We start from the raw sequence: 57671 nt of genomic DNA on the forward strand, positions 1-57671 counted from the left end.
CCGACTGCGGCACGGAAGCAGGCATCGGCGCGAGCTGCGGCGCAGGCGCGGGGGCCGGCTCGGGCGCGCGGACCGAATGCGGCGCCGGCCCGGGCTGCGGCTCCGGGGTGAGCACCGGCCGCGGCGCGGGGGCGGGCTCCGGGGCCGGCTGGGGGTCCGGTTCCGGTACCGCGCGCAGGACGTATGTCGCCTTGTCCCGGTGGGGAACCGGTGTCGCACCCTCCCCGGACACCGGCGCGGACACCGGCGCGGGTGCCTGAGGCTGGGCCTGGGACACCGGCGCGGGTGCCTGAACCTGGGGCGCCGGCGTCGGCCTGGTCCGCCGCGGCTCCGGCTCGGCGGCCGTCACCGGCGCCCCCGGGCCCACCCGCACGGGCTCCCCGGCGTACTGGCTGGACCCGTCCACGTGCACCTGGAGCGGCACGACGTACCCGATGCGCTCGTCGTCGACGGTGGCGAGGACCGGATGGCCGGTGGCGAGGACGAGCCGGTGCAGGTAGGTGAGGACGGCGTCCTGGACGTTCTCGCCGGGCGCGGCGACCACCGGCATCCCGCCGACCGTGGCGCCGGCGCCCGTACGGTCCGCGGTCACCGGCACGTGCACCTCGATCGGCGTCATCCCGGTGGCCGGGTGCCCTCCGGGGGCGACACCGCCCGAGCGCTGCCGCTTGAGTTCCCGCTTCTGTTCGCGGCTGAGTCGAGACATCGGTTCCCTCACTCGGGGTGTTCGGTCGAGGCGGCGGAGGACGGAGTCGAGGAGGACGCGGAGGACGATTCCGGGGACGGGGGGGCCGCGGCCTCCACCGCGTTCACCTCGTCGACGTGCCACGGCTGACCCTGCCCCGCCCGTGTGAGCTTGAGGAAGACGTTCGCGCGCGGCCCGGTGCCCGTCCAGCCGTCGCGGCCGTGCGCCGTGCCGTCGACGTAGAGGGCGCGGTAGGCGAGGACGGCCGTGTCCCTGGGGCCGTCGCCGTCGTCGTCGGGGGTCACCTCCACCGTGGTCCAGGCCTTGTGCCCGGCCCAGGTGTTCCAGGCGTCGCCCGCACCGCTGGCCGGCCGGTAGGACCGCTCGGCGGCGGCCTTCTTCGCCGTGAACCAGCGCGCCGAGCGCAGCACGGCGTCGTGCGGACCGGAGTCGTACTTCGTGTCATAGCCGTACGCCACCTCCGCCCACGCCTCCGATACGTCCGTCGCGTCCGTCCCGTCGACGCCCGACGGGCGCGGCACCCGCGCGTCCGCGCCCAGCGGCCTGCCGGACGGGAGGGGTGCCTTCGGCGCCACCGAGGGCACCGCGGAGGGCGACGCACCCGGCACACCCACCACATCACGATGGTCCTGCAGGCCACAGCCCGTCAACGCCAGCAGGCCCGTCACGGACACGACCGCTACGGCGATCGTCCTCGTACGCGTGCTCATCGTCGCCTCCCTCCTTCTCACTTCAGCCCCAGCCAGGGTGCCGGGTCCACGTATTTGTTGTTCTGCTGGACCTCGAAGTGCGCGTGGGGTCCCGTCGAGTAGCCGGTGGAGCCCACCGCGCCGACCTGCTGACCGACCTTCACCTTCTGACCGACACGGACGCTGAGGGCGGACATGTGGTTGTAGGTGGTCGATATCTGGTCGCCGTCGATGGTTCCGTGGGAGATCACGACACGGTTTCCGTACCCGTTGGACCATCCGGCGAAGGTGACCGTCCCGTCCCGGGCCGCCTTGAACGGCGTACCGGCCGCGGCGCCGAAGTCGATGCCCGTGTGCAGCTTTCTGACGTGCAGGATCGGGTGCATGCGCATGCCGTACGGAGAGGTGATGGGCGGCTTGCCGGGGAGCGGCATCGCCATCTGCTGCCCGTCGGGAATCTTGCCCGGCGCGTCGTCCACCGACTCGTACTTGGAGATGAGCGACTTGATCTTGGCGACGTAGTTCTGGGTCTCGGTGTACGGGGGCATGCCGCCGTACTGGTGGACCGCGCCCGGTCCCGCGTTGTACGCGGCGAGCGCGAGGTCGAGGGTCTCGCCGCGGGCCTCGCCACGGTTCTTGTAGCCCTCGACCTGCTTGGCGAGCGCGCAGTCGTAGCGGCCCTGGGCCATGATCGCGTCGCCCGGGTCGTACGGGGACACACGGCCGTTGCCGTCGTCGTCCCGTCCCCAGGTCTGCCAGGTCCCGGGCATGAACTGCGACAACCCCTCGGCGCCCACGGGCGACTGGGCATTGGGGTTCCAGCCCGACTCCGCCTCGATCTGCGCGGCGATGACGGCGGGCTTGATGACGTCGCACAACGCGCCCGCCTTGAGGACCCATGGCACGTACTGCTGCGGAACGGCGCCGTCCTTCAACCCGCCGCCCCCGCCCGCCCCGCCGCCGTCCTCACTCGATGCCCCGCTCACTCCGACCATCATGACCACCGGCATGATCACCGCGGCTATGCAACCGCCGACCACCCAGGTCATGGTGCTTCCGCCCCCGTTGGACATCGGCTCCCCTCAGCCTCAAGTTCCGGTCGTGTACATGCTGTTGAGTCTCTCGGCTCCCACCCGTTGCCTGCGTCACCGCGACGTCACAGGCTCGTCCCAGGAACTCACACCCCGTTACCTAACCTGTTCGGGCGACGTGAAGATCGGTGGGGACGACGACGGAGGAGAGTGGCGATGAAGGGGGGCGCGATGCAGGGGAACCAACGGCACGGGCCGGAGGGGCCGGAGATCTGGATCCGCGGTCCGGTCGGCGAACCGGAGCCGCGACAGCGCGAGGAGGGGTCCGCGCCCGCTCAAGCCGTCGTCAATCCACGGCAGTTCGCCTGGGTCGCCACGCACGGCGGGGCCGGCGCCTCCACGCTCGCCACCGTCTTCGGCGGTCACGACGCGGGCCGCAGCTGGCCGCGGCCGGACCAGGGCGAGCCGGGCTCGGTGCTGCTCGTCGGGCGCACGCACGCCGCCGGCCTGGAGGCCGTCTCGCACACGCTCGACATCTTCCGGCGCGGCGACGCGCCGCCGGGGCTCGACCTCGACGCCATCGTCCTGGTCGCGGACGCACCCGGCCGGCTGCCCCGCCAACTCGCCCAGCGCATCAAGGTGATCAGCTCCGTCATCGACGTCTACCGGGTGCCGTGGGTGCCCGACTGGCGCACCGGCGACCTCACCGGACCGCTGCCGCGCGAGATCACATCACTGGCCCGACTGACCGGGAGGACCACCCCATGAGCACCCTGCACACCCTGACCGGCACGCTGGCCGCGGGCCCGCCCGCCGGTGTCACCAAAGAGCTCGACTTCGTCCTCAACCTCATCGCCTGGCTGGTCACCGCGGCCGGTGTGGCGGGGCTGCTGATCGTGGGCAGCCGCATGGCGCTGGCCGTGAAGACCGGTGACGGGGACGAGCACATGAGCCAGTTCCTGATGGTGATGGGCGCCTGCGTCATCGGCGCCACGGCGGGCCCGATCGTCGGCTTCGTCATCTGAGCCGGCTCCCCCGCCGGCGCGCTCCTCCGTCATGGGGGCACAGCTTCCCTCGTTCGTTTCCGCCTGAGGCACCCTCACTTCCCCGTGAGGGTGCCTCAGTTCGTCGCGCCCGGCCGTCGTCCCACCTGCTACTTGATGACGAACTCTTCCCGTGTGTCACGGACACGTCACCGACAGGTGCTGGATCACTACATCGCTTGGCCTGACCCCACGGCAGTCGCCAAGCTCACTGTGCAACCGGGAACCCGGGCGCCACACCGCCCTCGTCCCTCCTGCGCGACCGCTCAAGCACCGCTCAAGCACCGCTCACAGCAAGCACGTTGTCGGCGAGGCAGCCGACCACATCGGGGAGAAGCCATGTTCAAGGCGATAGCAGCCAAGGCACACGAGTACATCTACCTGGCGGACGGAAAGGTGCCCGACCCCAACCGCAACGCGCCGGGCGCGCTGACCGGCAAGGTCGACACCGTCCTCGGCATCCTCGCCTGGGCCGGCACCGCGGCGGGCGTCGCGGGTGTGCTCATCACCGGCGCGATGATGGCGATCTCCATGCGCCGCGGCGAGGGCTCGGAGCACATGGGCCGCCTGGGCATGGTCCTCGGCGGCTGTGTCCTCGTCGCCACCGCGGGTCCTGTCGTCACCTTCGTCTTCGCCTGACCGCCGGGCGACCGGACGAACCGATTCGACGACCCGATCCGAAGGGAGCGCAAACCATGCTGAACTCCGGCCGGTCCCAAGGGGGCAGCGGGGAGTGGGAGCAGCCGTTCTGGCAGCAGCGAGGCTGGATCCTGTCGGCCGGGTTCCTGCTGGTGCTGCTCGTCCTCGCCGTCTTCACGATGCTGGACGGCGGCGGCGGACGGTCGCCGCAGGCGTCGGGCGACCCGGACCCGAATCCGACCTCGTCCTCCGGCTCGCACTCGGGCGGGGGCAAGGAGGGTACGGACGCCCGGCCCGCCGGCTGCCGTACCGACGACAGCGACCAGGCGAAGCCGACGAGCGTGCCGAAGGACTTCACCTGGAAGGCCGACGGCACCGGCCTGGTGCCGGTCTCGAAGACGGTGGGGCCGCTCAAGTACGACGGACCGGTCTGGTCCTGCTTCGCGCACACGCCGATGGGCGCCGTGCTGGCCGCCCACTCCATCACCGACCACCTCAGCTACCAGGGCTGGCGCGAGGTCGTGGACCGTCAGGTCGTCGCCGGCCCCGGCCGCGACGCGCTGATCCGCAGCCGCACCGCCGAGGGAGACAAGCCCAGCTCGGGTTCGCAGGACGCGGGCGGCTACGCCGGGTTCACCGTCCTGTCCTACGACAAGCAGAAGACGACGGTGATGGTCGTGGTCCGCGTCCCCGGCAAGGACGCCTACGGCACCGCGTCGGTGACCATGCGCTGGGACGACGGCGACTGGAAGCTCGCGCCGGACGCCGACGGCACGGTCTATTCCGGTATGTCGCAGGTCAGCGGCACCAAGGGCTTCGTCACGTGGGGGGCGTGAGATGAGTTGCAGCTGGAAGATCGTCGACTGTGTGATCGACGAGGTCGGTTCGGAGTTCACCGAGGGCGCCGTCACCGTCTTCGCCAAGGCCATCGGTGACGCCGCGGCCGAGGTGCTCAAGGCGCTCAACGGCGTCTGGATGCACGTCGACGTGGACGACCCCTCCCAGCCCATCGGGCTGATCGACGCGGAGATCGACTGGATCGTCGCGTACGTGGCCGTGGCGTCGCTGCTGGTGGCCGCGATCAGAATGGCCCTGGAACGCAAGGGCCAGCCCATGAAGCAGGCCTTCATGGGCATGTGGAAGGTCATCCTGGTCGGCGCGGTCGCCGTGCCGGTGGTGCAGGCGCTGACCAAGGCGTCGGACCTGTACGCCCAGCACGTGTACGCCAAGTCCGACCTCGGCGACCGCGCGTCGACGATGCTCGGCGTCATCACGCTCAACCAGCCGGGACTGGTGCTCATCTTCGGTCTGCTGGTGATGCTGTCGAGCTTCGTGCAGATCTGTCTGATGTACATCCGCATCGGTGTCCTGATCATGCTCGTCGGCACACTGCCGCTGGCCGCCGCCTCCTCGATGACCGGGTGGGGCGAGGGCTGGTGGAAGAAGCACGTCGGCTGGCTCGGGGCCTGGCTGCTCTACAAGCCGGCCGCGGCGCTGATCATCTATTCGGCCACGTCGATGACGCAGGACACCAAGAACCTCGACCAGACCATCGCCGGCATGGGCATGCTGATCATGGCGGTCTTCGCCCTGCCGGCCCTGCTCAAGCTGATCGTCCCCGCGACGGCGGCCCTCGGCGGCACCTCCGGCGGCACGGTCGCGCTCAACGCGGCCAACAACGTGGCCACCGGGGCCGTCAGCATCGCCGCGGGCGGTGCCGGAGGCGGCGGTGGAGGCGGTGGAGGCGGCGGCGGCGCGGCCGGTCCGAAGGGCTCGCCGTCCTCGGGTGCCGGATCCTCCGCCGGCGGGGCCGGGGGCGCGGGAGGCGCCGCCGCAGGAGGCGGTGCCGCCGCGGCGGGAGCCGCCACGGGTGGCGCGGCCCTCGCGGTGCAGGCCGCCGCGGTCGCCGTGCAGACCGGTGTCGCAGCCGCCACGGAAGTCGCCAACTCCCTTGACGACAACGACGGCATGAAGGGCCACAACCAGTAGGCAGCAGGCCCCGGGAGCGGGGCGAACCGCCCGGTGAGGCGGCGCCCCGCTCCCCCGTCCCCGTACACCCGAAGCACTTTGAGTCGAGCCGGAAGAAGGAACCCCATGTCCACCGACGCCATGACGCGTCCCACGTACGGGAACTGGCGCAGGCCCCGCCGTCCCGGACTCGGTCCGCTGGGTCTGCTCGGCACCGTCGTCGCCTTCGGCGGACTGCTGGTGGCACTGCTGGCGTCACTGGTGTCCCTGCTGGCAGCGGTGGTCGTGCTGGTGCCGGTCGCGCTGTTCCTCGCCCCGCTGGCGCTGCGCACCGTCGACGGCCGCAACGTCTACCAGGTCCTCGCGATCCGCATCGGCTGGATGAAGCGCAAGGCGAACGGCTCGCACACCTACGTCTCCGGGCCGCTGTCCAAGCGCCCCGGCGGCCGCTACCAGCCGCCGGGCCTGCTCGCCCGTACCAAGATGTACGAGGGCCGCGACGCCTACAACCGCTCCTTCGGCGTGCTGCACCACCCGGGCCGCGGCCTGTACACCGTGGTGCTGGCCTGTGAACCGGACGGCGGTTCGCTGGTCGACCCCGAGCAGGTCGACATCTGGGTGGCATCCTGGGGCGACTGGCTGTCGCGGCTGTCGCACGAGCCGGGTCTGCGCGGCGCGCAGGTCGTCGTGGAGACCGCCCCGGACACCGGGACGCGGCTGGCGGCCGAGGTGCTGCCGCGCATCTCGCCGAACGCTCCGGCGGCGGCCCGCGCCGTGATGGAGGAGGTCGTCGAGCGCTACCCGTCGGCGTCCTCCGAGATGCACACGTACATCGCGCTCACCTACGGCCCCACCGGCGGCCCCAAGCGTGAGGTCGAGGACATCATCACCGATCTGTCGATGCGGCTGCCGGGTCTGCTGTCCGGGCTGGTCGCGGCCGGCGGCGGCAGCGCGTACCCGCTGGCGGCGGAGCGGCTCGCCGAGATCGTACGGGTCGCGTTCGACCCGGCCGTCGCCCCCGACGTGCTCAGTGCCCGCGCCGAACACTCCACCACCGGGCTGGAGTGGAGCGACGCGGGCCCGGCGGCGGCCGTCGAGACCGTCACCGCGTACAGGCACGACTCCGGTGTCTCGCGCACCTGGATGCTGACGCTCGCGCCGCGCGGCACGGTCAGGTCGAGCGTGCTGCGCGGCCTCCTCGAACCCGCGCCGGGCACCCGGCGCAAGCGGGTCTCCCTCATCTACCGGCCCATCGACCCGGCGACCTCCGCCCGCATCGTGGAGTCCGACCGGCGCTCCGCCCACTTCATGGCGGGCTCACGGCGCGGTCTCGTGCAGGCGCGGGCCAGCTCCGAGATGCAGGCCGCCGAGCAGACCGCCGCCGAGGAGGCGGCGGGCGCGGGGCTCGTGGAGTTCTCGCTGATGGTGACCGTCACCGTCGACGACGAGGAGCAGTTGCAGGACGCGGCCATCACCGTCCGCAACCTGCAGGCCTCGTCCCGCATCCTGATGCGCCCCGCGGACCGTATGCAGGCCTCCGCGTTCACCTGCACGCTGCCGGTCGGCCTGCTGCCGTGGGAGCACACCCTCGTTCCGTACCAGATCCGGGAGGCGCTGTGAGCAAGCAGTCGACGCCGAGGCCGCAGGTGGCGCCGCCGCGCGGCTGGTACGGCCCCGCCGGGGGCCAGGTCGGGCACGTCGATCCGCCCGCGCTGTGGCGGGCGACCACCGTGCAGGCGTGCGGGCTGTGGCCGTTCGCGGCGGGCTCCGGCGCGCCCATGACGGGCGTCCCGCTGGGCCAGCACCTGCACACCGGGGCGACGGTGTGCGGCGACCCCATCTCCTGGTTCACACGGGCCCGTTACATCTCCAACCCGTCCCTGTTCATGCTCGGCATGCCGGGTCTGGGCAAGTCGACCCTGGTCAACCGGATGCTCATCGGGATGTCGGCGACGGGCATCACCCCGCTGGTGCTCGGCGACCTGAAGCCCGACTACGCCGACACGGTCAGGGCGCTGGGCGGCCAGGTCATCTCGATCGGCCGCGGCGTCGGCGGCATCAACGTCCTCGACCCGGGTGCGATGGGCGAGGCGGCGGTGCGCATCGGCGGCGAGCGCGGCCGGGTGCTGGCCGCCGAGGCCCACGGCCGGGTGCTGAACATGGTCGCGGCGCTCATCACGATCGTGCGCGGCCGTCCGATGGACGACCACGAGCAGTCGGTGCTCTCCGCCTGTCTGCACCACCTGGCGGAGCGTTCGAAGCCGGGGCGGGCCCCGCTGCTGCCCGATCTGCTGAAGGTGCTCGACGAGGGCCCCGACCGGGTCCGCGCGGTGACGCTGGACCGGGGCAACGTGGCCCGGTACCAGGAGGCCGTGGACCCGCTGCACCGCTCGCTGCTGGGCGTGCTGGACGGCCCCCTCGGCGACACCTTCGCGGCCGAGACGTCGACCCGGATCGACCCGGCGTCCCCCGCCGTGTGCGTGGACATCTCCCGCATCGGTGAGGCGGACACCCAGCTGACCGCGGCCGCGATGCTCGCCGCCTGGTCGGACGGGCTCGGCACGGTGGCCGCCGCGCATGCGCTCGCGGACGCCGGACTGGCCCCGCAGCGCTGGTTCTTCACCGTCCTGGACGAGCTGTGGCGCCCGCTGCGGGCCGCCTCCGGCATCGTCGAGCGGATCGACGCGCTGACCCGGCTCAACCGGTCGCTCGGCCTCGGCGACGCGAAGATCACGCACACGCTGAAGGACGCCGAGGCGCTGGGCAGCGAGGCGGACCGCGCCAAGGCACGGGGCTTCGTGGAGCGGGCCGGCATGGTCGTCTGCGCGGGCCTCCCCCGTACCGAGATGAAGGAACTCGGCGAGATCGTGGGGATGTCCGAGCGGGAGATCGAACTCGTGTCGTCCTGGTCGTCCCCGCCGGGCTGGGCGAGCACGGGCGGGAACGAGGAGCCGCCCGGCCGCGGCCGGTTCCTGATCAAGGTGGGCGGTCGTCCCGGCATCCCGATCAAGGTGTCCATCACGGACACCGAGCGGGCCCTGCACAACACCAACACGCGCTGGTCTCAGGCAGGTCCGAACCTGTCCAAGGGCGCGTAGGGCGAGCCGCGGGGGCGGCAGGACACCAGAACGGGGAGCAGCAGTGAGCAGCACACGCAAGAGTCAGCACAGCGGGGAGGACCTCCTCCCCTGGATCGTGCCGGGCGCGGCCTTCCTCGTCGGCACGCTCTTCTTCGGGGCCTGGCTGGGCGGCACGGCCGGAGCCGCGGTGAGCGGGGCCGGCTGGGACCCGCCGCCCTTCGGCCTGGCCACGATGTCCACGCTGGTCAAGGACGGCCCGGCCGCGGTGTGGCCGACGGCCTCGGCCGGCGCGCTCGCCGCGGGCATGGCGACGGTGTTCGGCGCGGTCGTCGCCGTCGTGGTCGTCCTCGTCCTGCTGGTGCGGGGCCGGACGGCCGGGCCCAGCGGGCTCGCGGGCCGCAAGGAACTGGCCGGCCTCCTGCCCAAGGGCGCCGAGCGGCGGGCCCGTGAGCTCCGCCCGGCGCTGGCGAAGCAGGGAAAGATCACCGCGGACGACACGGGGAACCTGCTGGGCAACCTGGAGCCCGGTGGCCCCGAACTCCGCTCCAGCTACGAGGACGTGGAGCTGGACCTGATGGCCCCGCGTGCGGGCAAGTCCACGGGCATCGCGGTGCCGCGTGTGCTGCGGGCCCGCGGCAGCGTGCTGCTGACGTCGAACAAGGCGGACGTCTACAGCGTGACGCGCGCCGAGCGCGAACGCGTCGGCCGGGTGTGGACGTTCGACCCGCAGGGCATCGCGCACTCGCCGCGCACCCTGTGGTGGGACATGCTCGCCGACGCGTCGACGATCGAGGGCGCCCGCCGCCTGGCCGGGCACTTCGTGGGCGCGGTCAACGACGACGCGACCCGCCGCGACTTCTGGATCTCGGCGGCCCAGAACACCCTCACCGCCCTCTTCCACGCCGCCCAGCGCGGCGGCCGGCAGATCGGCGAGGTGCTGGCCTGGCTGGCGGACCCGGCCGACCGCACGCCCGTCGACCTGCTGCGGGACGCCGGCATGGCGGCCCTCGCGGACCAGCTCCAGGGCACCATGCAGGGCGCCGTGGAGACCCGGGACGGCATCTACGAGACGGCCCGGCAGTGCGTGGCGTGCCTGCTCGACCCGGCGATCGCCGCATGGGTGACGCCGGACACGGACCTGCCGCAGTTCCTGCCGGACCGGCACGTGCTGTCGAACGACACGCTCTACCTGCTGTCCAAGGACGGCGGCGGTTCGGCGGCCGGCGTCATCGCCGCCGCGGCGGACTCGGTGCTGCGTGCGGGGGTCGTGGCGGCGGAACGCATGGGCGGGCGGCTGGAGCCGCCGATGACGGCGGTGCTCGACGAGGCCGCCAACGTCTGCCGGATCTCCGATCTGCCCGACCTGTACTCGCACTTCGGTTCGCGCGGCATCAACATCGTGACCCTGCTGCAGAGTTACCGGCAGGGTGCGCGGGTGTGGGGCGAGGCCGGCATGGACGCGCTCTGGTCGGCCGCCACCATCAAGCTCCTCGGCGCCGGTCTGGACGACGCCGACTTCGTGGAGAAGGTCTCCCGGCTCGTCGGCGAGCACGACGTGTCGACGGTCAGCTGGTCCAAGGGCAAGGAAGGACGGTCCCGTTCGACGTCGTACCGGCTGGAGCGCATCCTGCCCGCCGACCGCATCCGGGCCCTGCCCAAGGGCACCGCGCTGCTCCTGGCCACCGGCGTCAAGCCGGCACTGGTCAGACTGCGGCCCTGGTACGCCGAACCCGGCGCCGACCGCATCGCGACCGCGGCGCAGGCCGAGGTCAAAGCCATCACCGCCCGTGCCGCCGAAGGGATCACGACCCGATGACGACCGCCGAAGCGCAGTCCGCCCCGCCGTTCATCCTGTACCTCGACGGCCAGGAGTACGCCGACGAGATGACCGGGCTCTCCGTCTGGGTCTCGGACCTGCTGCTGCCCGTGTACGGCCGCGAGGTCACCTCGCAGCAGCCCTGGTGCCCGCGCTGGTGGGAGCACCTGGAGGCGGTGGCCCGGCTGCACGGTCTGTGGCTGGCCTGGCAGGAGCACACCGACCCGGCCGCGGGCGCGTCCGGGCCGGCGGTGTGGCACCGTGACCATCTCGGGCCCGTGCTCGCCGAACTCCGGTCGCCCGCCGGTCCGTTCGCGGGCTGCAAGGAAGGCGGCCACCGCGCGAAGACCGCACCGTTCGCCGAGCCGTACGACAAGCATCCGGGCCTGTGACCCGGCCCCGGCGGCCAGGTCGCGGGAGCGGCCGCGTCCCTACACTGAACCGGCGGCCGGAGGATCACCGCCGGGGTCCGGGCCGCGAAGGGCCGCGGACCGCCCGGACGCGACGCGGACCGGACCGGACGGAACCTGCGGCACACACCCGCCGGCCGCCCGCCGATGCCGGGGCGCCCCGCCGCGCGGACCCGGTCGGCCGCCCGGCCACCACCGGCCGGCGGGGACTGCCGTCACGCACGGGCCGTCCCCGCCGTTCGAACCTCGTCGAGGAGAAGCACACATGAACCACCCGCACACCCCGTACTTCGAGGACGTCGTCGACTGGCGGCACCACCGGGCGGGACACGCGCACACCCTGGTGCGCGCCGTCCGCTCCGGCGACGGACGCCGGGCGGTGGCCGTCGTGTCGGAGCTGGCGAGCAACCCCGACGACCGCGGCATCACCGACGACTTCGGCTCGGTCGCCGACGCGGCGCTGCCGGTGCTGCGCCGGGCTTTCGGACCGCAGCTCGAACAGGTCGACTGGATCGCCCACTTCGGGTCCTTCTCCTACCACGACCCGACGGGCCCCGAGACCTTCACCCGGGTCACCGTGACCCCCGGGCCTGCGGGGCACCGCGACGATCTGTCCGGCGACGAGCCGCTGGCGGCGAGCCGGGTGGAGGAACTGCTGGGCCGCGGGCTCGACCCCGTCGCCCAGGTGCTCGCGCGGATCGAGCGGACGGGATGAGGCGCCGATGACCGAGCATGTGTCGGGCCGGGACGTCCTGCGTCAGGCCAAAGAGCTCTACCAGCCCTACCGTGACGCCGTGGAACCCACCGGACAACGGGTGGCGATCATCCGCTTCGAGCCGGCCGCCGACGATCCGCAGGACTGGCGGGTGCGTCTGGAGGCCTCCAAGGTCTCCGCCGAGCAGAAGGTGAAAAGCTTCGAGCACCTCGGCTTCAAGGCGGACCACATCGTGATGCCGCCGGGCACCACGCGTGCGCAGTTCGCCGAGACCCTCGACCGCGCCAACCAGGATCCCGCGACCCGCGCGATCATCGTCCAGTTCCCGCCGCCCGCCCATCTGCGTCCGCTCGTCGAGCGGATGGACCCGGCCAAGGACATCGACGCCCTGCTCAAGGGCCGCTCCCAGTACGCGGCGTGCGCGACGGCGGAAGGCATCTGCCGTGTGGTGCAGCCCTTCGCGCAGGACGATCCGACGATCGCGGTGGTGGGCAGCAAGGGCTTCGTCGGACAGGGCGTGGTGCACACGCTGCGGGAGCAGGGCCACCGGCTGATGGAGCTCGACGCCGGGGACGACCTGCGGCGGGTGCGCGACGCCGACATCGTCGTCTCGGTGACCGGCAACCCCGGGATCCTGGGACCCGACCATCTGCGGCCGCACCACCGGCTCGTCGTCGACTCCGGTTTCGTGCCGCAGCCGGACGGCAGTGTGCGCGGCGACGTCCAGCGGGCCGCGTACGGCATCCCGCAGCACCTCACGCCCGTGCCCGGGGGCATCGGGCCCGTCGAGATGGCCACCTTGATGGAGCGGGTGGTGCGCAGGGAGGTCGATCCGGCCGCCCCGTCCTGGAAGGTCGAGCCGCGCCCGTACCTCACCAAGGAGCAGATGGCGCAGGGCGCGTCGGCGGCACCCGCCGCCTCGGTGGCGGCGGCCGCCGCACGCGGGTCCTCCGCCGGGCAGGGAAGCGTCGTCGGTCAGGCCACCTCCGCGGTTCAAGGAGCTCCGGAGAGCCGGACGACTTCGGCGAACCAGACGGGGTCCGCGAGCCGGACGGGCCAGACGAACCAGGCGGGATCCGCGAACCAGACGGGCCCGACGAACCAGGCGGGCCCGGCTGCTCAGGGGCCGCCCACGGCTCCGGGCAACCCCGTCGCCCAGGCCGCGAAGCTGCGCGGCGCCGGTGGGGCCGGGAGCGGGGGCGGTACGAACACGACGGGCGGACCCTCCGCCGGCGGCGGCCCGTCGGCACCGGTCCGGCCGCAGCTCCCTCAGCAGCCGAGGCCGCCGGCCCCGGGTCCCGGCCGCTGAACCACGCCGTGCGAGGCGCGGGGCACCGCCCGGGACGAGACCGTACGAGACTTGTCCCGGCCCTGCCCCGCGCACGCGCGGCTCACCGTCCCGCACCGCCCCCGAACGCACCTCACGCATCCCGCGCGTGCCCCGCACGCATCCTGCCCGCCGTACCGAAGGAGCCTCGGCCGACGCCATGAGACCCGAAGCGGAAGTGGACCCGGCCGCCCCGGCGCGGGCTCCGGAACCGGACGCCCTGCGGTGGCTGTCGGCCGAGGACACCGCCGCGGCCGTCCGCGCGCGCACCATGAGCGCGGTCGACGCGGTCGACGCCGCGCTGAGGCGGATCGCACGGCTGGACCCCGGCCTCTCGGCGTTCGCGGAGGTCTGGGCCGAGGACGCCCTCGGGCGGGCTGCCGAGGTGGACGCGCGGGTCGCCGGCGGCGAATGGCTGCCGCTCGCGGGCGTTCCGATCGGCGTCAAGGGCCGGCACGGACTGGGCGCGGCAGGCGCCCTGGTCGCGGCCGGCTGTGTGCCCGTAGGCGCCACGTCGGTGCCCGGCCCGGGCACGCCCTGGCAGACGTGGGGCCTCGGGGCGCACGGCCGGACCGTCAACCCGTGGCGGGCCGACCGGACGCCGGGCGGTTCCTCGGCCGGCTCCGCGGCGGCGGTGGCGGCGGGGCTGGTACCGCTGGCGACCGGCAGCGACGGTGCGGGCTCCGTGCGGATTCCCGCGGCGTGGTGCGGTGTCCTCGGCCTGAAGACCACGACCGGCCGGATCCCGTCGGCCGACCGCACCGGGCTGACCGCGGCCGGGGTCCTCACGCGCGGCGCCTCGGACGCCGCCGCGTACTGGCGGGTCGTGGCCGCAGGCCCGGACGGGAACCCCGCCGGGCCGCCGCCCCCCTCCGCGCACCAGCGCCCTTTCGCACAGCACCCCTCTTCGCCACCGCCCGACGCCTCCGTACCGCCGGTCCCCGCCGTCTGGTCCGCCGACCTCGGGTTCGCAGACACCGATCCCGGCATCGCCGCCCGCGCGTTCGCGGAGGTGCGGCGGCTCGCCGCGGCCGGGATCGTCCGCCTGGTGGAGCGCGAGGTGACCTTGACGGACCCCGGGCCCGCCTGGCTGGCCCTGCGGACGCCGGGCGGCGACGACTCCCGGGCGCGGACCGTGCGGGCGGCCAACGACCGCCGTCTCGCGGAGCTGTTCGGCGAGGTCCCGCTGCTGCTGACACCGGCCACACCGAACCCGCCGCACGGCCACGAAGGCCCCGGCGACCGCTACTCGACCGCTCTCACCTGGGCGTTCAACCTGAGCGGACATCCCTCGGCGAGTGTCCCCGCAGGCCTCGGCCCCGACGGCTGCCCGGTCGGACTCCAGCTGGTCGCCGCGCACGACCGCGAACCGCTGTTGCTGGACGTCGCGCTACGGGCCGAGCGGCACCGGGCCGCCCTCGTTCCCGTCTTCGACGGCGAACGGGACGTGGCGGCACCGACCGCCGCGGCCACCGCGTCGATCACGAGCAGCACCCCGGCCGGCCCCGAGACCAGAAGCAGACGAGGAAGACCCCACCGATGAACGAGACTCCCGCACACGGCACCCCCGACGACGCGACCCCGGGGGCCGGTCCGGCCCTCTCCCTGCGCGCCTATCTCGGCCTCTACTCCGCCGGGTTCGTCGGGCGCGAGGAGATGATCGCGACCGTCGCCGCCTGGCCCTTCGAGCCCGAGGAGGGGCTCGACGAAGGGCATCCCGAACCCACCCACCAGGACAACACCCTGTCCGTGGTCTCCGCCGCGCGGCTGCTCGGGCAACTGACCCGCGAGGACGTCGTGGAGATCCAGCGCCGCATCGACCTCCGCGCCGACGGCGGGGCGGGCGACGGGGCCGAACGGCGGCCATGACCGCGCACGACGGGCCGGAGGCGGGGCTCGCACCTGAATACCGCGCGCTGTACCGGGTGTTGCAGACCCGGATGTCGGCCGGCGGCGATCTGGCGCCCGGGGACGGCGACACGTACAGCCGGTTCCGGCACGGCGCGCTGTGGACGCCGGACCGCGAGCGCCTGCACGAGGCCGTCCTGGAGGACTTCAAGGCCCGCTGCACCGGACTGCCGCGCGACGGCCACGCGGCGCTGCTCACCGCCGGGGCGCCCGGCGCGGGCAAGGGCGGCGCGCTGCGCGGCCTCGCCGAGTGGCAGGGACGTGACGACGAGCTGGGCCGGGCGCTGGCCCGGGTGCACGGCATCGACGTACGCGACTACGTGGTGCTGGACCCGGACGAGTTCAAGGTGGCGCTGTCCGAGCACGGCGGCACCCCTCGTCTTCCGGGCCGCGCACGCGAGTTGCCGGACGGTCGCCTGCTGTCCCCGTCGGAGACGGCATCGCTCACGCACCGCGAGTCGGCGTTCCTCCAGGGCGTCTTCGAGCAGTGGGCGCGCGCCGAGGGCCACAACCTTCTCTACGACGCGACGCTGCGCGACCAGCGGTGGAACGAGAAGCTCCTCGGCGACCTGCGCGCCGGCGGCTACGACAGGCGGGTCCTGCTGTCCGTGGAGGTGCCGGTCGAGCAGTGCCTCGCCCAGAACGCGAGCCGCTGGCAGCGCGGCCGCGCCGACTTCGACGCGGGCCGTGACCGGTACGGAGGACGTATGGCACCCGAGGACATGATCAAGGAACTCTATGCGCAGAGCACCTCGGGGCGCGGCTTCTCCGTCGGCCGCGAGAACGCCGAGAAGCTGGTGGCGTCCGGGCTGGCGACCGGCTTGATCACCTCGGAACGGGGGGATTTCCCGGGCGGGCCCGGCACGCGGGCGGACCGCACGGCACGGGCGGTACTCGGGGCAGGTGCCGCCACCGCCTTCCGGGAGGGCGACGCCGTCCTGCGTGTCGCCGCCGCGGGCCGGCTGCGCTCGGGCTCCGGTACGGCCACGGGCGGGCCGCCGGCGGCGCCCGCCGGCCCTGCGGTCACGGCCAGGACGCCTGCGCCCCGGCCCCCGCGGACGCCATGAACGGCTATGCGCCCGCAGGCGGGCTGAACCGGTCGACGCCCGCGAGGATGCGCTGCTTGCGCGCCTGGTTGTCCAGCAGCCGGGCCCGGCTGAAGCGGGTCGCGTCCTTGCGGTACAGCTCACGGCCGAGGTCGGAGGTGAAGCGCTCCGCGGGGACCTCGTCGGTGCCGTCCGGAAGGAACTTGAGGACCTCGTCGAGCGCCGCGAGTGCGTACGCGAAGCTCGCGCGGTGATCGCGCTGTTCGGCGGGCGGCACGTTCAGCAGCCGCAGCCCCGAGTCGGTGCCGACCTGGTCCGAGACCCACAGGAACTCGCCGGGGTCGATGATCCGGGACGGCTCCGCGCCACCGAACGCCGGTGGCGCGGGCGGCAGTTCGTCGGACATGACGAACGCGAACGAGCGGGTGCGGCCGCACTGCGGGCACACGCCCTCGTACACGGCGACCAACGCGCCGTCACGCTCTTCGAGACGGTGCTCGCGCTCGAAGTCCCTCGCTCCGCACGCGCAGGCGTGCAGGTCCATGTAGAGGTGCGCTTCTTGAGTCGAACGAGCGATCAGCATGCCAAAATCCTACGTGCCACGAGGCGGCCGAGGGGGAAGTGCCAGTGGAGCAGGAACCGTACGACAGCAGGGCGGGGAGCGCGCGGCCGGGGACGGACGGCGCGGCGCCGGACAGGGGGCCCGTTCCCGGGGAGACCACCGTCATCACGGCGACCGACGTGGCGGGAAGCCGTTTCACCGGCGGCACCGGCACGGCCCCGGAACCGGGCCGGCAGGCAGCCGTCGTCGCGCAGGCCCGGGCCGTGCTCCCGATGGTCGTACAGAGCCTGTACGCCGAGCAGTTGCGCTCCGTGGAACTGCGCGGTGACGACACCGGTGACTCCCACTTCGTGCTCACCGACCACCGGGGCATGGAGCTCACGCTGCGCGTGGACGCGGTGCCGCTGCCGACCGGCACGGTCGCCCGCATGCATGTCAACACCACTTCGGACCACCACTTCGTGCAGCTCTCCGACCGGATGGACCCGCAGCAGGTGGGCCGGGCACTGAGCCACGAGCTCGGCGAGATGCTCGCGGTGCGCGAGCGGGCGGCGCGGGCGGCGGCCGGCGACCCCTCGGTGGCCGGGCTGGCACCGCCTCGGGAAGTGCTGCTGACGCGCGGCCGGCTCACCGCCGCCGAGGAGGGTTTCCGGCTGACCGAGGAGGACCTCGGCCGGGTCGGTGAGCTGAACCACCTCGCCGCCCGGATGACGGACGCGACACTGGACACCGCTCAACGCGCCGAAGCGCGCGAGGAGTTGTCCGCCCTCATCGATCACACCGGGCTCCGCCCGCAGGCCCCCTCCGGATCCGAGCAGTTCGACCGTGAGCTCCAGGCCGCGGACCTGCGCCTGAACTCGATCGAACCCCATCTGACGCCCCAGGCCTGGCAGGCGATGTCCCATCTCGCCGTGCCCGCCGAGCAGTTGTCCGGCCAGGACGCGGCGGACCTCCAGGCGTTCCGGGCCCGCGCCGCGTACACGCTGCCGCTCGGCAACGGGCCGCCGATGCCGGGCATGCGCCCCGACGGCACCCCCGTCCCCCGCGAGGAACTCGCCGCGGCGGCGGCCGAGGCGGCCGACCGGCGCACCCGGGCCAGCGCCGCCACCTTGGACCAGTTGCGCGCCGAGGCCGCGGCGAGCGGTGAGTGGCCCACCCGGCAGGTGATGATCGGCGGCGGCGCGAGCCTCGTCGGCCGTGATCCGGACGCCCTGCTCGTCGACGCGCGGGGCCGCTGGCACCTGGACCCGGGCCAGGGCATCGTGCAGTCCGCCGACCAGGTCCGGGACATGCGGGCGACCGGGCTGGGCGACGCCCACCAGTTCGTCGACCCGACCGGGCGGGTGCCCCGGGACGCCGTGCGCCTGTGGGAGGACGAGCTGGCCGTGCGCGGGCCGGTCGTCGACGGGACCGCGCGGCTGCTGCCCGCGCAGGACGGCCGCCTGTACGCGCACATCCGGCCGGGTGACGGATCCCCGGACGTCTATGTGCAGGTGGAGGGCGTGCCGACGGTCGCCACCGGTCTGCCGCCCGAGATGGTGCCGGGCGTCGACCGTCGTGACGTGGTGAACCTGCCCGAGGCGATCGGCGCCGTACGCGGACAGCTGCCCGCCGGCTCCCCGGTCCACGAACGTCTCGCCGGGGCGCCCGACGCACGGCAGACGCTCCAGGTCCTGCGCGAGGAAGGGGTGCTGGACACCCTGCGGGCCGACGCCGGGGCCCGGTCCGCGCTCCAGACGCTGGACGCCACCGCGCGGTGGGAGCAGGCCAGGGCGGCGGCCCCCGGACGGGTCTTCCTCGGCGACGAGATCGCGGAGAACCGCTTCGACGTGAGCGCCACGGACGCGCCGAGGACGTGGCTGGTCGCGGGCGCGGGCGGCACGGGCGTGGCCGACGCGGAGATCATCCTGGAGGCCGACCCGCAGGCCCGCGTCACCATCTACGGGCCGAACCTGCCGCCCGCGCTGGAGAACCAGGTCCAGTTCACCGCCATGCGCGAGCGTTTCGTCGCCGAGTACGGCGGCGACGGCCGGCTCACCATCGACATCCACCCCGGCAACCGGGTCGGCGCCGTGCAGATGCACACCGGGCCCGACGGGAAGCCCCGGTTCCGGGAGGGGCACGTGGAGGCGGAGGCGTACGTCGCCAGCCTCGGGCGCACCGCACCGGTCCCGCAGGCGCTCCGGGACATGGGCGAGCAGACCCGCGCGGCGGGCGGGAAGGTGCGCGGCGACCTGATGTTCGACCACGACCGGCAGTACCTCGGCTACGGCATGACCTTCGAGTCCGGCGGGCAGCAGCGCCGCGTCGAGGTGACCGGAGCCGCCTCCCAGGCGCTGCCCCGTGACGTCTTCCCGCGCGAGACCCAGGCCGAGCTGGGCGCCATGGCCGCCCGGCAGGTCCCGTCCCAGAGCGGCAACGCGGCCCCCGGTTTCGCGCCGACGGCCCAGCAGTCCGTGCGCCTGGCGCAGGCACGGGAGCAGGGGACGGTGGAACGCCACACGGCGGTGCCGGAGAGCTGGCTGCGGCCGGCCGTGGCAGCGGGGACGCCGCCCGCCTCCGGCCCTTCGGCCGGCCCCTCCTCGACCGCGCCCGCGGGCGCCCCGTCCGCCAACCCCGTCGCGGGCGCCCCGTCCGCCAACCCCGTCGCGGGCGCCCCGTCCGCCAACCCCGTCGCGGGCGCCGCACGGCGCCAGTCCGGCCGGGGTTCGGCCGCTCCGGTCGGTCCGGTGCCGGGCTCGGCACCCGGGCCGGCGTCGCCCGGGCAGCCACCGCGCGTCCAGCGCCCTCCGCAGCCGGGAGGGGGAGGCGGCGCGCCGGGCCGGTGACGCGTGGGGAGGCGGCGCCTTCCGGACCGGCTCCCTTCGAGGCCGGCGCCCTACGAGTCGGTGGCGCCCTACGGGGCGGTGACACGCTCCGGGAGCGTGACGCGCGGCGGCAGTGACATCTCCGGGACGGTGCCGTGCGGGTCCTGGGCCCGGGCCCCCTGGACGAATATATGCGCATGCATATATTGTCCACGCATAGAGTTGCTTGCTATCGCTCCATCGCGCGTAACCCAGGGGGACCCATGACCCGCCGTTTCCTGTTCCTGCTCGGCAGCAGCCGTAGCGACGGCAACACCGAACTGCTCGCGCGCAGGGCCGCCGAGCAGCTGCCCGGCGACGTCAAGCAGCGCTGGCTGAGCCTCGCCGAGCATCCGCTGCCCGACTTCACGGACCTGCGGCGCGACAGCGACCACCTGCTCCCGCCCGCCGGAAGCAACGTCGCACTGCTGCTCGACGCCACTCTCGCGGCCACCGACATCGTGATCGCCTCGCCGCTGTACTGGTACTCGGTGTCCGGCCTCACCAAGCGCTACCTGGACTACTGGTCGGGCTGGCTGCGCACCCCCGGCGTCGACTTCAAGGCGGCGATGGCGGGGCGCACCCTCTGGGGCGTCACCGCGCTGGCCCACGAGGAGCAGGAGGTCGCCGCCCCCCTGGCCGACACCCTCAACCACTCCGCCGCGTACATGAGGATGCGCTTCGGAGGGGTCCTGCTCGGCAACGGCAGCCGACGCGGCGACGTGCTGGAGGACGCCGAGGCGCTGGCGCGCGCGAAGACGTTCTTCGCGCAGGAGCCGCCGCTCGCCCGCTTCCCCTACGAGTCGGCCACCGTCTGACCGCCGCCGCGCGCCCCGGAGCCCGTGCGTCCGCCCCCCGGCACGGCGATGTCCTTGCGGACGGTGGCGTCCGTCGGGACTGCGGCGTCGGTCTAGACGGTGATGTCCTTCGCCGCGAACCGCGCCCACGCCGCCGACCCGAACACGGCGGCGTACAGGCCCTGAAGGCCCAGGTTGCGGACCAGATCGTCCCAGTACACCGGTTCCCGCATGAGGTCCGCGAAGGACAGCCAGTAGTGCGAGAAGAAGTACGGCTGCAGCGCGTGCAGCTGGGGGATCTGGTCGAGGATCTGGACGGTGATGAGGAGGCCGACGGTCGTCGCCATGGCCGCGATGCCGCTGTTCGTCAGTGTGGAGACGAACAGACCGAGCGCCGCGACCCCGACCAGGGAGGCGGCGACGACCAGGGCGATGAACAGCGCCCGGCCGAGGCCTTCCGCGAAACTGATCCGGGTCCCGGAGATCGTCGTCAGGTCTCCCAGCGGGAACAGCAGCGCGCCCACCGTGAGCGCGGAGACCGCCACGACGAGCGTGGCGACCAGACAGAACGTCATCGTGGTCGCGTACTTGGTGAGCAGCAGCCGGGTGCGGCCCGCCGGGGCGACCAGGAGATAGCGCAGCGTCCCCGCGTTCGCCTCGCCCGCGATCGCGTCACCCGCGATGACGCCGATCGCCATCGGCAGGAAGAACGGGAGCGTCGCGGCCAGCGCGGTGAACACCAGGAACAGCCCGTTGTTGGTGACCTGCGAGATGAACGCGGGGCCTTCACCGCCGCCGCCCGCCGCCGAGCCGTCACTCGTCTCGATCCTGACGGCCACCCCGACCAGGATCGGCACGGCCGCGAGCACGCCCAGCAGGGCGATCGTCCGCCATCGCCGGAAGGTGGTGACCAGCTCGCTGCGGAACAGCCCGAACGTCCACAGCAGACCGGGGGACCGCGCGGCCCCGGCCGGGGCCACCACGGCCCCGCCCGAGTCCGGCCGCGTGTCCGGCCCCGGCACCGCCTCAGCCCGCGACATCGAACCCCTCCCCCGTCAGCGCCACGAACGCGTCCTCCAGGGAGGCCCGTTCCACCACGAAACCGCGGACCCGTACGCCCGCCGTCACCAACGCGGCATTGAGCTCGGCGAGTTCACGGTCCGGAGGCTCGGCCGTCACCCCCGTCTCGGTCAACACGACATCCGCCACGCCCTGTTCCTTCAGCACGCGCGCTGCGTCACCCGGATCCGGGGTGGTCACCACCAGCCGGCCCCGCGCACCGGCGGCGAGGTCGGCCACCGCGCCCTGGACGACCAGCCGCCCCTGCGCCATCACGGCGGCATGCGTGCACACCTGCTCGATCTCGTCGAGCAGGTGCGAGGACAGGAAGACGGTCGAGCCGTCGGAGGCCAGCTCACGCACGAGGGCCCGGATCTCCCGCATGCCCTGCGGATCCAGGCCGTTGGTCGGCTCGTCCAGGACGAGCAGGCGGCGCGGCTGGAGCAGCGCCGCGGCGAGCCCGAGCCGCTGTTTCATGCCCAGCGAGTACGCCTTGGCCTTCTTGCCCGCCGCCGCGGTGAGGCCGACCCGGTCGAGGGCGTCCGCGACGCGGGTGCGCCGGGTGCGCGGGTCCGCCGTCGGGTCGGCGGCGTCGTACCGCATCAGGTTGTCGCGCCCCGAGAGGAAGCCGTACAGCGCGGGGCCCTCGATGAGGGCCCCGACCTGTGGGAGCACGGTGCGCGTGGCACGGGGCATGGGCCGCCCCAGGACACGCGCCGTGCCCGAGGTCGGCTCGATCAGGCCCATCAGCATGCGGATGGTGGTGGTCTTGCCGGAACCGTTGGGCCCGAGGAAGCCGAAGACGCTGCCCGCCGGGACGGTCAGGTCCAGGCCGTCGACGGCGAGCTGTCCGCCGCGGTAGCGCTTGGTGAGGGCGCGGGTGGCGATCACCGCGTCCTCGGCGGGTACGGCGCCCGCGCCACCCGTGTCGTCCGTCTGGTCGGACTCGGCGGCGGACAGCTCCTCCATGGGCTCCCTCGGTTCGCTTGCCTGCGGGGGACTCAGCGGGCGGCGTCCGCCGCCTTCACCAGCGCGTCCTTGGTGACGGCACCGGCGTACACCTTGCCGTCGTCCGTGATCAGCGCGTTGACCAGGCGGGTCGAGAAGACCGTACCCGAGCCGAACTTGCCGGAGACCTGGTCTCCGAGGGAGTTCAGGAACCCGTCGACGTCGCTGTTGCCGGAAGAGCCCGACGGCATGCCCTGGCCGCCCGTGTCGAACTCGGCGATCGAGTTCCAGCCCTTGCCGATGGTCTTCGGAGCGCCGAGTCCCTCACCGAGCCCCATGCCGAAGTCCTCGCCGGACTTCCGGGAGTGCTCCGGTGCCTTCGACTCGTCGGCCTCGGTGACCTTCGCGCCCTTCGGCGGGGTGAAGTCGAACGTCGACGCGGCCGGCTCGGAGAAGTCGACCTTGGTGAAGCCCGCGTCGACGACGGCCGCGCCACCACTCGCCGGCGTCAGCGTGAACTTCAGCGGCAGGCCCGTCTTCGCGTCCACCCCGATGCTGATCGCGCCGACCGTGGAGCCGGACTGCTTCGGCTTGATGACCAGCCGGTACGCGTCCCGGCCCGCGATCTGGGCGGTGCCGTCGACGGTCACGGACGTCGTGTCGTCGACCGCCTTCAGCGCTTCCTCGGCGAAGTCCTTGGGCGTGGCGGGGACGTCCTCGGGCGCCTTGCCCTTCTTCTCCTCGGACCGGGGTGCGGTCGCGTGGTACGCCTCGTTCGACTTGCTGTCGTACGCCCATACGTCGTCGCCGTTGTGGATGACGCTGTACTCGGCCGCGCTGTCCAGAAGGGAGATCCTGCCCTTGTCCGGGCCGTCGGCGGCGACGCGCAGCGTGTGCGTGCCGGAGGCCAGTTCGAGGAGCTTGGACTGAGGGTCGGCGGAGGAACCGCCGTCGCCCTCGGCGGCGCCGGAGGCGAAGCCGCTCGCCAGGCCGCCCAGGTCGGGCAGTCCGAGATCGGTGCTGATCTTGACCGTGCCGGACAGCTGCTGGACGTCGGACCGGGCGATCTTCTCGATGAGCTGCTGCGCGGTGACCTTCGGCAGGTCGGGGTCCCCGGAGTCGGCGAGTGCCGGGACCAGCCCGATGGTCGCCGCCGCCACCCCCACCACCGCGACCGGGACGACATACCTGGCGGCCTTGCGCCGCCCGGAGCGCACGTCCTCGGCCTCGCCGGCCTTCGTGCTGTCGTCGGATTCGTACGGTGCCATGTGTGCCTTACCTCCGTCGTCGGCGGCGGCCCTACCGTCGTGCCCTTCTCCACTCCTAAGCCGCCATTCTCACCCGAACCGGTGAGGAGTGGTGTTATCCATCTGACCAAATCGGCCGGAGGGAAGCGTCAGACCCCGGACTCAACTCCGCGTACTCCTGCGGTATGACGCGGGGAGGCGGTGTCTCCCCCGACCCGTAGGGGTCGGGGGAGACACCGCCCGGGCCGACGGGTCGCCGCACCCGGCGCCGGGCCGGGCACGGCGGCCCGCGGGGTCAGCGCTGCACGAACACGTAGTCCGCCTGGTACGGCACTCCCACCACGGTGCCCGGCGTGCAGGACCCGGCGGGGGCGACGCCGCCCACGGTGTTGAGGCGGAGGATCTCCTGCGTCCCGGCCAGCAGGCCGCGGTGCTTGCCGGAAGCGGTGGCCTTGAGGTCCAGCTCGGGGATGTTCTTGTCGCCGTTCGGGGTCTTGGAGATCAGTGCGCCGGTGACGGCGCTGCCGTCGGGCGCGACCCACTGCGGCGTGCCGGAGCCGGGCTTCACGAACGAGTGGGCGATGTGGCCCCGGAGCCGGGCCGAGACGTCGCGCTGGACGAAGGCCTGGCCGCCGTCCTCGGCGTTCTTGCACTCGTAGATCTGCCTGCCCCGGACGACCGAGGCCTGGAAGTTGTCCAGGGCGTTGTGGAAGTCGAAGGTGCCGGTGACCTTGTGCAGCTGGCCGCGGACGGCGCCGCCGGGGAACTCGGCGGTGTGCAGATTGGCGTAGAAGGAACCGGGGTCGGTCTTCAGCGCGTCGAGCAGGGCCGCGTCCTGGACCTCGACGGTGCCGACGACGCTGTGGTGCCTGATCTTGCCGAGCAGCTCGGTGAAGTCGACCTTGACGCCGCCGTTGGAGCCCTTGGCACCCTGGTGGATGTGGAGCAGGGTCGGCCTGCCGGTGCCGCGCCAGGTCACGGCGACGGACACCTTGTTGCCCTTGACCTCGATGAACTCCAGTGCCGCGCCATCCTTGTCGCCGACGGCGGGGCCGCCCTGGACGGGCACCTCGTTGGCGCCGCGCAGGCTGGTGGCGAGGATGGTCCCGCCGCCGCCTCCCACGACGCCGCTCTGCGTGACGATGGTCCGGTCGTCGTGCGCGGAGTGGCTCGTGCCGCGGTCTTCCCGGTGACTGCCGCTGTCGGCGACCGCCGGGATGACGGCGGCGGCGACACCGGCCGCGGCGGCGACCGCGACACCGGTCAGGATCAGACCCTTGCGGCGCGTACTGATCGTGGCGTTGGATCCCATGATTCTGTTTTCTCCCCGTACCTCAGCCGACGCCCCCTGCGTCAGCTTCTGGGCATGAGTACGGACACGATCCGACCCTGGACTCATTCCAGACAAGTGACGCACGTCACATTCCAGGGCCCCGAGCCCGAGACCAGGCCACGAGCCGAGCGTGGACCCAGGCAGAAGCGCGGACCTGGGCCAGAGTATGGGCCGTGCCAGGGGCCGGGGCGTGGACCGCGGCCAGGGCGGACGTGACCGAGGCCAGGACGGACCGCTGCCGGGGCCAGGGCGGACCGTGGCCGGGGCCAGGGCGGACCGTGGCCGGGGCCAGGACGGACCGTGGCCGGGGCCAGAGCGGACCGTGGCCGGGGCCAGAGCGTGGACCGGGGCCGGAGGACCAGGTCAGCCGGCCCGGTGCACCACCGCGTCCACCAGCTCCACGAGCGCCGCCTTGGCATCACACTCCCGCAACGGAGCCAGCGCCGCACGCGCCTCCTCCGCGTACCGCACGGTGTCCCGCCGCGCCTGCTCCAGGGCCGGGTGGGACCGCAGCCGGGCCAGCGCCTCGGCGTGCCGGGCGTCGTCGGTGAGGTCGGAGTCGAGCAGCTCGCACAGCGCGATGTCGTCCGCGAGCCCGAGCCGCTCCGCGCGTTCACGCAGCCGGAGCACCGGCAGCGTGGGGATGCCCTCGCGCAGGTCCGTGCCGGGCGTCTTGCCGGACTCGTGCGAGTCGGACGCGATGTCCAGCACGTCGTCCGCGAGCTGGAAGGCGACACCGAGACGCTCCCCGTACTGGGTGAGCACGTCGACGACCGTCTCGTCGGCACCCGACATCATCGCGCCGAACCGGCAGGCGACGGCGACCAGCGACCCGGTCTTGCCGCTCAGGACGTCGAGGTAGTGATCGACCGGGTCGCGCCCGTCGCGCGGCCCCGCGGTCTCCAGGATCTGCCCGGTGACCAGCCGTTCGAAGGCCTCGGCCTGGATGCGGACCGCCTCGGGCCCGAGGTCGGCCAGGATGTAGGAGGCGCGGGCGAAGAGGAAGTCGCCGGTCAGGACGGCGACCGAGTTGCCCCAGCGGGTGTTGGCGCTCGGCACCCCGCGCCGCACGTCCGCCTCGTCCATGACGTCGTCGTGGTACAGCGTGGCGAGGTGGGTGAGCTCGACGACCACCGCCGAGGGCACGACACCCGGCGCGTAGGGATCACCGAACTGCGCGGCGAGCGTCACGAGGAGCGGCCGGAACCGCTTCCCGCCGGCGCGCACGAGGTGCTGGGCGGCTTCCGTGATGAAGGGGACCTCGCTCTTGGTGGCTTCGAGCAAACCCTCCTCGACAGCCGCCAATCCGGCCTGGACATCGGCTTCGAGAGCCTGGTCCCGCACGCTCAGCCCGAACGGCCCGACGACGGTCACGAGAGGTTCTCCTGTCTGCTGACGATCACATGGCGAAACTCGGTCGATCATTCGGTCGATGACACGGTTTGTCGATGTGTCGCTGCCATCACTCAAGTCAGCGTATCCGGTCACGTTTCGATCACCACGAGCGCCCACCGTCCCCCGGCCGACTTGGCTCCGGTGGGAGGCACCTCCATGCCCGGGCGGTATCCGATCACCAACGGTATGTTCACGATCAGCCGATACCCGGCGACATGTGGCGATACGTTCTGATGTAACCGGAAGTAGGTGACCGTGTCCCGAACCTGCGCCGAGCCGAGCCCGGCGGCCGGCCCTCGTCGCCGACCGGTCGGCATCACCTGGCCGGACGCACGCACACGGCGGAACACATCCTTTCGGTGGACACCGCGCACGGCGCCGCCCACCGAGGTCACCTGCACGCACCCCGCGCGCCCCACGCACCGCAAGGGCCCGCCGGGCCGCCCCGACAGGCCACGCCCCACGACCGTGCCGAACCGCCCGAGTCCCACGGCTCCGCCGGGTCCGGGAGCGCGATGACCATACACATCCGTACCTCCTTCCCGTACGAGACCGCCCACGAGGACCTCTGGATCCCTCTCCCGGACGGCACCCGTCTGTACGCGCGCGTCTGGCGCCCGCTGACCGAGGAACGCGTACCCGCTCTCCTCGAATACCTTCCGCACCGCCTCACGGACCGGACCGCGCCCCGCGACTGGCAGCGCCACCCCTGGTACGCGGGCCACGGCTACGCCTCCGTCCGCGTGGACATCCGCGGACACGGCAATTCGGAGGGCATGCCGGCGGACGCGCACACGCAGGAGGAGCTGGACGACGGCGTGGAGGTGGTCAACTGGCTGGCCGCCCAGCCCTGGTGCACCGGCAACGTCGGCATGTTCGGCATCTCCTGGGGCGGTTTCGTTTCGCTCCGGATCGCGGCTCTCGCACCCGAGCCGCTCAAGGCGGTCGTCGCGGTCTGCTCGACGGACGACCGCTACGACAACGACGTCCACTACACAGGAGGTTCCGTACGGGCCGCCGGCCTGCACGCCCGGTCGGCCGCGACGCTCGCCTCCGCCGCCCTTCCCCCGGACCCGGCACACGTGGGCGAGGTGATGTGGCGGGACATGTGGGTGAAGCGGCTCCAGGCGGTGGAGCCACCGGTCCACACCTGGCTGGAGCACCAGACCCGGGACGCGTACTGGCGCCACGGGAGTGTCCGCGAGGACTACGGAGCGATCCGGGCGGCGGTCCTGGCGGTCGGCGGCTGGCACGACCCGTACCGCGACACGGTGCTGCGTCTGGTCGAGCACCTGCCACCCGATCGCGTACGCGGAGTGATCGGCCCGTGGTCGCACCAGTACCCCGACCGGGACCGGCCGCCCGGCCCTGCGATCGGCTTCCTCCAGGAGACCCTGCGCTGGTGGGACCACTGGCTGCGCCCCCCGGCGACGTCCGGCCCCGGCCCCGGCCCCGGCCCCGGCGGCATCATGGCGGAGCCGCTCCTGCGCTCGTACGTCATGGACGCGCGTCCTCCGGCGACGACGTACCCGGTGATCACCGGCCGCTGGGTGGGTGATCACGTCTGGCCGTCGCCCTCCGTGACCCGGGTCACGTACGCGCTCCAGGGCGACCCGGTGGCGGTGCGCTCACCGCAGCACACCGGGGTGGACGCGGGCCGCACCGTCCCGCGCGGCCACGACGCGGACCTGCCCCCGGACCAGCGGGAGGAGGACGCCCGGTCGGTCTGCTTCGAGTTCGAGGTCACGGAGGAGACCTGGGTCCTGGGCCGCCCGGCGGTCCGGCTGCGGCTGACCTCGCACTCCCCCCGGGGCCAGGTGATCGCCCGGCTGTGCGACGTGGCTCGCGACGGCGCCTCGACGCTCGTCACCCGGGGCGTGCTGAACCTGTCGGCGCGCCACGGCAGCGACCGCGCCACGGCGTGGGTGCCGGGCGCGACGGAGGACGTGCTCGTCGAGCTGGACGCCATCGGTCACGCGTTCCCGCCCGGGCATCACGTCCGGCTCGCCGTCTCCTCCGCGTACTGGCCGTGGGTCTGGCCACAGCCCGGCACGGAGGCCGGCTTCACCCTCGACCCGGCGGCCTCTGTCCTCGAACTCCCGGTAAGGGCAAGGGAGTCGGACCCGACGATCGCCTTCGAGGAGCCGGAGCAGTCCGCACCCCTCGGGGCGGTCTCCCCCGCGACGCTGGACGAGCCGCGTCCCGAACGGCTCCTCGTGCACGACGTCGCCAAGGGCGAGTGGCGCCTGGAGACCGACCTCCCTCACGAAGGCACCCGTATCCACCCGGACGGCCTCGAAGTGACCGAAGACGTCCGGGAGTCGTACGCGATCGACGAGTCCGGCCCCATGTCGGCGCGAGTCCGCTCGGACTGGTCGATCCGCTTCCACCGGCCAGACCTCGCCTGGGACGCCCGTGTGGCGACACGATCGGAACTCGCCTGCTCCGAGGGTGAGTTCATCGCCACCAACGAGGTCGTCTGCAGGGCCGGCGACGAGGTGGTCTTCCACCGGACGTGGGAGAAGCGGATCCCGCGCACGGCGGGCTAGGTCCGCCGCCGCCCCGGCCCTGCCCGGCGGGGCGGCCGGACGCGCGGCCACCGGGCCCAACGGAAACCCCTGCACCCTGTCCGAGTTGCCCGAGTTACCCGACTCGCAGCCTCCGGCCCATCACCCCTCCCCGATGTCCGAATTGCCCTACTCGCACCCATGGTCGCCGGGGCGTGATGTCCGAGTTGCCGCTCTTGCCGCTTTGGTTGGCTTTGGTCTCGTGAGTTGGGTCACGTACACCCTCGACCGGGAATTTACGCCGCCCTCACAGAATCCCTTTGCTAAAGGCAAGTTGAGGATCCAATTCCGGTTGAATCGGACGTATTGACACTACCTTAATCAGGCGAAAGCGATCTTCGTCCGAAATTCAGCCCTTGTTCCCGACATGTGCTCTCGCATACGTTCACCTCGATCCGGGCGGATCGCCGAATCCTGCCGCCGCCCGAACCCACCCACCCACGCACACACGGCAGGAGCGGGGGACCCAGGCAAGCCGTCGATCCGGACAAACCGGAACGACTAGGGGTTAAGCCGCATACAGAGCGCGGCCGGGCACCTCCCCGCCCGAACCCGACAGCTCACCTCGCAGGCGCCGGAGAGGAAACCGCCATGTCCGGACGAGTCATGAACCGCCGCTTCAGGACCAGCCCCTTCATCACCCGTGGCGTGCTCGCCGCCGGTGTGGGCGGAGTCGCCCTCGCGCTCCCCCTCCTGAGCGCCACCGGCGCCCAGGCCGCCACGCCGACGCAGACTGTCCAGGCCACCGTCCCCCAGGTGCAGCTCCTCACCTACACCGTGGTCGCCGGCGACACCCTCCAGACCGTCGCGAAGAAGAACCCGTCGTGCGGTGGCTGGCAGGCGCTGTACGACGCGAACAAGGCCGTCATCGGCCCCGACGCCGCCCACCTGCGCCCGGGACTGGTGCTGACGGTGGGCACGAAGAACCTCGCGACCGGCGTGGTGTCCCCGCTGACCAAGGCCGCACCGGCGGCAGCGGCCCCCGCCTCCGGCAAGACGTACGCCAACAACCTCGACGGCTGGATCAAGCACTCCCTGGACATCATGGCCAAGGAGCGCATACCCGGCACGTACAACGGCATCCACCGCAACGTGATGCGCGAGTCCTCCGGCAACCCCCGCGCCATCAACAACTGGGACTCCAACGCCGCCGCGGGCATCCCCTCGAAGGGTCTCCTCCAGGTGATCGACCCCACCTTCAAGGCGTACCACGTCCCCGGCACCTCGATGGACCCGTACGACCCGGTCGCGAACATCACGGCCGCCTGCAACTACGCCGCGGCGAAGTACGGCTCGATCGACAACGTCAACGGAGCGTACTGACCCGGCGACAGCGGCACATCGCCGATTGGGGGCGCGCGGCGGACCTCCGCCCGCGCCCCGAATCGAGATTTTTGTCCGTCTTCCCCCGCTTTTCCCTTGGGGGATGCCTGCGCCTCGGCGGGACGTCCGCACCGCGACCGGACGTCTACACCCCGAAGAGCCGTTCCAGCACGACCGCGATGCCGTCGTCCTCGTTCGACAAGGTCACCTCGTCGGCCACCGCCTTCAGTTCGGGATGCGCGTTGGCCATGGCGATCCCACGGGCCGCCCAGTCGAACATGGGGATGTCATTGGGCATGTCGCCGAAGGCGAGGGTCTCGGCGGGCGCGAGACCGAGGTGCGCCGCGGCGAGGGCGAGACCCGTCGCCTTGGTCACACCGCATGGCTGGAGTTCGACGGTGCCCGGCCCCGACATGGTGACCGTCGCGAGCGAACCGACCACCGACCGTGCCGCCCAGGCCAACTCGTCATCGGTCAGGGAAGGGTGACGGAGCAACACCTTGCTGATGGGTTCCGTCCACAGGTCGTCGCGCCGTCGCACCCGTACCGCCGGGAGCGTCGGGTGGGGCATCACGTAACCCGGCTCGATCAGGGTCAGCCCGTCCACGCCGTCCTGGTCCACCGCCGCGTACAGCAGGCCGACTTCCGCCTCGATCTTGCCGAGCGCCGTCTCCGCCAGTTCCCTGTCCAGGGTCACCGACCACAGCATCCGGTCCGCCCCGGCGTCGTACAGCTGCGCCCCCTGCCCGCACACCGCCAGTCCCTCGCCGCCGAGTTCGTCCAGCAGTGGACGCACCCTCGGTGCGGGACGGCCCGTCACCACGAGATGCCGGGCACCCGCCTCGGCCACCCTCGCCAGCGCGGCCCGCGACCGGTCGGAGAGGGTGTCGTCGCCGCGCAGCAGCGTTCCGTCCAGGTCAGTGGCGATGAGTGAATATGCAGTCGGAGCGGCCATGATCCGAAGAATACGGATCGCACGACTCAACGGCCCCCCGTGAACCGGACAACGTCCGGTATCCCGCCCGCAACGCCCTTCACCGTCCGGACGACAGGGGCGGTTCGCCGTACAACTCGTGCGCGCGGTACGCGAAGGTGGCCTCTTCCCCAGCCGTTCAAGGGCGAGGGGCGCCGCCTCGCCCGCGGCGCCCCTCGCCCCGACTCACCCGTGTGCGGCGGCCAGATGTCCGGCCAGCCGGGGCGAGGCGAACTCCGTCCCGCACACGAACCGCATCACCGGCCCGTACGAGGCCGCCGCCGGCAGCCCGGTGAAGTACAGGCCGCGGACGGAGGAGCGGTAGCCCGCGCCCAGCCTCGGAGTGCCCCGGCTGACCGCCAGTTCGGTGCGCAGCTCGTGCCCGAGGAAATCCATCGCTGCGATGTCGACGCGATAGCCGGTGGCCGCGACGACATGGTCGGCGAAGAGCTCCTCGGCCCGGCCCCCATGGGTCCGGACGGTCAGGACGGGGCGGCCCTCGCGCACCTGGGCGCGGACGATCCGCTGGACCTCACTCACCTCGACCTTGCCCTCGAAGCGGTCGCGCAGCCACCAGGCGCCGAGCGGGCCGAGCACCCGGCGCACCAAGTAGTGCCGGGCCCACTCGGGCAGGTAGCGATAGGGCTGCGGGTAGTAGCTCAGCGCCCACAGGGACCAGGCGCGGCCGAAGGGGGACTCCGGGCGCAGCCTCGGCTGGTTCCACGGGGGCGCGCCGAAGTCCACGGCGCCCCTGCCGCGGGACACCACCCGCACCCGCGCGCCCGCCTCGGCCGCGAGCGCCGCCGTCTCCAGGGCGGACTGGCCGGCGCCGACGACGATCAGCTCCTTGCCGGAGAACCGGCTCAGGTCGTGGTGCTGGGAGCTGTGCGAGACGGGGCCCGTGGGGGTGGGCCCGTCGGCCGCCACGCTCGCGAGCTCAAGAGGCAGATGGTCGAGTCCGGACAGGCCTGTGGCGACCACGACGGCCCGCGCGGTGAACAACTCCCCCGAGTCCAGCTTGAGTTCGAAGCCGTGCGGGCTCTCGGCGGCTCCGGAGCGGACGGAGCCGGCGGAGCCGGCGCGGCCGGCCATGCGGTCGACCGAGACGACCCGCACCCGCTCCAGCTCGGGCACCAGCTTCTGCTGGAACCACTCGCCGTACGCGATGAACGTCTCGACGGGGATGATGTCCTCGTCGGTGACGAGGCGCGGTATCCCGGCCGCGTCGCAGTAGTCGAGGAGCGTGTGCCCGCGCTGCGGGGCGTCGATGGTGGATGCGGCCGGGGTCGACTTGAGGAGCATTCCCTCGGGCATGTGGTCGCGCCAGCTCACCATGGGCTCGCCGAAGACACGCACCGGGACGCCGCGGGCCCGCAGATGGGCCGCTGTCGACAGGCCGAACGGCCCGGCACCGATGACTGCTACCGGATGAATCACGAAGTCCCCTCCCCAGGACGTCGGACGTCTGCCGTCACTTCGTGGTGGTGCTGCCGCGGCGGTTGGTGCGCCACAGCTGATACAGGTGCTTCGCGCCCGGCCGCACGAAGCGCGCGAGCATCGTGAAGAACGGCCGCAGGTCGTCCCCCGCGAGCCAGGCCAGCTCCGTACCGCTCGCGCGTGTCGGTGCGTGCGGTGTCGTGTAGCCGCTGCGCCGGTAGGCGAGCAGCGCCGGCAGGTCGATGTTCTCCACGATGTAGCGGTGGCCGGACCGCTGTTCCCCCTCCGGAACGGCGCGCCCGGTCAGATCCAGATGCATGGCGCGGACGACGTCGATCCCCGACTCGTTCTCGAAGAGACGGAACTGCGCGCCCATCCGCGGGTTGAAGTCGAGGAGCTTGTACTGCCCGTCGCGCCGGTCGAAGCGCAGGTCGAGGTCGATGATGCCGCTGAAGCCGATCTCCTTGATGAACCGGGCCGCGAGGTCGGCGAGTTCCGGATTGTCGACGACGTACGCGTTCGCCGTCATTCCCGCGTGCGGCGGCCAGGAGCGGACCTTGACGCCCGTGAACATCGCGAGCGGCGTCGAGTCCGCGTCGAAGTACGCGTGCACGATCCAGTCCTCCGCGTCCTCCCTGGGCAGGTACTCCTGGAGGATCACTCCCGGTTGCGGGCCCCAGTCCCGGGCGAGTGTCAGCAGACCCTCGCGCGTCGCGATCCGCGTCGTGCCGTTCACGGCGGGGCGGCTGCGGCGCACGAACGCCTCGCGATTCTTGGCCACGACGGGAAAGCGGGCACTCCCGGCGAACTCGACGACGTCCTCGTACGACTGCGGAAAGGCCGCCGCGGGACTGGGGATGCCGTGTTCGACGCACAGTTCGTGCAGCCCCTGCTTGCTGGCGAGCCGGCGGGGCAGCTTGGCGTCCACGCGCGGGAAGAGGAAGCGGTCACCCAACTCGTCCTGATGCTCGGCGATGAGGACGGCGGCCTCCTCGTCCGTCGGCACGAGGACCGCCGGCCGCCCGATCCGCCTGCCGATCCGCAGCAGCCCCTCGACGAGCCGCTCCGGTTCCTCCGTCCCCGTCGTCGGCCAGACGAACGCACGGCGCAGATAGCGCGAGCTCGCAGCCGGGGTGTAACGGTCCTCGGTGATCGCATACATCGGGATGCCCAGCCGGCCCAGACTCCGGATGGCACCCACCCCACCGTGGTGCAGCGGATAGTCGCCGAACTTCACGATGAGGCCCGGAACATGCTGGTCGGCGTGCACCGGCGCACTTCTGGAGCTCCTGGCCACGGGTCCCCCCACGCGTCCCCCTACGGACCGGACCCACCCCGTCCGTGTCCCCAAAGGACGCTAAGCCGGAATTGCCACGTCCGACAAGGAAAATTCGGACATTGCAAACTCTTTAGGCACTGCCACAGCGGGGTCACTCCCCCGTAACGTGTGCCGCGACCACACGGAACGTGTGGCACACCTGGATCAGACGACGCGTACGAATCCGAAAGCGAGGCACCTACCGATGCCCCCCTTCGATGTCCCCGAGGGCGATCCCTTCGGCCCGCACAACCTTCCGTACGGCGTGTTCTCCCCGAACGGCGACCCGGGCTGTTCCGCGGAGCGGCGCGTCGGCGTCCGGCTCGGCGACCACGTGCTCGACGCGGGTGCCGCCGCCCGCGCGCTCGGTTCCCCGTACGCCGAGCTCCTGGCGCAGCCCACGCTGAATCCGCTGCTCGCGGCCGGCCGCACCACCTGGTCCGACGTACGCCGGGCGCTCACGGCCTGGGTGACGGTCCCGGCCCACCGGGAGACCCTCGAACCGCACGTCCACCCGCTGTCCGAAGTCACGCTGCACCTTCCTTTCGAGGTGGCGGACTACGTCGACTTCTACGCCTCCGAGAACCACGCCCGGAACGTCGGTCAGATCTTCCGGCCCGACGCCGCCGACTCCCTCACCCCCAACTGGAAGCACCTGCCGATCGGTTACCACGGCCGCTCCGGCACGGTCGTGGTGTCCGGCACGGACGTCGTGCGCCCCTCCGGCCAGCGGAAGGCACCCTCCGACGCCGAACCCGTCTTCGGTCCCTCCGTCCGCCTCGACATCGAGGCGGAGGTCGGTTTCGTGGTCGGCGCCCCCTCCCCCATGGGCACGCCCGTCCCGCTCTCCTCATTCCGCGACCACGTCTTCGGCCTCTGCCTCCTCAACGACTGGTCGGCGCGCGACATCCAGGCGTGGGAGTACGTGCCTCTCGGCCCCTTCCTCGGCAAGTCCTTCGCCACGTCGGTGTCGGCGTGGATCACCCCGCTCGACGCCCTGGACAGCGCCCTCGTCGCACCGCCCGCCCGCACGCATCCCCTGCTCCCCTACCTCGACGACTCCGCCGAGGAGCCGGGCGGCTACGACCTGCGGATCTCCGTGGCGATCAACGGTCACGTCGTCTCCGAACCGCCCTTCTCCACCATGTACTGGACGGCCGCGCAGCAGCTCGCCCACATGACGGTGAACGGCGCCTCCCTGCGCACCGGCGACCTGTACGGCTCCGGCACCGTCAGCGGCCCCTCCGGCGGCGAGCGCGGTTCCCTCCTGGAACTCACCTGGAACGGCCGCGACCCGCTCGAACTCCCCGACGGCAAGCGCGCCTTCCTGGAGGACGGCGACGAGGTGACCCTGACGGCCTGGGCACCCGGTCCCGGCGGAACCAAGGTGGGGCTCGGAGAGGTCCGCGGCCGCATCACGAGCGCCGTCGGCGTCTCGGAGGCCTAGGAGGCACGCCCGGCCTCCGCGCAGGCCGGAGGCGCGTCCGGCGCCGCGGGGGCCCAGGGGGCACGCCCGCCCGTGACCACGGGCCCCGTGACGCCGGCCCCCGCAGTTGCCGTCCGCAGAGAGCCGGCCCCGTGACGCCGGCCCCCGCGACCCCGGGCCCCCGTAGGTGCCGGGCGACCCGCAAAGTGCCGCATCCCGGTGGCCTGGTCCCCGGGGACCAGGCGTCCTATATCCAGTCCTCCGGCTCCGGCTCCTCGCTCATCTCGGGCCAGTCCGGGTCTGGTGCCTGGTCAGCGGCCGGGGTCGGGGACCGGTCGATGGACGGGGCCGGAGTCTCGCCGGGCGCACCGCCCAGCGAGGCGAGCACCTCCAGCACTCCCTCGCCGTACGTCGCCAGCTTCTTCTCCCCGATGCCGCCGATGCCGCCCAGGCCGGCCACAGAGGTGGGCCACACCGTGGCGATCTCGCGGAGCGTGGCGTCATGGAAGATGACGTACGCCGGGACGCCCTGCTCGCGCGCCTGCTCGGCTCGCCAGGAGCGCAACGCCTCGAAGGCGGGGACGAGCTCCGCAGGCAGCTCCGCCGCGGCGGCCTTGACCTTGCGCTCGCCTTTGGCCCCGGACGACGAGCGGGGTGCGGCCTGCCGCTTCGGTTCCTTGCGCAGCGGCACCTCACGCTCGCGGCGCAGCACCTCACCGCTGGTCTCGGTGAGCACCAGCGTCCCGTACTCACCCTCGACGGCGAGCAGCCCCTGGGCGAGCAACTGCCGTACGGCGCCGCGCCATTCGGGCTCGGACAGGTCCTCGCCGATGCCGAACACGGACAGCTGGTCGTGGTCGAACTGGATCACCTTGGCGGTGCGGCGCCCCAGCAGGATGTCGATGATCTGTCCGGCGCCGAACTTCTGGCCCCGCTCGCGCTGCAATCGCACCACCGTGGACAGCAGCTTCTGCGCCGCGACCGTGCCGTCCCAGGTGTCGGGCGGAGTCAGACAGGTGTCGCAGTTGCCGCAGGCCGTGGTGTGCTGCTCCTGGCCGAAGTAGGCGAGGATCTGGGACCGGCGGCACTGGGCCGTCTCGCACAGCGCCAGCATGGCGTCGAGATGGGCGGCGGCCCGGCGGCGGAACGCCTCGTCGCCCTCCGAGCCCTGGATCAGCTTGCGCTGCTGGACCACGTCCTGAAGGCCGTACGCCATCCAGGCCGTGGACGGCTGTCCGTCTCGGCCGGCGCGGCCCGTCTCCTGGTAGTAGCCCTCGACAGACTTCGGCAGGTCGAGGTGTGCGACGAACCGGACGTCCGGCTTGTCGATGCCCATCCCGAAGGCGATGGTGGCGACCACCACGAGCCCCTCCTCGCGCAGGAAGCGCGACTGGTGGGCGGCGCGGGTGCCGGCGTCCAGACCTGCGTGGTACGGCACCGCCTCGATGCCGTTGCGGGAGAGGAACTCGGCGGTCTTCTCCACCGAATTGCGGGAGAGGCAGTACACGATGCCCGCGTCGCCCGCGTGCTCCTCGCGCAGGAACGACAGCAGCTGCTTCTTGGGGTCGGCCTTCCCGACGATCCGGTACTGGATGTTGGGGCGGTCGAAGCTCGCCTCGAAGTGACGGGCCTTCGGCATGCCCAGTCGCTGGGTGATCTCCTGGTGCGTGGCGCGCGTGGCGGTGGCCGTCAGGGCGATCCGTGGGACGTCGGGCCAGCGCTCACCGAGCACCGACAGCGCGAGGTAGTCGGGGCGGAAGTCGTGGCCCCACTGGGCCACGCAGTGCGCCTCGTCGACGGCGAACACGGAGATCTTCGCGCGGGACAGCAGGTCCAGTGTGGTGTCCAGGCGGAGCCGCTCGGGCGCCAGATAGAGCAAGTCCAGCTCGCCCGCCAGGAGCTCCGCCTCCACCATGCGGCGCTCGTCGAAGTCCTGCGTGGAGTTCATGAACCCGGCGCGCACGCCGAGCGCCCGCAGCGCGTCGACCTGGTCCTGCATCAGCGCGATGAGCGGGGAGACCACGACGCCGGTGCCCGGTCTGACCAGTGCGGGAATCTGATAGCACAGCGACTTGCCGCCGCCCGTCGGCATCAGGACGACCGCGTCACCGCCGGCCACCACGTGCTCGACGATCGCTTCCTGCTCACCACGGAAGGCGTCGTACCCGAAGACACGGTGGAGCGTGGCCAGCGCCTCGCTGTCGCCCTGTGTCATCGTCGTGTCCGCTCCGGTCATCGCACCCGTCCCGCCCGTCCCGCTCATCGCTGCTCGTCCCCCGTATGTCGTGCTTCGCCCACGACAGCCACCATAGGGCTCCGCGCCGACAGCCTCGGAGTTGTCCACAGGCTGCTACGGCGCCGCTGCCCTCCGTGCATCTGAGTCCACCGCCCCGCGCGCCCGGCTGGGCGCCCCCGGTCCGCCGACAACGCGTCGGGCCCCGCTCCCGGTGAGGGAGCGGGGCCCGACGCCTGTGCACGTCCCGGCCCGCGTGGTCAGCGGACGAAGACCCCGGCCTGACCGGCCAGGTCCAGGAAGTACTGCGGCGCGACGCCGAGCACCAGGGTGACCGCGACGCCCACGCCGATCGCCGTCATGGTCAACGGCGACGGCACGGCGACCGTCGGGCCCTCGGGCCGCGGCTCACTGAAGAACATGAGCACGATGACCCGGATGTAGAAGAAGGCCGCGATCGCCGACGAGATCACACCGACCACGACCAGCGCGCTCGCGCCGCCCTCCGCCGCCGCCTTGAACACGGCGAACTTCCCGGCGAAGCCGGAGGTCAACGGGATGCCGGCGAAGGCCAGCAGAAACACCGCGAAGACCGCCGCCACCAGCGGGGACCTGCGTCCGAGCCCCGCCCACTTGGAGAGGTGGGTGGCCTCGCCGCCCGCGTCCCGCACGAGCGTCACGACGGCGAAGGCGCCGATGGTGACGAACGAGTACGCGCCCAGGTAGAAGAGGACGGACGAGACGCCGTCGGGCGAGGTCGCGATGACACCCGCGAGGATGAAGCCCGCGTGCGCGATCGACGAGTACGCCAGCAGTCGCTTGATGTCCGTCTGTGTGATCGCGACGATCGCACCGCCCAGCATGGTCACGATCGCGACGGCCCACATGACCGGCCGCCAGTCCCAGCGCAGGCCCGGCAGGACGACGTACAGCAGGCGCAGCAGCGCGCCGAAGGCGGCCACCTTCGTCGCCGCGGCCATGAAGCCGGTCACGGGGGTCGGCGCGCCCTGGTAGACGTCCGGCGTCCACATGTGGAACGGCACGGCGCCGACCTTGAACAGCAGTCCCATGGCGAGCATGGCGGCTCCGATGAGCAGCAGCGCGTCGTTGCCCATGGTGCCGGCGAGCGCCGGGTCGACGTTCTGCACGGTGCCGTCGACGACCTGCGCGATCGTCGCGTACGACACGGAGCCCGCGTAGCCGTACAGCAGGGCGATACCGAACAGGGTGAACGCGGAGGCGAAGGCGCCGAGCAGGAAGTACTTGACCGCCGCCTCCTGCGACATGAGCCGCTTGCGGCGGGCCACCGCGCACAGGAGGTACAGCGGGAGCGAGAAGACCTCCAGGGCCACGAAGAGTGTCAGCAGGTCGTTGGCCGAGGGGAAGACGAGCATGCCGGCGATGGCGAAGAGCAGAAGCGGGAACACCTCGGTGGTGGTGAACCCGGCCTTGACGGCGGCCTTCTCACTGTCGCTGCCGGGCACGGACGCGGCCTGCGCGGCGAACGAGTCGACGCGGTTGCCGTGTGCCTGTGGGTCCAGTCGCCGCTCGGCGAAGGTGAACACGCCGAGCAGGCCGGCCAGCAGGATCGTGCCCTGGAGGAACAGGGCCGGTCCGTCGACGGCGATGGCGCCCATCGCCGCGATGTGCGCCTTCGTGGTGCCGTATCCGCCCGCCGCGAGCGCGACGACCGCGGCGAAGGCGGCGGCGAGCGCGACGACGGCGACGAACACCTGGGCGTAGTAGCGCGACTTGCGCGGTACGAACGCCTCGATCAGCACCCCGATGACGGCTGCGCCGACGACGATCAAGGTGGGCGACAATTGCCCGTATTCGATCTTCGGTGCGTCGATCTTGGAGATCGGATCGGCTGCGGTTGTCCACAGGCTGTGGACGGCTGCTGCGCTCACTTGGCCGCCTCCACCTCGGGCTTGGGGTCCGTCTTGTGTACGTCTGACATGGTCTGCTTGACCGCCGGATTGACGATGTCGGTGACGGGCTTCGGGTAGACGCCCAGGAAGATCAACAGGGCGATCAGCGGGGCGACAACCAGGAGCTCGCGCACCCTGAGGTCGGGCATCTCGGCGACCTCCGCCTTCACCGGCCCCGTCATCGTCCGTTGGTAGAGGACGAGCGTGTACAGGGCGGCAAGGACGATGCCGAAGGTGGCGATGATGCCGACCACCGGATAGCGCGTGAACGTGCCGACCAGGACCAGGAACTCACTCACGAAGGGCGCGAGTCCCGGCAGCGAGAGCGTGGCGAGCCCGCCGATCAGGAAGGTGCCGGCGAGGACCGGTGCGACCTTCTGCACCCCTCCGTAGTCGGCGATCAGGCGCGAGCCGCGCCGCGAGATCAGGAAGCCGGCCACCAGCATCAGGGCGGCGGTCGAGATCCCGTGGTTGACCATGTACAGCGTCGCGCCCGACTGGCCCTGGCTGGTCATCGCGAAGATGCCCATGATGATGAACCCGAAGTGCGAGATCGACGCGTACGCGACCAGGCGCTTGATGTCGCGCTGGCCGACCGCCAGCAGGGCGCCGTAGACGATGCTGATGAGCGCCAGCACGAGGATGGCGGGCGTCGCCCACTTCGAGGCCTCCGGGAAGAGCTGGAGGCAGAAGCGGAGCATCGCGAAGGTGCCGACCTTGTCGACGACCGCCGTGATCAGCACGGCGACCGGCGCGGTGGCCTCACCCATGGCGTTCGGCAGCCAGGTGTGCAGGGGCCACAGGGGCGCCTTCACCGCGAAGGCGAAGAAGAAGCCGAGGAAGAGCCACCGCTCCGTGCTGGTCGCCATGTCCAGTGTTCCGTTGGCGCGGGCCTGCACGATCTCCTGGAGCGAGAAGTTCCCGGCGACCACGTAGAGGCCGATGACGGCGGCCAGCATGATCAGGCCGCCGACCAGGTTGTAGAGGAGGAACTTCACGGCGGCGTACGAGCGTTGCGTCGCGGCGGCCGCGTCCCCGTCGGCCGCGGAGGTGGCCGACCGGTACGCGCCGTGCGCCCTGTCCCCGAAGCCACCGATGAGGAAGTACATCGGGATGAGCATGGCTTCGAAGAAGATGTAGAAGAGGAAGACGTCGGTGGCCTCGAACGAGATGATCACCATCGCCTCGACGGCGAGGATCAGCGCGAAGAAGCCCTGGGTGGGACGCCACCGCGAGCTGCCCGTCTCCTGCGGGTCGGCGTCGTGCCAGCCCGCGAGGATGATGAACGGGATCAGCAGCGCGGTGAGCGCGACCAGCGCCACCCCGATGCCGTCCACGCCCAGTTCGTAGCGCACACCGAAGTCCGCGATCCAGGGATGGGACTCGGTGAGCTGGTAGCGCGCGCCGTCGGGGTCGAAGCGCACCAGGGTCACCGCGGCGAGCGCCAGGGTGCCCAGGGAGACGAGCAGCGCCAGCCACTTGGCGGCGACGCGCTGCGCGGCCGGCACGGCGGCCGTGGCGATCGCCCCGAGCGCCGGGAGCGCCGCCGTCGCTGTCAGCAGAGGAAAGGACATCGGTATCAGACCGCCCTCATCAGCAGGGTCGCGGCGATGAGGACCGCCGCACCGCCGAACATCGAGACCGCGTAACTGCGCGCATAGCCGTTCTGCAGCCTGCGCAGCCGGCCGGAGAGGCCGCCCACGGAGGCCGCCGTGCCGTTGACGACGCCGTCGACCAGCGTGTGGTCGACATACACCAGGGAGCGGGTGAGGTGCTCGCCGCCGCGCACCAGCACGACGTGGTTGAAGTCGTCCTGGTACAGATCGCGCCGGGCGGCCCGGGTGGCCAGGGAACCCCGCGGGGCGACCACCGGGACGGCACGGCGCCCGTACTGGGCGTACGCGATTCCGGCGCCGACGACGAGCAGCACCATCGTGGCCAGCGTGACCGTGAGGGCACTGACCGGCGAGTCCCCTTCGGAGTGCCCGGTGACCGGCTCCAGCCAGTGCAGGAATCGGTCGCCGATGCTGAACAGGCCGCCCGCGAAGACCGATCCGAAGGCCAGCACGATCATGGGGATCGTCATCGACCTGGGTGACTCGTGCGGGTGCGGCTCGTGGCCGTCCGCGTCCGGCTGCCAGCGCTTCTCACCGAAGAAGGTCATGAGCATCACGCGCGTCATGTAGTACGCGGTGATGGCCGCGCCGAGCAGGGCCGCGCCGCCGAGGATCCAGCCCTCGGTGCCGCCCTTGGCGAAGGCCGCTTCGATGATCTTGTCCTTGGAGAAGAAGCCCGACAGGCCCGGGAAGCCGATGATCGCGAGATAGCCGAGGCCGAAGGTGACGAAGGTGATCGGCATGTACTTCCGGAGGCCGCCGAACTTCCGCATGTCGACCTCGTCGTTCATGCCGTGCATGACCGATCCGGCGCCGAGGAACAGCCCGGCCTTGAAGAAGCCGTGCGTCACCAGGTGCATGATCGCCCAGACGTAGCCGATGGGGCCGAGGCCCGCGGCCAGCACCATGTAGCCGATCTGGGACATGGTCGAGCCGGCCAGCGCCTTCTTGATGTCGTCCTTCGCGCAACCGACGATCGCACCGAACAGGAGCGTGACGGCACCGACGACGGTGACGACGAGCTGCGCGTCGGGCGCCGCGTTGAAGATCGTGCCGGAACGGACGACGAGGTAGACACCGGCGGTCACCATCGTCGCGGCGTGGATGAGGGCCGAGACCGGGGTCGGGCCCTCCATCGCGTCCCCGAGCCAGGACTGCAGCGGCACCTGGGCGGACTTGCCGCAGGCGGCGAGGAGCAGCATCAGGGCGATGGCGGTCAGCTTGCCCTCGCTCGCGCCCTGCGTCAGCCCCGCCTCCTCGTGGGTGCCGAGGACCGGCCCGAACGCGAAGGTCCCGAAGGTCGTGAACATCAGCATGATGGCGATCGACAGGCCCATGTCGCCGACGCGGTTGACCAGGAAGGCCTTCTTCGCGGCGGTGGCGGCGCTGGGCTTGTGCTGCCAGAAGCCGATCAGCAGGTACGAGGCGAGACCCACGCCCTCCCAGCCGACGTACAGCAACAGGTAGTTGTCGGCGAGGACGAGCAGCAGCATCGCCGCGAGGAACAGGTTCAGGTAGCCGAAGAAGCGGCGGCGGCGCTCGTCGTGCTCCATGTACCCGACGGAGTACAGGTGGATCAGCGAGCCGACGCCGGTGATCAGCAGCACGAACGTCATCGACAGCTGGTCGAGCTGGAAGGACACGTCGGCCTGGAAGCCGGCGACCGGGATCCAGCTGAACAGGTGCTGGCTGACGGTCCGGTCGTCGGGGCTCTTGCCGAGCATGTCGGCGAAGAGCACGACGCCCATCACGAACGAGGCCGAGGCGAGCGCCGTACCGATCCAGTGGCCGACGGCGTCCAGCCGCCGGCCGCCGCACAGCAGTACGGCCGCTCCGAGCAGGGGCGCCGCGATCAGCAGCGCAATCAGGTTCTCCACGATTCAGCGACCCCTCAGAGCTTCATCAGGCTGGCGTCGTCGACCGAGGCCGAGTGGCGGGAACGGAACAGCGACACGATGATCGCGAGCCCGACCACGACCTCCGCGGCGGCGACGACCATCGTGAAGAAGGCGATGATCTGGCCGTCGAGATTGCCGTGCATGCGGGAGAAGGCGACGAACGCGAGGTTGCAGGCGTTGAGCATGAGCTCGATGCACATGAACACCACGATCGCGTTGCGTCTGATCAGTACGCCGGTGGCACCGATCGTGAACAACAGGGCCGCGAGATAGAGGTAGTTGACCGGGTTCACTTCGACCCCTCCCCCGTCTTCGTGCGCTCCAGGCGCTCCTCGGCACGCTGCTCCAGGGCCTTCAGATCGCTCAGTGCCTCGGTCGACACGTCACGGATCTGGCCGCGCTCGCGCAGCGTCTTGTTCACGGTCAGCTCGGACGGGGTGCCGTCGGGGAGCAGACCCGCGATGTCCACCGCGTTGTGCCGGGCGTAGACGCCGGGCGCCGGGAGCGGCGGTACGTGCTTGCCCTCGCGCACACGCTCCTCGGCCAGCTCGCGCTGGGTCTTGGCGCGCTCGGTGCGCTCGCGGTGCGTGAGCACCATGGCGCCGACGGCGGCCGTGATGAGCAGGGCGCCGGTGATCTCGAACGCGAACACGTACTTCGTGAAGATGAGGGCGGCGAGGCCCTCCACATTGCCGTTCGCGTTCGCCTTGGCCAGGCCGTTGAAGTCCTTGATGGAGGCGTTGCCGATGCCGCCGAGGAGCAGGACGCCGAAGCCGAGACCGCACACCAGGGCCAGCCAGCGCTGCCCCTTGATGGTCTCCTTCAGCGAGTCCGCCGCGGTGACACCGACGAGCATGACCACGAACAGGAACAACATCATGATCGCGCCCGTGTAGACGACGATCTGGACGATGCCCAGGAAGTACGCGCCGTTGGCCAGATAGAACACCGCGAGGATGATCATGGTCCCGGCGAGGCAGAGCGCGCTGTGCACGGCCTTCCGCATGAAGACGGTGCACAGGGCGCCGATCACGGCGACGGTGCCCAGGACCCAGAACTGGAAGGCCTCCCCGGTGGAGGTGGCGTATGCGGCCAGCTGCGCGCTCATCCCTCCGCCTCCTCACCGGCGGGCGCACCCGGCGTGTTCGCCGAGACGGGCACCTCGCCCTTGGAGAGGGCCACTTGGCGCTGTGTGCCGGGCGCCGCCTCGGTCACCAGGCCCCGGTAGTAGTCCTGCTCGTCGGTGCCCGGGAAGATCGCGTGCGGTGTGTCGACCATGCCCTCGTCGAGCCCGGCGAGCAGCTGCTCCTTGGTGTAGATGAGGTTGGCCCGGCTGGAGTCGGCCAGCTCGAACTCGTTCGTCATCGTGAGCGCGCGCGTGGGGCACGCCTCGATGCACAGTCCGCACAGGATGCAGCGGGCGTAGTTGATCTGATAGACGCGGCCGTACCGCTCGCCCGGCGAGTAGCGCTCCTCGTCGGTGTTGTCCGCGCCCTCCACGTAGATCGCGTCCGCGGGGCAGGCCCAGGCGCAGAGCTCACAGCCGACGCACTTCTCCAGGCCGTCCGGATGGCGATTGAGCTGGTGCCGGCCGTGGAACCGCGGAGCGGTGGTCTTCTGCTGCTCCGGGTACTGCTCGGTCAGCCGCTTCTTGAACATGGCCTTGAAGGTCACGCCGAAGCCGGCGACGGGGTTCTGGAAACCCTGCTTGGTCTCCTTCGGCTCCTCAGCCATCGGACCCCTCCTTTCCGTCACGAGATCCACCCATTGATCCGTCACTCGCAGTATCGGACCCGCCACTGACAATGAGCTCCCGCTCGCGGCGCGAGCGGCGCCTGGGCACCGGTGGCAACTCCTGCCCCGGCAGCGGCGGCACGGGGAATCCACCGGCCATCGGGTCGAAGGCGGCGGGTTCGGCGGGCACCTCCCGGGCCCCCTGCTTGTCGCGGAAGATGTCCGCGACGAAGGAGAGCAGCAGCAGGACCAGGACGCCGCCGCCCACGTACAGGGCGATGTCCGCGAAGTCGTAGTTCTCGTTCCTGAGCGTCCGTACGGTCGCGACGAGCATCAGCCAGACCACGGAGACCGGGATGAGCACCTTCCAGCCGAGCTTCATCAGCTGGTCGTAGCGGACGCGCGGGAGCGTGCCGCGCAGCCAGATGAAGAAGAACAGCAGCAGCTGCACCTTGATGACGAACCACGCCATCGGCCACCAGCCGTGGTTGGCGCCCTCCCAGAAGGTGCTGATCGGCCACGGGGCCCGCCAGCCGCCCAGGAACAGCGTCACCGACACCGCCGAGACCGTCACCATGTTCACGTACTCGGCGAGCATGAACATCGCGAACTTGATCGACGAGTACTCGGTGTTGAAGCCGCCGACGAGGTCGCCCTCGGACTCCGGCATGTCGAACGGCGCGCGGTTGGTCTCGCCGACCATCGTCACGATGTAGATCAGGAACGAGACCGGCAGCAGGACGATGTACCAGCGGTCCTGCTGCTGCTCGACGATCGTCGAGGTGGACATCGACCCGGAGTAGAGGAACACCGAGGCGAAGGCTGCGCCCATGGCGATCTCGTAGGAGATCATCTGCGCGCAGGACCGCAGACCGCCCAGCAGGGGGTAGGTCGATCCGGAGCTCCAGCCCGCCAGCACGATGCCGTAGATGCCGACGGAGGCGACCGCGAGGATGTAGAGCATCGCGATCGGCAGGTCGGTCAGCTGCATCGCGGTGCGGTGGCCGAAGATCGAGATCTCGTTGCCCGCGGGGCCGAAGGGGATCACCGCGATCGCCATGAAGGCCGGGATGGCCGCGACGATCGGCGCGAGGACGTAGACCACCTTGTCCGCGCGTTTGACGATGACGTCTTCCTTGAGCATCAGCTTGATGCCGTCGGCGAGCGACTGGAGCATGCCCCAGGGGCCGTGCCGGTTCGGGCCGATGCGCAGCTGCATCCACGCGACGACCTTGCGCTCCCACACGATGGAGAAGAGCACGGTCAGCATGAGGAAGGCGAAGCAGAAGACCGCCTTGATGACGACCAGCCACCACGGGTCGCGGCCGAACATGGAGAGGTCTTCAGCGGCGAGGTACGGGCTCATGCCTCCACCTCCTTGGGAGCCTCGGCGGCGGAGCCCGCCGGACCGATACGGACGAGTGCGCCGGGCTGCGCCCCGGTGTCGGAGGCGACGCCCGTTCCGGCGGAGTTCAGCGGGAGCCAGACCACGCGGTCGGGCATCTCGGTGATCTGGAGGGGGAGTTCGACCACTCCGCAGGGGCCGGTCACGGCGAGGAGGTCGCCGTTGCCGACGCCCGCCTCGGCGGCCGTGGCGGCCGACACGCGCGCGCGTGCGGCGTGCCGGGTCCCGGCGAGCGCCGCGTCGCCCTCCTGCAGGCGGCCCTGGTCGAGCAGCAGGCGGTGTCCGGCGAGGACCGCCTCCCCGGCGGCCGGACGCGGCAGCTGCACGGCCGTCTCCAGGGGCTCGCTGGCCCGCGGCCCGTCCCAGGCGCCGAGCCGGTCCAGCTCGCCGCGCGCGGTGCGCAGGTCCGGCAGGCCCAGGTGCACGTCCATGGCGTCGGCCAGCATCTGCAGGACACGTGCGTCGGTGGGTGCCAGGCGTCGGGTCATCTGGTCGGGCTTGAGCGCGGCCTCGAAGAGGCGGGCGCGGCCCTCCCAGTTGAGGAAGGTGCCCGCCTTCTCGGCGACGGCGGCGACGGGAAGCACGACGTCGGCGCGCTCGGTGACCTCGCTGGGGCGCTGCTCCAGCGACACCACGAAGCCCACCTCGGACAGGGCGGCACGCGCGCGTGCCGGGTCGGGGAGGTCGGCGACCTCCACACCCGCCACCAACAGGGCGCGCAGTTCGCCGCCCGCGGCGGCCTCGACGATCTGGCCGGTGTCGCGGCCGTAGCGGTGCGGGAGCGCGGAGACGCCCCAGGCGGCGGCGACCTCCTCCCGCGCGCGCGGGTCGGTGGCCGGGCGTCCGCCCGGCAGCAGTGACGGCAGCGCGCCCGCCTCGATCGCGCCGCGCTCTCCCGCCCGGCGCGGAATCCACACCAGCTGGGCGCCCGTCGCGGACGCGGCCCGTACGGCCGCGGTGAGCCCGCCGACCACGGAGGCGAGGCGTTCACCGACGACGATCACGGCGCCCTCGGTGCGCAGCGCCTGCGCGGCCTCTGCTCCGTCGCCCTCCAGGCCGACGCCACTCGCGAGGGCGTCCAGCCATTCGGTCTCGGTGCCGGGCGCGGCGGCCAGCAGGATGCCGCCCGCCTTCTCCAGTCCGCGCGTCGCGTGCGTGGCGAGCGAGAAGGTCTTCTGGCGGTGCCCCCGCCAGGCCTTGCGCAGCCGCAGGAAGACGCCGGGCGCCTCCTCCTCCGACTCGAAGCCGACCAGCAGGACGGCGGGCGCCTTCTCCAGGGAGGTGTACGTGACGCCCGAGCCGTCCAGGTCCCGGCCCCGTCCGGCGACGCGGGCCGCCAGGAAGTCGGCCTCCTCGGCGCTGTGCACGCGCGCGCGGAAGTCGATGTCGTTCGTGTCGAGGGCCACGCGCGCGAACTTGCTGTAGGCGTAGGCGTCCTCGACGGTGAGCCGGCCGCCGGTCAGGACACCGGTCCGTCCCCGGGCCGCGAGCAGCCCCCGCGCCGCCGCCTCCAGGGCCTCCGGCCAGGAGGCGGGCTCCAGCTCACCCGACGCACCGCGCACGAGGGGCGTGTCGAGGCGGTCGCGCTGCTGCGCGTACCGGAACCCGAACCGTCCCTTGTCGCAGAGCCACTCCTCGTTGACCTCGGGGTCCGGGGCCGCGAGGCGCCGCATGACCTTGCCGCGCCGGTGGTCGGTGCGCGTGGCGCAGCCTCCGGCGCAGTGCTCGCACACGGAGTGCGAGGAGATGAGGTCGAAGGGGCGCGAGCGGAATCGGTACGCCGACGACGTCAGCGCGCCGACCGGGCAGATCTGGATGGTGTTGCCGGAGAAGTACGACTCGAAGGGGTCGCCCTCACCGGTGCCGACCTGCTGGAGCGCACCGCGCTCGATCAGCTCGATCATCGGGTCGCCGGCGATCTGGTTGGAGAAGCGGGTGCAGCGGGCGCACAGCACGCACCGCTCCCGGTCGAGCAGCACCTGCGTGGAGATCGGCACCGGCTTCTCGTACGTCCGCTTCCTGCCCTCGAAGCGGGACTCGGCGTTGCCGTGCGACATGGCCTGGTTCTGCAGCGGGCACTCGCCGCCCTTGTCGCAGACCGGGCAGTCCAGCGGGTGGTTGATGAGCAGCAGCTCCATCACACCGTGCTGGGCCTTCTCCGCCACCGGGGAGGTGAGGTGAGTCTTGACGACCATCCCGTCCGTACAGGTGATCGTGCAGGACGCCATGGGCTTGCGCTGGCCCTCGACCTCGACGATGCACTGGCGGCAGGCGCCCACCGGGTCGAGCAGCGGATGGTCGCAGAACCGGGGGATCTCGATGCCGAGCTGTTCGGCGGCCCGGATGACCAGGGTGCCCTTCGGCACGCTGATCTCGGCGCCGTCGATCGTCAGCGAGACGAGATCTTCCCGCGGGACGGCCGCCTCCCCGCCTCCGGAGGGAGCGCTGGTGGTCACTGTCATGCGTTCACCTCCGTGCGGTCGGCCCAAGCGGTGGACTTGGCCGGGTCAAAGGGGCAGCCGCGGCCCGTGATGTGCTGCTCGTACTCCTCACGGAAGTACTTGAGCGAGGAGAAGATCGGCGAGGCGGCGCCGTCGCCGAGGGCGCAGAACGACTTGCCGTTGATGTTGTCGGCGATGTCGTTCAGCTTGTCGAGGTCGGACATGAGCCCCTTGCCGGCCTCGATGTCACGCAGCAACTGCACGAGCCAGTACGTCCCTTCACGGCACGGTGTGCACTTGCCGCAGGACTCGTGGGCGTAGAACTCGGTCCACCGTGTGACGGCCCGCACCACGCAGGTCGTCTCGTCGAAGCACTGGAGCGCCTTGGTGCCGAGCATGGAACCCGCGGCGCCGACTGCTTCGTAGTCGAGGGGGACGTCGAGGTGCTCGTCGGTGAACATCGGCGTGGAGGAGCCGCCGGGCGTCCAGAACTTCAGCCGGTGGCCGGGCCGCATTCCGCCACTCATGTCGAGGAGTTGGCGCAGGGTGATGCCGAGCGGGGCCTCGTACTGGCCGGGGTTCGCGACATGGCCGCTGAGCGAGTAGAGCGTGAAGCCCGGGGACTTCTCGCTGCCCATCGACCTGAACCATTCCTTGCCTTTGTGCAGGATTGCGGGAACGGATGCGATGGATTCGACGTTGTTCACCACAGTCGGGCACGCATAGAGGCCCGCGACGGCAGGGAAGGGGGGACGGAGCCGCGGTTGGCCCCGGCGGCCTTCGAGCGAGTCGAGCAGTGCGGTCTCCTCGCCGCAGATGTACGCGCCCGCGCCCGCGTGCACGGTGAGCTGGAGGTCGAGTCCGCTGCCCAGGATGTTCTCGCCGAGGTAGCCCGCCTCGTAGGCCTCACGCACGGCCTCGTGCAACCGCCGCAGGACGGGGACCACTTCACCGCGCAGATAGATGAAGGCATGCGAGGACCGGATGGCATAGCACGCGATCACGATGCCCTCGATGAGGCTGTGCGGGTTGGCGAAGAGGAGCGGGATGTCCTTGCAGGTTCCCGGCTCCGACTCGTCGGCGTTGACAACCAGATAGTGCGGCTTGCCGTCGCCCTGCGGAATGAACTGCCACTTCATTCCGGTGGGGAATCCGGCACCGCCGCGGCCGCGCAGTCCGGATTCCTTGACATAGGCGATGAGGTCGTCCGGCGACATCGCGAGCGCCTTGCGCAGACCCTCGTATCCGTCGTGCCTGCGGTAGACGTCCAGCGTCCAGGACTTCTCCTCGTCCCAGAAGGCCGAGAGCACGGGCGCCAGCAGCTTCTCGGGGCTGGACTCTCCCCCGGCCTCCGGCTGCGACGTGCTCCCGTATTGGGTGGACAAGGTCATCACTCCCCCTCCTCGGCTACGGGACCCGCCGGGTGGGCCGGGTCGGAGGCCGATGTGTCCTGCGGCGCGTCGTGCGAGCTCAGGTGCTCGGCGGGCGGCTGGTCCTCAGGCGCCCCGGCGCCGCGCGGGTGCACCACGCGCGCGGGGGCGCCCTCTCCCTTGGCCAGCCGGAGCCCGATCAGCGACGCGGGGCCGGCGCTGCCGCTCGCCTCGACGGCTCCGGCGCGCTCGTCGGGGAAGCCCGCGAGGATCCGGGCGGTGTCCTTGAAGGTGCACAGCGGGGCACCACGAGTGGGCTCGACCTGTGCTCCCGCGACCAGGTCGTCGACGAGGCGCTTCGCGGAGTCCACGGTCTGGTTGTCGAAGAACTCCCAGTTGACCATCACGACCGGCGCGAAGTCGCAGGCCGCGTTGCACTCGATGTGCTCCAGGGTGACCTTGCCGTCCTGGGTGGTCTCGCCGTTGCCGACGCCCAGGTGGTCCTGGAGTGCCTCGAAGATCGCGTCGCCGCCCATGACCGCGCACAGGGTGTTGGTGCAGACGCCCACCTGGTAGTCGCCGGAGGGCTTGCGCCGGTACATCGAGTAGAAGGTCGCGACGGCGGTGACCTCGGCCGTGGTCAGGCCGAGCACCTCCGCGCAGAACCGCATTCCCGTCCGCGTGACGTGGCCCTCCTCCGACTGCACGAGGTGCAGCAACGGCAGGAGCGCCGAGCGGGAGTCCGGATAGCGGGCGACGACGTCCCGCGCGTCGGCTTCGAGCCTGGCCCGGACGTCGTCCGGGTAGTCGGGCGCGGGCAGGTGGGGCATGCCCAGGCTGACGCCCTCGGAGGGGGTGGTGGTCACCGGTCGACGCCTCCCATCACGGGGTCGATGGACGCCACGGCGACGATGACGTCGGCGACCTGGCCGCCCTCGCACATCGCCGCCATGGCCTGGAGATTGGTGAAGGACGGGTCCCGGAAGTGGACCCGGTAGGGGCGGGTGCCTCCGTCGGACGCGACGTGCACCCCGAGTTCGCCCTTGGGCGATTCGACCGCCACGTACGCCTGGCCCGGCGGGACGCGGAAGCCTTCGGTCACCAGCTTGAAGTGGTGGATCAGGGCCTCCATGGAGGTGCCCATGATGTTCTTGATGTGGTCGAGGGAGTTGCCGAGACCGTCGGGGCCGAGCGCGAGCTGGGCGGGCCAGGCGATCTTCTTGTCGGCGACCATGACCGGGCCCGGCTGGAGCCGGTCCAGGCACTGCTCGACGATGCGCAGCGACTGCCGCATCTCCTCCAGGCGGATCAGGAAGCGGCCGTAGGAGTCGCAGGTGTCGGCGGTCGGCACCTCGAAGTCGTACGTCTCGTAGCCGCAGTACGGCTGGGACTTGCGCAGGTCGTGCGGCAGGCCGGCGGAGCGGAGGATCGGGCCGGTGGCGCCGAGGGCCATGCAGCCGGCCAGGTCGAGGTAGCCGACGTCCTGCATGCGGGCCTTGAAGATGGGGTTCCCGGTGGCGAGCTTGTCGTACTCGGGAAGGTTCTTCTTCATCTTCTTCACGAACTCGCGGATCTGGTCCACGGCGCCCGGGGGCAGGTCCTGGGCGAGGCCTCCGGGGCGGATGTAGGCGTGGTTCATCCGCAGGCCGGTGATCAGCTCGTAGATGTCGAGAATGAGTTCACGATCACGGAATCCGTAGATCATGATCGTGGTGGCGCCGAGCTCCATGCCGCCGGTGGCGATGCACACCAGGTGGGACGAGAGCCGGTTCAGCTCCATCATGAGGACGCGGATGATCGAGGCGCGGTCGGGGACCTGGTCCTCGATGCCGAGGAGCTTCTCGACCGCGAGGCAGTACGCCGTCTCGTTGAAGAACGGCGTCAGATAGTCCATGCGCGTCACGAACGTGGTGCCCTGCGTCCACGTGCGGAACTCGAGGTTCTTCTCGATGCCGGTGTGGAGGTAGCCGATGCCGCAGCGGGCCTCGGTGACCGTCTCGCCGTCGATCTCCAGGATGAGCCGGAGCACGCCGTGCGTGGACGGGTGCTGCGGACCCATGTTGACGATGATGCGCTCGTCGTCGGAGGTGGCCGCGGTCTGGGCGATCTCGTCCCAGTCACCGCCGGTGACCGTGTAGACGGTGCCCTCGGTCGTCTCGCGGGCCGACGCGGCTGATGCAGAAGAAGGGGTCTGCGTGCTCATGAGTACGACCTCCGCTGGTCCGGAGCCGGGATCTGGGCGCCCTTGTACTCGACGGGGATGCCGCCGAGGGGGTAGTCCTTGCGCTGCGGAAAGCCTTGCCAGTCGTCCGGCATCATGATCCGCGTCAGTGCCGGGTGGCCGTCGAAGATCAGCCCGAAGAAGTCGTACGTCTCGCGCTCGTGCCAGTCGTTGGTCGGATAGACGGAGACGAGCGAGGGGACGTGCGGGTCGGCGTCGGGGGCGCTGACCTCCAGCCGGATCAGCCGGTTGTGGGTGATCGAGCGCAGGTGGTAGACGGCGTGCAGCTCACGGCCCTTGTCGTGCGGGTAGTGGACCCCGGAGACACCGGTGCACAGCTCGAAGCGGAGGGCCGGGTCGTCGCGCAGGGTCTGGGCGACGCGGACCAGGTGCTCGCGCTCGATGTGGAAGGTGATCTCGCCGCGGTCGACGACCGTCTTCTCGACGGCGTTGTCGGGGACGAGGCCCTGTTCCTCCAGGGCGCCCTCCAGCTCGTCGGCGACCTCGTCGAACCAGCCGCCGTAGGGGCGGGTGGCCGGGCCCGGGAGCCGGACGGAGCGGACCAGGCCGCCGTAGCCCGAGGTGTCGCCGCCGTTGTCGGCGCCGAACATGCCCCGCTGGACGCGGATCTCCTCGCCGCCCTCGCCGCGCTGGCCGGGGAGGTTCGAGGCCTCGAGGTCCTTGTCGGGGTTGACTCCGTTGCCGTTCACGTCGCTCACCGCAGCAGGCCCTTCATCTCGATGGTGGGGAGCGCCTTGAGCGCCGCTTCCTCCGCCTCGCGGGCCGCCTCCTCGGCGTTCACGCCGAGCTTGGAGGTCTGGATCTTCTGGTGGAGCTTGAGGATCGCGTCCATCAGCATCTCGGGCCGTGGCGGACAGCCCGGCAAATAGATGTCGACCGGGACGATGTGGTCGACTCCCTGCACAATGGCGTAGTTGTTGAACATTCCACCCGATGAGGCACAAACCCCCATGGAGATGACCCACTTGGGGTTGGGCATCTGGTCGTAGACCTGCCGCAGCACCGGCGCCATCTTCTGACTGACCCGGCCGGCCACGATCATCAGGTCCGCCTGTCGCGGCGACCCGCGGAAGACCTCCATGCCGAAGCGCGCCAGGTCGTAGCGCCCGGCGCCGGTGGTCATCATCTCGATGGCGCAACAGGCGAGTCCGAACGTCGCGGGGAAGACGGACGCCTTGCGCACCCATCCCGCGGCCTGCTCGACGGTGGTCAGCAGGAATCCGCTCGGCAGCTTTTCTTCGAGTCCCATGTCTTAAGGCCCCTCAGTCCCATTCCAGGCCGCCGCGCCGCCATACGTACGCGTACGCGACGAAGACGGTGAGCACGAAGAGCAGCATCTCCACGAGCCCGAAAACACCCAGGGCGTCGAAGGTGACGGCCCAGGGGTAGAGGAAGACGATCTCGATGTCGAAGACGATGAAGAGCATCGCCGTCAGGTAGTACTTGATGGGGAAGCGCCCGCCGCCGGCCGGCGTGGGGGTCGGCTCGATGCCGCACTCGTAGGCTTCGAGCTTGGCGCGGTTGTACCGCTTCGGACCGATCAGCGTGGCCATGACCACGGAGAAGATCGCAAAGCCTGCCCCGAGGGCTCCCAGTACGAGGATCGGCGCATACGCGTTCACGCTCCTCGCTCCTCTCAGTCGGCACTGACTGGTGGCGGTTCGACGGGCAAGCACTCCCGCCCCACAGGCCCCACGAGCTCCACCCGTACCGGCGAAGATCGGGAACATGTGAAGCAGGTCACAAGCCCAACTGCCTCGCATCTTATGCCCGCCGGTCTGTGATCTGCGACACGGGGTATTACACAAGCTTTGTGATCTCCACCACCTGACGAACGATCATGAAGTCGTATGAGCAGTGATCTTCGTACGCGAAGCGTCCGGTCGATCACCAGAGGTGACATTTCCGCTCGTCGTCGCAGGTCCGAGGCGGCGTCTCCATATCAAGAGACTTCCTCTGCATGCAAATTCGAGTTGGACGCAGACCCTTGATAGAGGACCGCGTTCACACTTCGGAGGGAGCTCCGCGGCCGATGTGGACGCGTGCACGCGTTCACGAGCGGGGGGCGGGTGGAGCTCACGCGCGTGACGCCGTCGCCCCGGTGACCGTTCCGTGACCTGCGCCACATCTGCCTGGGGGTCAGATAAACCGGGCTTGGCCATCGGCTTCAACCGGTGGTAGGTGGCGGGCAATTCGGACGTAATGCAGAAAGCCCATGATCACGGGCTTGTCGAGGGCTGTCCGCAATGCCCGTTACGGCGTCAATAAAGAATGACGCGCATCGATTTCGGCGGCCGATTGAACAACTGTGGCGCACCACACGTTTCTTGAAGGTATGGAGGAGCCCCTGGTACCGCTTGTACCCATGTCCCACACCGCTCACATACGAAGCCACCGGAAACCCCGTCGCAACGCGTCGGCGCTCGCGATGCGCGCCGGTGTTGCCGGTGGCGTTCTCAGCACCCTGGCCGTGGCCGGTGCGTCCGGTTCGGCGAACGCCGCCGAGCCCGTGACGCAGACCCTCGAACTGCCCACCCTGACGGCCGACCTGGCCACCCAGGTCGCGCAGTCCGCGGACGCCACCCAGCAGGCCGCGGCCAACTACGAGCTGCAGGCGGAGCGTGACGCGGCCGCCGCAAAGGCCGCGAAGCAGGCCAAGGCGGACCTCGCCGAGGCCAAGCAGAAGGCCGAGGCCAAGAAGAAGGCCGCCGCCGAAGCCGCGCGCAGGGCTGCCGCCTCCGAGGCCGCCTCGCGCTCCTCGGAGCGGACCACCCTCTCCGCCTCCGCCTCCACGTCCACGAACGTCTCCGCCCCGGCCAGCGGAAGCGTCGCGACCGTCGTCGCCTTCCTCAAGGCCCAGGTCGGCGACGCCTACGTCATGGGCGGCACGGGCCCGAACGCGTGGGACTGCTCGGGCCTCGTGCAGGCCGCGTTCAAGCAGGTCGGTGTCGACCTGCCGCGCGTCTCGCAGGACCAGTCGACGTCCGGCACGCCGGTCTCGCTGTCCAATCTCCAGGTCGGCGACATCCTGTACTGGGGTTCCGCCGGCTCGGCGTACCACGTGGGTGTGTACATCGGGAACGGCCAGTACCTCGACGCCGCCAACCCCTCCAAGGGTGTGGTGATTCAGGACCTTTCGGGCTATCCGGCCACGGGCGCGGTCCGCGTCCTCTGAGCCCTCGCCGTGAGGGCCGCCGCCTCAGGGGCCGGCGGCCCTTTCGCGCTGCCCGCGCCGTCTCCGCCGTCCCGCCTCCCTCCGGCTCCGCGCCCCGTGCCCGGGGTCGCCTACCCGAGGTCGAAGGTGTTCGGCAGGCCGAGCTTGTGGCGGAGTTCGTCCACCCGCTTCAGCGGCTCCATCTCCGGGGGGCGGTACAGCTCCTGGACGCGACACCGCTCGGTGTCCGAATCGTCCGCTTCCAGCAGCGCGTTCACGGCCCGCCGCGCCGATTCGTTCGCGCCCTCCATCGTCGCCAGGTCGACGTCCGTGCGGACGTAGTCGCCGGCGAGGAAGAAGTTCGGGACCGCGGTGCCGGCGGTGGGCCGGTTGTAGAGCGTGCCCGTGGGGTGGATGAGGAGCTGCTCGCGGTTCTGCGGGTCCGGGCCGCCCAGACCCGTCACGGCCGGGTCCATGAACCAGCCGACCCGGTCCTCGTCCCTGAGCGTCGTCTTCCCGGAGTCGTTCAGCCCGTCCTTCAGTTGCGCCCACAGTTCGGCGACGATCTCTTCCCTGGTGCACTCACGGGCCGTCCTGCCGTACAGGATCCCGGGCTTGTCCCACTCGGAGACGATCACGGACAAACAGTCGTGGGCCTCGCCGTCGCCGTAGTCGCGTGAAAAGTCACGTACGTCCCAGAACTGGGCCTGGCCGATGCCCGTCACCGACCACGGTGAGTCGAGGCAGTTGATGTGGCCGTGCACGACCGGGGTGGGCGTGCGCAGGTAGAACATCACGCCGGTCATCCAGTCCGTCCTCAGCGCGTCGCACCGGCCGAGCTGCCGGTCCGCCGCGCGCAGGGCGGGGCCCCAGGTCGCACGGGCGTGCTCCACGGGCATCGCGGAGAGGTAGTGGTCGGCGGTGACCGTCCGTTCCCGGCCCCCGTCACGGTCCGACACACGGACCCCCGTCACCCGGCCCTGCGCGTACAGCACCTCCCGGACCTGGGTGCCGAGGACGAACTCGACGCCGAGGGAGCGCAGATGCGTCTCCCAGGGGTCGATCCACGCCTCGCTCGTCGGCGCGTTCAGGACGCGGTCGACGTCGGCGTCGCCGTCCATGCCGCGGCCCAGCAGCCCCCACAGCAGCAGGGCCTCGATGATGACGCGGCCGACCGTGCGGGTGGAGGCGATCTCGGCGCGGGTGGCGACGAGGTTGCGGGTCTGCCCGATGCCCAGCAGGGTCTGGTACTCCGTGCTCATCTCGCCGGCGCGGATGAAGTCCCACCAGGACACCTTCTCCCACTGATCCTCACGGCGGGCGTCGCAGCTGGTGAGGTGGACGAGCAGCCGTTCGGCGAAGTAGGCGGCCTCGTGGGCCGGCAGGCGGGTGCCGAGGTCGAGGACCGACAGGATCTGGTCGCGGAGCCAGGAGGGCGTGATGTCGCCGGGGGCGGGCGGAGTGGTGGCCCGGCGCAGCGGGAAGTGGAGGTCGGGCCGGCCCGAGTCCCGGGCGAACAGCGCCTCGGTGGCGCCGCGGAGGTTGTCGTGGACTCCGCCCGCGTTGCCGGGGAAGGGGATGCGGCGCATCGTGTCCGGGAGGTTCCGGTAGAAACCGGGAAAGAAGCGGAAGCCGTGCTCGCCGGGGAGCGGTCCGCGTCCGCCGGCGCCGGTCCCGGGGACGTCCATCGAGCGGGCCTTGCCGCCGAGTCGGTCGTAGTACTCGTAGACGGTCACCGCGTAGCCGCGCTCGGCGAGTTCGTGGGCGGCACTGAGGCCCGAGACCCCGCCGCCGAGGACGGCGACCCGCCTGCCCGTGGCCGGGGCGGCCGCGGCGCTCCCGGCCGGCCCTAAGGAGACGGCGGCGGCCGTGGCTCCGACCGCTCCTCCGGCCGCGGCCAGGAAGCGTCTGCGGGTCTGTCCGGTGTGCTCCTGGGACTGCTGCGCGTGTTCTGTTGTCATGGGCAACGGAGGGTAGGGAGGGGCTCCGGAAGCCGGAACCCCGACGGCCCGCCACCCACAGCATCCTCACAATCACC

The 57671-nt window shown here is 71.5% G+C and carries 48 protein-coding genes, 1 pseudogene and 1 riboswitch; of the genes and pseudogenes, 20 read left to right on the forward strand and 29 right to left on the reverse strand.

Annotation, left to right across the window (positions count from 1 at the left end):
• The 3 genes and pseudogenes from H305_RS0139465 to H305_RS0139475 all read right to left on the reverse strand — a co-directional run.
• A pseudogene (locus tag H305_RS0139465) lies at nt 1-706 on the reverse strand (hypothetical protein); the annotation flags it as partial.
• A gap of 8 nt (nt 707-714) precedes the next feature.
• Entirely contained in the window at nt 715-1416 is a 702-nt protein-coding gene (locus H305_RS48375; protein ID WP_051371480.1) for a hypothetical protein, read from the reverse strand.
• A gap of 17 nt (nt 1417-1433) precedes the next feature.
• Nucleotides 1434-2444 (reverse strand): peptidoglycan DD-metalloendopeptidase family protein, encoded by a 1011-nt coding sequence (locus H305_RS0139475; protein WP_234021392.1) that lies wholly within the window; start codon nt 2442-2444, stop codon nt 1434-1436.
• 213 nt (nt 2445-2657) lie between these two features.
• Here H305_RS0139475 and H305_RS0139480 point away from each other — a divergent pair, with 213 nt between their 5' ends.
• The 14 genes from H305_RS0139480 to H305_RS0139545 all read left to right on the forward strand — a co-directional run bounded on the left by H305_RS0139480 (nt 2658) and on the right by H305_RS0139545 (nt 16399).
• Nucleotides 2658-3194, forward strand: a complete 537-nt coding sequence (locus H305_RS0139480; protein WP_028805323.1) for a DUF6668 family protein — start codon at nt 2658-2660, stop codon at nt 3192-3194.
• Complete coding sequence (locus tag H305_RS0139485) at nt 3191-3451, forward strand: hypothetical protein (RefSeq protein WP_028805324.1); 261 nt, start codon at nt 3191-3193, stop codon at nt 3449-3451. Before H305_RS0139480 ends, H305_RS0139485 begins: the two co-directional genes overlap by 4 nt.
• A 357-nt stretch (nt 3452-3808) precedes the next feature.
• Nucleotides 3809-4108 (forward strand): hypothetical protein, encoded by a 300-nt coding sequence (locus H305_RS0139490; RefSeq protein WP_028805325.1) that lies wholly within the window; start codon nt 3809-3811, stop codon nt 4106-4108.
• A gap of 56 nt (nt 4109-4164) precedes the next feature.
• A complete protein-coding gene (locus H305_RS0139495; protein ID WP_028805326.1) occupies nt 4165-4944 on the forward strand; it encodes a hypothetical protein in 780 nt (259 codons plus the stop codon).
• Between the two features lies 1 nt (nt 4945).
• On the forward strand, nt 4946-6097 hold the full coding sequence (locus tag H305_RS0139500; RefSeq protein WP_028805327.1) for a hypothetical protein: 1152 nt from the start codon (nt 4946-4948) through the stop codon (nt 6095-6097).
• A gap of 105 nt (nt 6098-6202) precedes the next feature.
• On the forward strand, nt 6203-7696 hold the full coding sequence (locus H305_RS0139505; protein ID WP_028805328.1) for an SCO6880 family protein: 1494 nt from the start codon (nt 6203-6205) through the stop codon (nt 7694-7696).
• Nucleotides 7693-9174 (forward strand): ATP/GTP-binding protein, encoded by a 1482-nt coding sequence (locus H305_RS0139510; protein ID WP_199791521.1) that lies wholly within the window; start codon nt 7693-7695, stop codon nt 9172-9174. Before H305_RS0139505 ends, H305_RS0139510 begins: the two co-directional genes overlap by 4 nt.
• A 43-nt stretch (nt 9175-9217) precedes the next feature.
• Nucleotides 9218-10972 (forward strand): type IV secretory system conjugative DNA transfer family protein, encoded by a 1755-nt coding sequence (locus tag H305_RS0139515; RefSeq protein WP_028805330.1) that lies wholly within the window; start codon nt 9218-9220, stop codon nt 10970-10972.
• Nucleotides 10969-11364 (forward strand): DUF4913 domain-containing protein, encoded by a 396-nt coding sequence (locus H305_RS0139520; RefSeq protein ID WP_028805331.1) that lies wholly within the window; start codon nt 10969-10971, stop codon nt 11362-11364. Before H305_RS0139515 ends, H305_RS0139520 begins: the two co-directional genes overlap by 4 nt.
• Before the next feature lie 283 nt (nt 11365-11647).
• A complete protein-coding gene (locus H305_RS0139525) occupies nt 11648-12097 on the forward strand; it encodes a hypothetical protein (protein WP_028805332.1) in 450 nt (149 codons plus the stop codon).
• 7 nt (nt 12098-12104) lie between these two features.
• Nucleotides 12105-13406, forward strand: a complete 1302-nt coding sequence (locus H305_RS49630; protein WP_051371483.1) for a tetrahydrofolate dehydrogenase/cyclohydrolase catalytic domain-containing protein — start codon at nt 12105-12107, stop codon at nt 13404-13406.
• Nucleotides 13407-13695: 289 nt separating this feature from the next.
• The gene (locus H305_RS48385) at nt 13696-14967 is read left to right on the forward strand and encodes an amidase (protein WP_324608136.1); all 1272 of its coding nucleotides are present in this window, start codon (nt 13696-13698) and stop codon (nt 14965-14967) included.
• Nucleotides 14964-15293 (forward strand): hypothetical protein, encoded by a 330-nt coding sequence (locus H305_RS0139540; RefSeq protein WP_028805333.1) that lies wholly within the window; start codon nt 14964-14966, stop codon nt 15291-15293. Before H305_RS48385 ends, H305_RS0139540 begins: the two co-directional genes overlap by 4 nt.
• Nucleotides 15290-16399, forward strand: coding sequence for a zeta toxin family protein (locus tag H305_RS0139545; RefSeq protein ID WP_028805334.1), 1110 nt, complete (start codon nt 15290-15292; stop codon nt 16397-16399). The genes H305_RS0139540 and H305_RS0139545 overlap by 4 nt, the downstream gene beginning before the upstream one ends.
• A 4-nt stretch (nt 16400-16403) precedes the next feature.
• Here H305_RS0139545 and H305_RS0139550 read toward each other — a convergent pair whose 3' ends face one another.
• Nucleotides 16404-16961, reverse strand: coding sequence for a hypothetical protein (locus H305_RS0139550; protein ID WP_028805335.1), 558 nt, complete (start codon nt 16959-16961; stop codon nt 16404-16406).
• Nucleotides 16962-17005: 44 nt separating this feature from the next.
• Between H305_RS0139550 and H305_RS0139555 the strand changes: the two genes are divergently transcribed.
• Together H305_RS0139555 and H305_RS0139565 are read left to right on the forward strand one after the other, a co-directional pair.
• Nucleotides 17006-19768, forward strand: a complete 2763-nt coding sequence (locus H305_RS0139555) for a hypothetical protein (protein ID WP_028805336.1) — start codon at nt 17006-17008, stop codon at nt 19766-19768.
• Between the two features lie 242 nt (nt 19769-20010).
• Nucleotides 20011-20604 carry a flavodoxin family protein gene (locus H305_RS0139565; RefSeq protein WP_028805337.1) on the forward strand — a complete coding sequence of 198 codons (594 nt, stop codon included), beginning with the start codon at nt 20011-20013 and terminating at the stop codon, nt 20602-20604.
• A gap of 92 nt (nt 20605-20696) precedes the next feature.
• Here H305_RS0139565 and H305_RS0139570 read toward each other — a convergent pair whose 3' ends face one another.
• From H305_RS0139570 to H305_RS0139595, 6 genes are all read right to left on the reverse strand, one after another.
• Entirely contained in the window at nt 20697-21623 is a 927-nt protein-coding gene (locus H305_RS0139570; protein WP_028805338.1) for an ABC transporter permease, read from the reverse strand.
• Complete coding sequence (locus H305_RS0139575) at nt 21610-22611, reverse strand: ABC transporter ATP-binding protein (RefSeq protein ID WP_028805339.1); 1002 nt, start codon at nt 22609-22611, stop codon at nt 21610-21612. The genes H305_RS0139570 and H305_RS0139575 overlap by 14 nt, the downstream gene beginning before the upstream one ends.
• A 32-nt stretch (nt 22612-22643) precedes the next feature.
• The gene (locus H305_RS0139580; protein WP_028805340.1) at nt 22644-23858 is read right to left on the reverse strand and encodes a LolA family protein; all 1215 of its coding nucleotides are present in this window, start codon (nt 23856-23858) and stop codon (nt 22644-22646) included.
• Between the two features lie 274 nt (nt 23859-24132).
• Nucleotides 24133-25149 (reverse strand): CHRD domain-containing protein, encoded by a 1017-nt coding sequence (locus H305_RS0139585; RefSeq protein ID WP_028805341.1) that lies wholly within the window; start codon nt 25147-25149, stop codon nt 24133-24135.
• A gap of 384 nt (nt 25150-25533) precedes the next feature.
• Nucleotides 25534-26544 (reverse strand): polyprenyl synthetase family protein, encoded by a 1011-nt coding sequence (locus tag H305_RS0139590; protein WP_028805342.1) that lies wholly within the window; start codon nt 26542-26544, stop codon nt 25534-25536.
• A gap of 110 nt (nt 26545-26654) precedes the next feature.
• Nucleotides 26655-26960 (reverse strand): hypothetical protein, encoded by a 306-nt coding sequence (locus H305_RS0139595; protein ID WP_158690656.1) that lies wholly within the window; start codon nt 26958-26960, stop codon nt 26655-26657.
• A gap of 126 nt (nt 26961-27086) precedes the next feature.
• Here H305_RS0139595 and H305_RS0139600 point away from each other — a divergent pair, with 126 nt between their 5' ends.
• Nucleotides 27087-29114 carry a CocE/NonD family hydrolase gene (locus tag H305_RS0139600; protein ID WP_028805344.1) on the forward strand — a complete coding sequence of 676 codons (2028 nt, stop codon included), beginning with the start codon at nt 27087-27089 and terminating at the stop codon, nt 29112-29114.
• A gap of 413 nt (nt 29115-29527) precedes the next feature.
• A riboswitch (cyclic di-AMP (ydaO/yuaA leader) is annotated at nt 29528-29719 on the forward strand.
• A 4-nt stretch (nt 29720-29723) separates the two neighbouring features.
• A complete protein-coding gene (locus H305_RS0139605) occupies nt 29724-30455 on the forward strand; it encodes a transglycosylase SLT domain-containing protein (protein ID WP_028805345.1) in 732 nt (243 codons plus the stop codon).
• Between the two features lie 145 nt (nt 30456-30600).
• On the opposite strand, the gene H305_RS0139610 is transcribed toward H305_RS0139605, so the two are convergent.
• From H305_RS0139610 to H305_RS0139620, 3 genes are all read right to left on the reverse strand, one after another.
• A complete protein-coding gene (locus tag H305_RS0139610; protein WP_028805346.1) occupies nt 30601-31410 on the reverse strand; it encodes a Cof-type HAD-IIB family hydrolase in 810 nt (269 codons plus the stop codon).
• A gap of 204 nt (nt 31411-31614) precedes the next feature.
• Complete coding sequence (locus H305_RS0139615; protein WP_028805347.1) at nt 31615-32865, reverse strand: FAD-dependent oxidoreductase; 1251 nt, start codon at nt 32863-32865, stop codon at nt 31615-31617.
• 34 nt (nt 32866-32899) lie between these two features.
• Entirely contained in the window at nt 32900-34135 is a 1236-nt protein-coding gene (locus tag H305_RS0139620) for an ATP-grasp domain-containing protein (RefSeq protein WP_420708203.1), read from the reverse strand.
• A 253-nt stretch (nt 34136-34388) separates the two neighbouring features.
• On the opposite strand from H305_RS0139620, the gene fahA reads away from it, so the two are divergent.
• Complete coding sequence (gene fahA / locus H305_RS0139625; RefSeq protein ID WP_028805349.1) at nt 34389-35630, forward strand: fumarylacetoacetase; 1242 nt, start codon at nt 34389-34391, stop codon at nt 35628-35630.
• Nucleotides 35631-35856: 226 nt separating this feature from the next.
• Here the strand turns inward: fahA and recQ are convergent, their stop codons facing one another.
• The 15 genes from recQ to H305_RS0139700 all read right to left on the reverse strand — a co-directional run bounded on the left by recQ (nt 35857) and on the right by H305_RS0139700 (nt 54101).
• A complete protein-coding gene (recQ, locus tag H305_RS0139630; protein ID WP_028805350.1) occupies nt 35857-37872 on the reverse strand; it encodes a DNA helicase RecQ in 2016 nt (671 codons plus the stop codon).
• A gap of 230 nt (nt 37873-38102) precedes the next feature.
• Nucleotides 38103-39752 carry an NADH-quinone oxidoreductase subunit NuoN gene (gene nuoN / locus H305_RS0139635; protein ID WP_028805351.1) on the reverse strand — a complete coding sequence of 550 codons (1650 nt, stop codon included), beginning with the start codon at nt 39750-39752 and terminating at the stop codon, nt 38103-38105.
• A complete protein-coding gene (locus H305_RS0139640; protein WP_028805352.1) occupies nt 39749-41347 on the reverse strand; it encodes an NADH-quinone oxidoreductase subunit M in 1599 nt (532 codons plus the stop codon). The genes nuoN and H305_RS0139640 overlap by 4 nt, the downstream gene beginning before the upstream one ends.
• A 5-nt stretch (nt 41348-41352) precedes the next feature.
• Nucleotides 41353-43266: an NADH-quinone oxidoreductase subunit L gene (gene nuoL / locus H305_RS0139645; protein WP_028805353.1), complete on the reverse strand. Its 1914-nt coding sequence runs from the start codon at nt 43264-43266 to the stop codon at nt 41353-41355.
• A 14-nt stretch (nt 43267-43280) separates the two neighbouring features.
• A complete protein-coding gene (nuoK, locus tag H305_RS0139650; RefSeq protein WP_003974374.1) occupies nt 43281-43580 on the reverse strand; it encodes an NADH-quinone oxidoreductase subunit NuoK in 300 nt (99 codons plus the stop codon).
• On the reverse strand, nt 43577-44395 hold the full coding sequence (locus H305_RS0139655) for an NADH-quinone oxidoreductase subunit J (protein ID WP_028805354.1): 819 nt from the start codon (nt 44393-44395) through the stop codon (nt 43577-43579). The genes nuoK and H305_RS0139655 overlap by 4 nt, the downstream gene beginning before the upstream one ends.
• Nucleotides 44392-45021, reverse strand: a complete 630-nt coding sequence (nuoI, locus tag H305_RS0139660) for an NADH-quinone oxidoreductase subunit NuoI (RefSeq protein ID WP_028805355.1) — start codon at nt 45019-45021, stop codon at nt 44392-44394. The genes H305_RS0139655 and nuoI overlap by 4 nt, the downstream gene beginning before the upstream one ends.
• Nucleotides 45014-46387 (reverse strand): NADH-quinone oxidoreductase subunit NuoH, encoded by a 1374-nt coding sequence (gene nuoH, locus H305_RS0139665; RefSeq protein ID WP_028805356.1) that lies wholly within the window; start codon nt 46385-46387, stop codon nt 45014-45016. Before nuoH ends, nuoI begins: the two co-directional genes overlap by 8 nt.
• Complete coding sequence (locus H305_RS0139670) at nt 46384-48888, reverse strand: NADH-quinone oxidoreductase subunit G (RefSeq protein ID WP_028805357.1); 2505 nt, start codon at nt 48886-48888, stop codon at nt 46384-46386. Before H305_RS0139670 ends, nuoH begins: the two co-directional genes overlap by 4 nt.
• Nucleotides 48885-50258, reverse strand: a complete 1374-nt coding sequence (gene nuoF, locus H305_RS0139675) for an NADH-quinone oxidoreductase subunit NuoF (protein WP_028805358.1) — start codon at nt 50256-50258, stop codon at nt 48885-48887. The genes H305_RS0139670 and nuoF overlap by 4 nt, the downstream gene beginning before the upstream one ends.
• A complete protein-coding gene (gene nuoE / locus H305_RS0139680) occupies nt 50258-51103 on the reverse strand; it encodes an NADH-quinone oxidoreductase subunit NuoE (RefSeq protein WP_028805359.1) in 846 nt (281 codons plus the stop codon). The genes nuoF and nuoE overlap by 1 nt, the downstream gene beginning before the upstream one ends.
• Nucleotides 51100-52440: an NADH-quinone oxidoreductase subunit D gene (locus H305_RS0139685; RefSeq protein ID WP_028805360.1), complete on the reverse strand. Its 1341-nt coding sequence runs from the start codon at nt 52438-52440 to the stop codon at nt 51100-51102. Before H305_RS0139685 ends, nuoE begins: the two co-directional genes overlap by 4 nt.
• Nucleotides 52437-53177, reverse strand: a complete 741-nt coding sequence (locus tag H305_RS0139690) for an NADH-quinone oxidoreductase subunit C (RefSeq protein WP_028805361.1) — start codon at nt 53175-53177, stop codon at nt 52437-52439. The genes H305_RS0139685 and H305_RS0139690 overlap by 4 nt, the downstream gene beginning before the upstream one ends.
• Complete coding sequence (locus H305_RS0139695) at nt 53174-53728, reverse strand: NuoB/complex I 20 kDa subunit family protein (RefSeq protein WP_003998928.1); 555 nt, start codon at nt 53726-53728, stop codon at nt 53174-53176. The genes H305_RS0139690 and H305_RS0139695 overlap by 4 nt, the downstream gene beginning before the upstream one ends.
• Before the next feature lie 13 nt (nt 53729-53741).
• The gene (locus H305_RS0139700) at nt 53742-54101 is read right to left on the reverse strand and encodes an NADH-quinone oxidoreductase subunit A (RefSeq protein WP_007383963.1); all 360 of its coding nucleotides are present in this window, start codon (nt 54099-54101) and stop codon (nt 53742-53744) included.
• Nucleotides 54102-54814: 713 nt separating this feature from the next.
• Between H305_RS0139700 and H305_RS0139705 the strand changes: the two genes are divergently transcribed.
• Nucleotides 54815-55654 carry a C40 family peptidase gene (locus tag H305_RS0139705; RefSeq protein WP_028805362.1) on the forward strand — a complete coding sequence of 280 codons (840 nt, stop codon included), beginning with the start codon at nt 54815-54817 and terminating at the stop codon, nt 55652-55654.
• Nucleotides 55655-55764: 110 nt separating this feature from the next.
• Here the strand turns inward: H305_RS0139705 and H305_RS0139710 are convergent, their stop codons facing one another.
• The gene (locus tag H305_RS0139710) at nt 55765-57594 is read right to left on the reverse strand and encodes a hydroxysqualene dehydroxylase (RefSeq protein ID WP_028805363.1); all 1830 of its coding nucleotides are present in this window, start codon (nt 57592-57594) and stop codon (nt 55765-55767) included.
• Nucleotides 57595-57671: the final 77 nt, after the last annotated feature.

This window comes from Streptomyces sp. 142MFCol3.1 (genome assembly GCF_000424945.1).
GTDB lineage: Bacteria > Actinomycetota > Actinomycetes > Streptomycetales > Streptomycetaceae > Streptomyces > Streptomyces siamensis.

Coding starts and splice junctions, on each gene's coding strand:
- H305_RS0139655 (WP_028805354.1), bottom strand. CDS start 44,395: ATGAGCGCGCAGCTGGCCGCATACGCCACCTCCACCGGGGAGGCCTTC.
- H305_RS48385 (WP_324608136.1), top strand. CDS start 13,696: ATGAGCGCGGTCGACGCGGTCGACGCCGCGCTGAGGCGGATCGCACGG.
- H305_RS0139540 (WP_028805333.1), top strand. CDS start 14,964: ATGAACGAGACTCCCGCACACGGCACCCCCGACGACGCGACCCCGGGG.
- H305_RS0139505 (WP_028805328.1), top strand. CDS start 6,203: ATGTCCACCGACGCCATGACGCGTCCCACGTACGGGAACTGGCGCAGG.
- H305_RS0139605 (WP_028805345.1), top strand. CDS start 29,724: ATGTCCGGACGAGTCATGAACCGCCGCTTCAGGACCAGCCCCTTCATC.
- fahA (WP_028805349.1), top strand. CDS start 34,389: ATGCCCCCCTTCGATGTCCCCGAGGGCGATCCCTTCGGCCCGCACAAC.
- H305_RS0139710 (WP_028805363.1), bottom strand. CDS start 57,594: ATGACAACAGAACACGCGCAGCAGTCCCAGGAGCACACCGGACAGACC.
- H305_RS0139520 (WP_028805331.1), top strand. CDS start 10,969: ATGACGACCGCCGAAGCGCAGTCCGCCCCGCCGTTCATCCTGTACCTC.
- nuoH (WP_028805356.1), bottom strand. CDS start 46,387: ATGAGCCCGTACCTCGCCGCTGAAGACCTCTCCATGTTCGGCCGCGAC.
- nuoI (WP_028805355.1), bottom strand. CDS start 45,021: ATGGCTGAGGAGCCGAAGGAGACCAAGCAGGGTTTCCAGAACCCCGTC.
- H305_RS0139490 (WP_028805325.1), top strand. CDS start 3,809: ATGTTCAAGGCGATAGCAGCCAAGGCACACGAGTACATCTACCTGGCG.
- H305_RS0139685 (WP_028805360.1), bottom strand. CDS start 52,440: ATGAGCACGCAGACCCCTTCTTCTGCATCAGCCGCGTCGGCCCGCGAG.
- H305_RS0139640 (WP_028805352.1), bottom strand. CDS start 41,347: ATGTCCTTTCCTCTGCTGACAGCGACGGCGGCGCTCCCGGCGCTCGGG.
- H305_RS0139500 (WP_028805327.1), top strand. CDS start 4,946: ATGAGTTGCAGCTGGAAGATCGTCGACTGTGTGATCGACGAGGTCGGT.
- H305_RS0139550 (WP_028805335.1), bottom strand. CDS start 16,961: ATGCTGATCGCTCGTTCGACTCAAGAAGCGCACCTCTACATGGACCTG.
- H305_RS0139610 (WP_028805346.1), bottom strand. CDS start 31,410: ATGGCCGCTCCGACTGCATATTCACTCATCGCCACTGACCTGGACGGA.
- H305_RS0139670 (WP_028805357.1), bottom strand. CDS start 48,888: ATGACAGTGACCACCAGCGCTCCCTCCGGAGGCGGGGAGGCGGCCGTC.
- H305_RS0139475 (WP_234021392.1), bottom strand. CDS start 2,444: ATGACCTGGGTGGTCGGCGGTTGCATAGCCGCGGTGATCATGCCGGTG.
- H305_RS48375 (WP_051371480.1), bottom strand. CDS start 1,416: ATGAGCACGCGTACGAGGACGATCGCCGTAGCGGTCGTGTCCGTGACG.
- H305_RS0139585 (WP_028805341.1), bottom strand. CDS start 25,149: ATGGGATCCAACGCCACGATCAGTACGCGCCGCAAGGGTCTGATCCTG.
- H305_RS0139695 (WP_003998928.1), bottom strand. CDS start 53,728: ATGGGACTCGAAGAAAAGCTGCCGAGCGGATTCCTGCTGACCACCGTC.
- H305_RS0139580 (WP_028805340.1), bottom strand. CDS start 23,858: ATGGCACCGTACGAATCCGACGACAGCACGAAGGCCGGCGAGGCCGAG.
- recQ (WP_028805350.1), bottom strand. CDS start 37,872: ATGAGCGGGACGGGCGGGACGGGTGCGATGACCGGAGCGGACACGACG.
- H305_RS0139705 (WP_028805362.1), top strand. CDS start 54,815: ATGGAGGAGCCCCTGGTACCGCTTGTACCCATGTCCCACACCGCTCAC.
- H305_RS0139495 (WP_028805326.1), top strand. CDS start 4,165: ATGCTGAACTCCGGCCGGTCCCAAGGGGGCAGCGGGGAGTGGGAGCAG.
- H305_RS0139485 (WP_028805324.1), top strand. CDS start 3,191: ATGAGCACCCTGCACACCCTGACCGGCACGCTGGCCGCGGGCCCGCCC.
- H305_RS49630 (WP_051371483.1), top strand. CDS start 12,105: ATGACCGAGCATGTGTCGGGCCGGGACGTCCTGCGTCAGGCCAAAGAG.
- H305_RS0139565 (WP_028805337.1), top strand. CDS start 20,011: ATGACCCGCCGTTTCCTGTTCCTGCTCGGCAGCAGCCGTAGCGACGGC.
- H305_RS0139570 (WP_028805338.1), bottom strand. CDS start 21,623: ATGTCGCGGGCTGAGGCGGTGCCGGGGCCGGACACGCGGCCGGACTCG.
- H305_RS0139575 (WP_028805339.1), bottom strand. CDS start 22,611: ATGGAGGAGCTGTCCGCCGCCGAGTCCGACCAGACGGACGACACGGGT.
- H305_RS0139545 (WP_028805334.1), top strand. CDS start 15,290: ATGACCGCGCACGACGGGCCGGAGGCGGGGCTCGCACCTGAATACCGC.
- H305_RS0139480 (WP_028805323.1), top strand. CDS start 2,658: ATGCAGGGGAACCAACGGCACGGGCCGGAGGGGCCGGAGATCTGGATC.
- H305_RS0139525 (WP_028805332.1), top strand. CDS start 11,648: ATGAACCACCCGCACACCCCGTACTTCGAGGACGTCGTCGACTGGCGG.
- nuoF (WP_028805358.1), bottom strand. CDS start 50,258: ATGACCTTGTCCACCCAATACGGGAGCACGTCGCAGCCGGAGGCCGGG.